Genomic DNA, 57,671 nt, shown 5'->3' on the forward strand with positions numbered 1-57,671 from the left:
CATATCCCGCAGGCGAAATGCCAGCCACAGCGCCGCGCCGGAGGCCATAACGGCAATCAACACGGACACGGCAACAATGCGTCGTTCCCAGAGAATATGGCTGTCCAGCATCAGTGCGGCCATACCGATAAAGTGCATACAGACCACGCCAGCACTCAGGAGCACCGTGGCAATGATCAATCGAAAAGGGGAAAGGGTTTTACCCGTTACGGCAATATTGATGGCGACCGTGGATGCAACCACCGCCACGCCCAGTGAGGCGAGGGTTAACCAGAGGTTATAGCTCATTATCATCGGCATTTGCATCGACAGCATGCCGATGAAGTGCATTGACCAGATCCCGATCCCAAGCGTGACGCCTCCGGCGATACGCCAGAACATCGCCGTTTTACGGCTGGAAAGCGGGATTTTTCCGGCGCTGTCCAGGGCCACAAATGAGGCGATAAAGGCCACCAGATACGAGAGGGCTATTAACACAGGGTCCCACGATATATTGAGCATTATGCAATCCCACGCCAAAGAGGGTTACCGATTTCGCCTGCCGGGCACGTCTTTAACTGGCAACGTACATGCGCATTCAAATAATATGAGTTAGGTATCGTGCAAAACGACCGGTCATATTAAAACGTTAAGGCTGGCGGTGAATATAAAATATATTCTTCCCGGCACTTATTAAGCATTGCTAAACAAAGGCGAATAATTGCAGCAAAGCCCCTTAAATATGAGCGCGGCCATATTGTCTCATCGCAGGCGATGGTATCGCTTAAAGTGGCAGGAAACCAGTATCACAGGATGCTGCATATAACATTTTCACTAATACCCTGTTTTTATCTGACTTAAGTTAAATCTCAGGTGGCTAACGGCGAAAGGTGAAACCAGCGTTGTTCATCAGGACAAACAACAACACGAATGCTATAAATCTTAATGCCGACCTAAATATAAAATCGTGGATATAATCATGCTAAGAAATATTAGTGTCAGAACCTTCATTACCGGGTTCCTTTTATGTCTTTTCCTGGTTGATGCAGGTGTCGCTGTTCTATTTTCCAGCAAATCCTCTCTCTTTATTTCACTCAATATCATCAATTTCGTTGCGCTATTTTTGCTCTGGGGCTACATGACAAAGTATCTTGTGACGCCGATCAATACGGTGAAAAAAAGTATTGAAGAAGTGACTGCAGGCAATCTTGGCGTGACTATCCCTGAATTTGGCAATAACTGTGCAGGGCGTTTAATCCCCGGGATTAACAGCCTCTCCAGCAACATCGCGACCCTGGTACGCGAGATCAGGGCCTCGTCGCAAACCGCCATGACCTTGTCCGATCAACTCTCCGCGCGTAGCGCGCAGCTTTCGGTGAAAACAGAGCAGCAGTCTGCATCGCTGGTGCAAACGGCTGCCAGCATGGAGCAGATGGCAGCAAGTACCCGAAATAATGCCGATAACACCCGACTGGCCAGCGAGCAGGCAAACAGGGCGACACTGCAGGCGCGTAAAGGTGGCGAGTTGATGGGGCAGGTGGCCACCAATATGCAATCCATTACCGAATGTGCACAGCAAATGACGGAGATTATCTCAATGATCGACGGCATTGCCTTCCAGACGAATATCCTGGCGCTAAACGCGGCCGTTGAGGCGGCCAGAGCCGGTGACCACGGAAAAGGGTTTTCGGTGGTGGCAGAAGAGGTGCGAAACCTGGCCCACCGCAGTGCGGATGCCGCCAAAAACATCAAAACGCTGATTGAAGTGACCAGCAATAACGTCACTCAGGGCGTGACCGTTGTGTCCGAAGCTGAAAAGAATATGCAAGAAATTGTGACCGGCTCCGGCAATGTCAGCCAGTTGATGGATGACATTTTCACCTCGACGTCAGAGCAGGAGAAAGGCATTTCCCAGATTACGCTGGCCTTATCTGAGCTGGAACGGGTCACGCAAAGTAACGTTACGATGGCAGAAGAACTCAACGGATCCTCTGATGTACTGCGTAATCAGGTAAGTGAACTGCAGGCGCGGACGCGTAACTTCCGGCTCGAAAAGGGGTATCAGGTTGAATCCACGCCTTCTCATGCTGGCCCGCTGTCATTCCACTCGCGTCCCGGTCACTCCCTCTGATGCACGAAAAGAGCCTGGTTAACCGGGCTCTTTTATCCCGACTTCTCGCCGCTGAATTACCCTCCCGTGCGGTCTGAAAAGGCGCCTGGCAAAATACGGTTATTTCCTGAGCGAATTCAGCGCGATGCGAAACATAGTTGTTGCTTAACCCCTGATGAAAGCTAGACTGACAACGAAAGAGCTGAAAAGGGGGAGGCGCGGTGGAGAGTATAAAAGGATCAGAACTAAACGTTCCTGATGCAGTTTTTGCCTGGGTGCTGGATGGTCGTGGCGGTGCCCGACCGCTGGAAGACAACGATGTCATTGATAATGAGCATCCCTGCTGGCTACACCTTAACTATACCCATCCGGACAGTGCCGACTGGCTGGCCACGACGCCGCTCCTGCCGAACAACGTGCGTGATGCGCTGGCGGGTGAAAGCCTGCGGCCACGTGTGAGCAGAATGGGGGACGGCACGCTCATCACTTTGCGTTGCATTAACGGCAGCACCGATGAACGTCCTGACCAGCTGGTCGCGATGCGTGTTTATATGGACGATGGTCTGATTGTCTCCACCCGTCAGCGTAAAGTTCTGGCGCTGGATGATATCGTGAACGATCTGAAAGAGGGCACCGGACCGACCGATTGCGGAAGCTGGCTGGTGGACGTCTGCGACGCGCTGACTGACCATGCGAGTGAGTTTATCGAAGAGCTGCACGATAAAATCATCGACCTCGAAGATAACCTGCTCGATCAGCAGATCCCGCCGCGCGGTTTTCTGGCGCTCCTGCGTAAGCAGTTAATTGTCATGCGCCGTTATATGACGCCACAGCGGGACGTATACGCCCGTCTGTCCAGCGAAAGGCTCAACTGGATGAATGACGATCAGCGACGCCGAATGCAGGATATTGCCGACAGGCTGGGCCGCGGACTTGATGAAATCGATTCCTGTATTGCCCGCACGGGCGTCATGGCGGATGAAATCGCGCAGGTGATGCAGGAGTCGCTGGCGAGAAGAACCTATACGATGTCGCTGATGGCAATGGTCTTTCTGCCGAGCACATTCCTGACGGGATTGTTTGGCGTGAACCTGGGCGGAATTCCCGGCGGCGCGGCCCATTATGGCTTTACCGCATTTTGCGTCATGTTAGTTGTTTTGATCGGTGGTGTTGCATGGTGGTTGCATCGTAGTAAATGGCTGTAAATTTACGCTTTTTTCAGCTTTTACGGAGATCAAAACGCTCTTTTAATTGAGCGAAGTCAATAAACAATGACCGCGTAAGGTGCAATATTACTCCCGCAGGTGAATGCAACGTCAAGCGATGGGCGTTGCGCTCCATATTGTCTTACTTCCTTTTTTGAATTACTGCATAGCACAATTGATTCGTACGACGCCGACTTAACTAGTCGGCTTTTTTTTGCCTCCTGTTCCCCAGCGTCTACCCTAAAAGGGACGTCAGTAAAACCTGGAGGGAATGATGAGCATCTTACTCGCTCTGCAACTGCAGTATTCACGTCAGTCCGATCCGATCCCCACCGATCCGACACCGATGCCCGATCCTGTTCCGCGTCCGCAACCGATGCCTGACCCGCCGCCCGATGAAGAACCGATTAAATTGTCGCATCGAACCCCGAGATCTGCGAGGATACGCGCCATCTGACCGCAAAGATGACCACGAGAGACTATTGTGACCGCTTTTTCAACCCTGAATGTACTGCCCGCCGCCCAACTCGATAACCTCAACGAGTTGGGATACCTCACCATGACGCCTGTTCAGGCGGCCGCATTGCCCGCCATTCTTGAGGGGCGTGATGTACGCGTTCAGGCTAAAACAGGGAGCGGAAAAACGGCGGCTTTCGGTCTGGGTCTGCTACAGCATATTGATGCTGCGCTGTTTCAGACGCAGTCTCTGGTGCTGTGCCCAACCCGCGAACTGGCGGACCAGGTCGCGGGCGAGCTGCGTCGTCTGGCGCGATTCCTGCCTAATACCAAGATTTTAACCCTCTGTGGCGGACAGCCGTTTGGCGCACAGCGTGATTCGCTTCAGCATCCACCACACATCATTGTGGCGACGCCTGGCCGACTGCTCGACCACCTGCAAAAAGGTACGGTCTCGCTGGATGCATTACACACGCTGGTCATGGATGAAGCAGACCGGATGCTGGATATGGGCTTCAGCGATGCTATCGATGAAGTGATCCGTTTCGCGCCTGCAGACCGTCAGACGCTGTTATTTTCGGCGACCTGGCCTGAAGCGATCGCCGCAATCAGTGGCCGCGTGCAGAAAAATCCGCTCACCATCGAAATTGACAGTGTTGATGCGCTGCCTGCTATCGAGCAGCAGTTTTATGAAACGTCCCAGCATGGAAAAATCGCGCTCCTGCAGAAGGTGCTCAGTCAGCATCAGCCCGCTTCCTGCGTGGTGTTCTGTAACACCAAAAAAGATTGTCAGGCGGTCTGTGACGCCCTGAACGCTGCTGGGCAGAGCGCGTTATCGTTGCATGGCGATCTGGAACAGCGCGATCGCGATCAGACGCTGGTCCGTTTCGCTAACGGCAGTGCCCGCGTGCTGGTTGCCACCGACGTGGCGGCGCGCGGTCTGGATATTAAATCGCTTGAGCTGGTCGTGAACTACGAGCTGGCATGGGATCCTGAAGTACACGTTCACCGTATCGGCCGTACTGCGCGTGCCGGAAACAGCGGTCTGGCCATCAGCTTCTGCGCACCGGAAGAGGCGCAGCGCGCCAATATTCTGTCTGAAATGCTGCAGATTAAGCTTAACTGGGTGAATGCACCGGGCAATGTCAGTCTCGTTCCGCTGGAAGCAGAAATGGCAACGCTGTGTATTGATGGCGGTAAAAAAGCCAAGATGCGTCCGGGTGATGTGCTCGGTGCGCTGACCGGAGACGTGGGGCTGGATGGGGCTGATATCGGCAAGATTGCGGTACATCCTGCACATGTTTATGTTGCTGTTCGCCAGTCGGTTGCCCATAAGGCCTGGAAACAGCTGCAGAACGGGAAAATCAAGGGTAAAACCTGTCGCGTTCGTCTGCTGAAATAAGGTTTAAACGCGTCTCAGACGGTGGTCTGAGACGCGTTTGCGTTATTTCACTATTTCACTTCTACGACATTCAGGCGCAGTTCTTCAAACTGATTGTCATCTTCTTCTGGCTGCCAGCCAGCAGGTTTCACGGGGATCTCTTCCCGGTCAAACGCCAGATCGCCGCCATTCACCACTTCCGACTCATGGTTGATGCCTTTGAAATCGAAAAGCTCAACGTCCGCGAGGTGAGAAGGCACCACGTTCTGCATCGCGCTGAACATGGTTTCGATACGGCCCGGGTAGCGTTTGTCCCAGTCACGCAGCATGTCACCAATCACCTGACGCTGCAGGTTCGGCTGAGAGCCGCACAGGTTACATGGAATGATCGGGAACCCTTTGGCCTGAGAGAACCGCTCGATATCTTTCTCGCGGCAGTAGGCAAGCGGGCGGATCACAATGTGTTTGCCATCATCGCTCATCAGTTTTGGCGGCATGCCTTTCATCTTGCCGCCGTAGAACATGTTCAGGAACAGCGTCTGCAGGATATCGTCGCGGTGATGGCCGAGTGCGATTTTGGTTGCACCCAGTTCTGTCGCGGTACGGTACAGGATGCCGCGGCGAAGACGAGAGCAGAGAGAGCAGGTGGTTTTGCCTTCCGGGATCTTCTCTTTCACAATCCCGTAGGTATTTTCTTCTACGATTTTGTACTCAACGCCCAGTTTTTCCAGGTATTCCGGCAGAATGTGCTCCGGGAAACCAGGCTGCTTTTGATCGAGGTTAACCGCCACCAGGGAAAACTTCACCGGCGCGCTTTGCTGAAGATTACGCAGGATCTCCAGCATGGTGTAACTGTCTTTACCACCTGACAGGCAGACCATAATGCGGTCGCCTTCTTCAATCATATTGAAGTCTGCAATGGCTTCACCAACGTTACGGCGCAGACGCTTTTGCAGTTTGTTCAGGTTGTATTGCTCTTTCTTATTAATTTCTTGATTTTGTTGCATTTAATCTGTACTCAAATTTCAAATGGGGCACCAGTGGGGCAAACGGTTTAGAGGGGCAGCTTCTGTCAGCATTGCCCTCTCTTTGCTGTTCATCTCTTCACTCTATGAAGCTTAGATTTCAAACACCCTCTGCGCATTTTAGTGCCCCATCTGACTGGCAATAAAAGACGGGTCAGCGCCTGCGGTTAACCACCAGCATGCGAAAGTGTGCCGTGTATGGTACGGATTGTTGCGCCGAATGCCAGCACGTTTTACAGGATTTTGAATTGTGGACGGCAGCAACCTTGCTTTGTGATATCGCATATAATGCGGCTTCGACATACTCTGAACATTCCAGTGGCTTGTGCTATGACCCTCAATCGCTTTTGTTATTTGCTTCTGTTGATCGCCGCAATCGGAAGTCTATTCACCTCGCATCCGTTTATCCTGTGGCTCCTGCTTATCAACGTACTGACGTTAGCGATGTATGGCGCCGACAAAATGGCGGCGCGAAGGGCCATGCGCAGAGTGCCGGAAGCCACACTGCTGGTATTTGGCCTTATCGGCGGATGGCCCGGGGCGATTATAGGTCAGCAACTGTTTCGCCATAAAACGCAAAAGCAGCCCTTCAAAACCTACTTCATTGTCAGTGTCATCGTCAGTATTTCAGCGATGGTGGCGGTGTACCAACTCTTTCCTGTTTTAACGTACTGAGCGTGTACAAACGGAATGCAATAACGCGCTGACCACGGTAGATAACTAAAAACGACTGCCAATAGTAGTAGGAATATTCTTAAGGTGTTGCTGTTTTTTGCACGATCTGAATAATGTGTGCAACGACACGGATGACAACATCTCATGAAAATTCAAGCTATTACACTGGCAATGCTGGTGGTCGTTTCTGCGCCTTCGAGGTCAGCTTTTCAGGAGCGGGAATATAATACCTGGTATATAAAAAATGCTGTTCTTTACGATATGACCCAGACTTCAGACGGTTTCCCGGTCATGTTGAGCATCTCCCAGCCTGAGCGGAAATCAGCAAATTTGCTGGTCTCCTATATCACCGAAGGGCGCTGTGGCGGGACCCGACAAGAACTTAACGTGAATGGCAAAGTGCTTCCGGCCACGTATTATTGTGTTCAGGTCGGGCAGAACCGGATAGAGCATTTTTCGGTGAAAGATGCACAGAGCGTTAACGGCATGGTTAACCATCTGAAATCGGATTTTACCTTACTTCTTCAAAACGACATCAAGGTCTGGGCCGCGAACATTAATGCGCCCAAATACGGCCTCGCGCCGCGATTCTGACATGTATACCTCGACCTCATCGCCTGTTAGCGTAGGGGTTACGCCCTGTATCACAGAATAAATAGCATCCGTGACAACGCCACGTTTTACCACAATCCTGCTACGCTTTTTGTGTTGTACAAGGGAGCACAAACATGAAGAACAAAGATGAACAAACGGGATTAGTGGGACTGGCAATTGGTGCCGCCGTTATCGGTCTTGTTTCAGCACAGCAACCCATCCATCGCGACAGTATTGTGAGTGAACTGGTCAGACTCGGCAGACAGAAAGGCGATGGCGTTGAAGATGAGGTTTTCGTTAAGGCTGCCGAGCTCGTGAGAAAGGGGGTGTAACCGATGGCTGATATTCGTCATGCACAGTGCCATTGTGGCGCGGTGGCGTTTACCGTTGAACTCTCAGACGGATTAAATACCGCCCGGCGCTGCAGCTGCTCTTTTTGCCGGATGCGGGGCGCCGTGGTGGTCTCGGCACCGCTGTCGGGCATTACCGTAACGAAAGGGGCGGATAAGCTCACGGAATATCGTTTTAACACAGGAACAGCCCGCCATTTCTTCTGCTCGGTCTGCGGGATTTATACCTTCCATCAGCGGCGTTCAAATCCCAACGAATACGGCGTGAATGTGGCCTGTTTTGAAAATGTGACCCCCTTTGATTTTGCCGAAGTGACGGTGATGGACGGCGTTAATCATCCCGCGGATGGCGACAGCGGGGTTTTCGGCTACCTCTCTTTTCGTCAAAAAGAAGCGTAACTGCCGCCTGGCCAGATTTTAACAATGCGGCCTATAGTGGGGAGTGGGTATCCGAAACAGGAGAGAAATATGCTGTATGTTGAGAAAGACGATCCGCGTGAGGCGCCTGAGTCAGGTGATAAAAAGCCTCAGCCGGTCAAAAAATAGTCCGTTTATACGTTTCCCGCCACCGGCCCTGCTGGTGGCGTATTGTTTGGGGGAAACCTTAACTGCCATCCAGATGGTTCAACAGCGCGCCGAGATGCCCAACGACACCACCAAAATCAAAAATTAACGCCATCCATATAATCGCCAGAAGGGTAAGTACGGCAACTGATACACGACCAAACAATGCAGTTATCCTTAATGAAGCAAAGTCTATAAGGCTAGTCTACATGGGTTTCTTTAAACTTACCCTTAACGACACCGTCATAAATTTTCCTTTTGAGATGATTCACACATTCACTGAGCCGAGAGGCGCGAAGAGAGGGAAATATGATGGGAGAGAAGAGGAGGGCTGGCTTCAGGCGTCGCAACGAAAATAAAGAGCCCGCATCACGATGCGGGCTCTTGGGATCAGAACTGGTAAACCAGACCTAATGCAACGACATCATCCGTGCTAATGCCGTTATTTTTGTAGAAACTGTCATCTTCATCCAACAGGTTGATTTTATAATCAACGTAGGTGGACATGTTTTTGTTGAAGTAGTAGGTTGCGCCTACGTCAGCATATTTAACCAGATCCTGATCGCCCTGACCGTTGGCCAGGTCTTTACCTTTAGACTGCAGATAAGAAATTGCCGGGCGCAGGCCGAAGTCGAACTGATATTGCGCGGTCACTTCAACGTTTTGCGTTTTATTGGCCACGGCATCCGTATTATCGCCATAAGGGGTCATATTGCGGGTTTCAGAATACATTGCCGCCAGATAAATATTGTTGGCGTCATATTTCAGGCCTGCAGTCCAGGCATCCGCTTTATCGCCACCGGCAGTGGTATTCATCACCTGTTCGTTGGTACGGTCAGAAGAGGTATAGGCAGCACCCGCGCTGATACCCATGCCAAAGTCATAGGTGGTGGAGATACCGAAGCCGTCACCGTTCTCATGGCGCGTGTCGCGACCATTGTTGGTGCCTTCCTGGTTGTTGCTGGCATCTTCGTTCTTACCCTGATACTGCAGGGCAAAGTTCAGACCCTGTACCAGACCATAGAAGTCAGTGTTACGGTAGGTTGCAACCCCGTTGGCACGGCCAGTCATAAAGTTGTCTGCATTGGTGTAAGAGTCACCACCGAATTCAGGCAACATATCGGTCCAGCCTTCCACGTCGTACAGAACGCCGTAGTTACGACCGTAATCGAAGGAGCCATAGTCACCGACTTTAACACCGGCGAAGGCCAGACGCGTCCATGACTGGTTATTAGACCCTTCAGTGTTATTGGCCTGGATGTTGTATTCCCACTGGGCGTAACCGGTCATCATGTTGTTGATCTGGGTTTCACCCTTGAAGCCCAGACGCATATAAGTTTGATCGCCATCTTTAGAGGCATCGTCGGAGAAGTAATGCAGACCATCTACTTTTCCGTACAGATCTAATTTATTGCCGTCTTTATTATAAATTTCTGCAGCATGCGCAGCGCCAGCCATTAACAGCGCTGGAATCATCAGGGCCAGTACTTTTCTTTGCATTTTGGAATTCCTTTGCAGTTGTTTTTATTTAATTACGTATTGAACTTTCCGCACGAGAAAGCTGTCTCATGCTAAATCACTCCTGACCAAGAACAATAAAATATAATTGTTACGAGTTAAGTTAATTCTTAACCGGATTATGCGACGGAAATAGTCATTGGTTTTATGAATGATTTAAAGCTAATCATATTAAATAAAAATTATTAATTGCCCATTAAATCAGATAATCTCAGCGGCGTTATATGCCTTTAAGATTTTTCATCCATAATTTATGTGAATGTCATTTAGTGAATTAACGTGATGTTCATTAATTATCTGGACTCGCCCGGTGTGAATACATCGGGCTTTTTTTATGGCAAAAAAATGCCCGGACAAGCCGGGCAGAGGGAGAGTCAGTCGCGGGTGGGTTTTTCCGCTTTTCCGGCCATTTGCGCCAGGAAATCATACCGTTTTTGCAGATCGGCGGCGGCATCTTTCCACAACTGCTCGGCCACCTCTGGTTGTTGCGCGTTGAGGCGACGGAAGCGCTGTTCCTGCATTAACGTTTCGGCCAACGCATCGGAAGGCGGGCGTGAATCCAGCGCCAGAGGCAATTTACCTTCATCGGCGCGGCGCGGGTCGAACCGGTAGAGCGGCCAGAAGCCGGTTGCGGTCAGCTGGCGCATCTGATCGTGGCTGAGTGCCAGGTCGTAGCCATGCTCTTCACACGGGCTGTAGGCAATGATCAGCGACGGACCCGGGTAGGCTTCCGCTTCCTGAATGGCTTTCACCGTCTGGTTCAGCTGCGCGCCCAGCGAGATTTGCGCGACATACACATGGCCGTACATCATCATGCTGACGCCGAGATCTTTACGCGCCTTGCGCTTGCCGTGTTCACCAAACTTAGTTACTGCGCCAAGCGGAGTAGCTTTTGACGCCTGGCCACCGGTGTTGGAATAGCACTGCGTATCCAGAACCAGAATGTTGACGTTTTCGGTAAGGCTTAACACATGATCCAGCCCGCCAAAGCCGATGTCATACGCCCAGCCGTCACCGCCAATCAGCCAGATTGATTTTTCCACCAGCGCGTCAGCGTCGGTCAACAGCTGCCCGGCACCTTCTACGCCCTGCAGAGCGTTGCGCAGTTCCGCAACCTGCTCACGACGACGTTCTGGCGTTGCATCGGCGTGCAACGCCTCATTCAGCTCCGCCGGGATGTGGCCGGCAAACTGTTCCAGTAACCGCATCACGCGTGCGCGGTGCTGGTCAACGGTCAGACGGAAGCCCAGACCAAACTCGGCGTTATCCTCAAACAACGAGTTCGCCCATGCCGGACCGCGGCCATGGGCGTCGGTGGTGTACGGCGTGGAAGGCAGATTACCGCCATAGATTGATGAACAGCCCGTGGCGTTAGCGATCAACATTCTGTCGCCGTACAGTTGCGTGAGCAGCTTGATATACGGCGTTTCACCGCAGCCGGAGCAGGCGCCTGAATACTCGAACAGCGGAGTAATGAGCTGCGAAGTACGTATATCAATACGCTCCAGCGTGCTGCGGTCGATCTCCGGCAGGTTCAGGAAGAAGTCATAATTTACCTTCTCTTCTTCGACATGCTCGAGGCGCGACATCATATTGATGGCTTTGATGTCCGGATCCTGACGATCTTTCGCCGGACAGACCTCAACGCACAGATTACATCCGGTGCAATCTTCCGGAGCGACCTGCAGAACATACTTCTGTCCGCGCATATCACGGGATTTCACATCAAGTGAATGCAGGCTGGCCGGGGCGTCTTCCATCGCTTCCGGGGAGACCACTTTGGCACGAATGGCCGAGTGCGGGCAGGCTGCTACGCAGTGGTTGCACTGGGTACACAGCTCCTCTTTCCAGATGGGGATTTCTTCGGCGATGTTGCGTTTTTCCCAGCGCGTGGTGCCCATCGGCCAGGTGCCATCCGGCGGCAGCGCGGAGACGGGAAGGGCATCACCCAGCCCGGCCAGCATGGCTGCCGTCACGGTTTTCACGAAATCCGGTGCCGCGTCAGAAACCACCGGTGGACGGTTCGGGCTGGACGCATCAACCGCTTGCAGCGGTACTTCAAATAAAGACTCGCGTGCCAGCGCCAGCGCCTGCCAGTTACGCTCGACCAGCTCCTGACCTTTACTGCTGTAGCTTTTGGCAATCGCTCCCTGCAGTTCCATCAGCGCGCTGTCTCCCGGCAGGATCTGCGTCAGGTGGAAGAAGGCCATTTGCATCACGGTGTTGATTCGCGCGGCAAGGCCACACTCGCGGGCAATTTTTGCAGCGTTAATGACGTAGAAGCGGGCTTTTTTCTGGTTCAGCACCGCCTGCACTTCCTGCGGCAGCCGCGACCAGACTTCATCCACGCTGTATGGCGTATTGAGCAGGAAAATACCGCCCGGTTTCAGGCGCTCTGCCATCTGGTACTTATCGATGAACTGCAACTGGTGACAGCCCACAAAATCAGCCTGCGAGATAAGGTACGCCGAGCGGATAGGGTGCTCGCTGACACGCAGGTGGGAAACGGTCAGCCCGCCTGCTTTTTTGGAGTCGTAGACAAAATACCCCTGGGCATACCACGACGTGGAGTTCCCGATAATCTTAATGTTGTTCTTGGTCGCGGAGACGCTACCGTCGCTGCCCAGTCCATAAAACAGCGCCTCAAGTTTTGCGGTGGAAGGCAGCGTGTTTTCCGGCAGGGGCAGAGAGAGGTTGGTCACGTCATCATAAATACCGACGGTAAAGCGCGGTTTTGGTTTAGCCTCGCTCAGCTCATTAAACACCGCCAGCACACAGTCCGGGCCAAACTCTTTGGAGGACAACCCATAGCGACCCCCGATCACGCGCGGCAGTGTTTCGCGCTCACCGCAATTAAACGCTTCAGCCAGCGCGGACATGACGTCCAGATACAGAGGTTCTGCGTGGGCGCCAGGCTCTTTCGTGCGATCGAGCACCGCCACGGTGCGCGCGCTTTCCGGCAGGGCGGAGAGCAAATGTCGCGCGGAAAACGGCCGGTAGAGCCGCACTTTGAGCACGCCGATTTTTTCACCACGGGTCAGCAGTTCATCCACCACCTCTTCACAGGTGCCAATGGCTGACCCCATGAGCACAATGACCCGTTCCGCCTGCGGATGACCGTAGTATTCAAACGGTTTGTATTGACGTCCGGTGGCCGCGGCAAAATCATCCATCGCCTGCTCAACGTGATCATAAACGGCGTTGTACCACGGGTTCGTTGCTTCCCGGGACTGGAAATAGGTATCCGGGTTGGCCGATGTCCCGCGGATCACCGGGTGTTCCGGGTTCAGCGCACGGGCGCGATGCGCGTCGATTTCCGCCTGCGGCAGAAGATTGAGGAGGGTGTCGTCAGCCAGCGGAACAATTTTATTGATTTCGTGAGAGGTACGAAAACCATCAAAGAAATGAATAAAGGGCACGCGACTCTTCAGCGTCGCCATATGCGAAATTAACGCGAAGTCCTGTGCTTCCTGAACGCTGCTGGCGCACAGCATGGCGCAACCGGTCTGGCGGACGGCCATTACGTCTGAGTGATCGCCAAAGATGGAGAGGGCGTGTGTCGCAACGGTTCGTGCGGCAACGTGAAGCACAAACGGGGTAAGTTGTCCTGCCAGTTTATAGAGCGTCGGGATCATCAACAATAATCCCTGCGACGACGTGAATGACGTCGACAGAGCTCCGGTCTGCAGCGCCCCGTGGACGGTCGCGATAGCGCCAGCCTCAGACTGCATTTCCACGACTCTTGGGACGTCGCCCCAGACGTTTTTCAGTCCGTTTCCCGCCCAGGCATCGGCCTGCTCGGCCATCGTAGAACTTGGCGTAATTGGGTAGATGGCGATAACTTCACTGGTGCGAAACGCGACGGACGCGACTGCACCATTACCGTCAATAGTTTGCATAGGACAACACCCTTACATTGCGCAAAAAAAGGAGCCCGAAAAAAACACAACGGGCTTTGAATATTATTCCCTTAGTTTAGCAAAGGTCGGATTTTACGATTTTCGCTTTTGTGTCCTCGGTATTCTCGACATCAATGAGTAGATCAATCTTTTGGCGAAAAAATTGCGAGAAATTGTTTCAGGAGCGCATAAATACGCACTTTCGCTCTCGACGACACGGCATGTGATGCCTATTATGCATAGGTTTCGCATTATTAATGGGGGAGAGAGAGCATGCGTTCAGCATTTTGGGTCGGGTGTGCCGCGTTATTATTATCGGCATGCAGCAGTGAACCTGTTCAGCAGGCAACGGCGGCACACGTAACGCCGGGAATGAAAGCGGCGATGTCCAGCTCCGGACAAGCCAACTGCGCGATGATTGGCGGCTCGCTGTCTGTTGCCCGCCAGCTTGACGGCTCAGCTATCGGGATGTGCGCATTGCCAAACGGCAAACGCTGCAGTGAACAGTCGCTTGCCGTAGGATCCTGCGGAAACTACTGATTACTCCGCACGCTTAAACATTAGCGTTTTATCGGCTGTCGCCAGCGTTAACTGGTCTTCAGTCAGGTCGACCTGCGCCCCTTTGCGCAGCATGTCGCCAATGGCCTGATCCAGTTCGTTTAACTGTGGTTCGGTACAGAGCTTGCGCGTCATGGCGAGCGTTTTGACCTTGAGCTCACCTTCGGACAATTTCCCCTGTCCGTTAAACGTGTTACACATCACGCCGGAAACGCTAATGTTATTAACCAGACTGATATCAGACAGGGCTTTGAAGCTGATCTCTGGTTGCGTTGTCGTGGCCTTAACGGCTTTCCCGTCCACATTCTCCAGCACAAAACGGTGGCTCTTAAGTTGGTCCGGCTGAACGGAGGCTTTACCAGGATTAACGCACCCGGTGAGGACAAGACTGATAACACTTAACGCAATGAGCTTTTTCATTTTTCTTCTCAGACGATAGATACTGTGAATCTTTTTTTCAGTGTAACGATACTCTGCCGTGCGTTAATGGGGTTTATCTGAAAGTGCGGGCGGGTACCGGGCAACGTTGTCGTTGCCCGCAATACGATCAGTGCGATTTAAACCCTGCGGCCGTCATTAACATGCGAAAGAGCATACTGACCGCCGCCAGTGCCAGTACGCTGCCGCCCCAGATAATGGCCAGCCACATTACTCTTTTCCAGAAAGGTTGTTGCATCAGTGATAACCCTCTCCATGCTGTACTTTTCCGCGAAACACGTAGTAACTCCAGAAGGTGTAGACCAGAATCACGGGAATGATCAACAACGCGCCCACCAGCATAAAGCCCTGACTTTGTGTCGGAGCCGCCGCCTGCCAGAGCGTGATTGACGGGGGAATAATGTGCGGCCAGATGCTGATCCCAAGTCCGCTAAAGCCGAGAAAAATCAGCCCTAACGTCAGGATAAACGGCAGATGATGGCTCTCTGGGTTCTTCAGGCAACGCCACTGACACAGGCTCAGGATCACCACCAGCGCCGGCACGGGCAGCAGGAAGAAGAGATTCGGCAGGGTAAACCAGCGCGCGGCGATGGCCGGCTGCGCCAGTGGCGTCCAGAGGCTGATTGCTGCAATGAATACCAGAAGCAGGATCAGGAGCGTTCTGGATACCCGTCGCATTCGCTGTTGCAGCGCGTTTTCGCTTTTCATCACCAGCCATGTCGAGCCTAACAGCGCGTAGGCCACCACCAGACCTGCGCCGCAGAACAGGTTAAAAACGGTCAGCCAGTCGAACGGTCCGCCACTGTAGGCACGCCCGGTGACGCTAAAGCCGTTGATCACTGCGCCCACCGTCATGCCCTGGGTAAAGGTCGCCAGGATCGAACCGCCGATAAACGCTTTGTCCCAGAAAGGGCGGTGTGCCGGCGTGGCTTTAAAACGAAACTCAAATGCCACGCCCCGGAAAATAAGTCCGATCAGCATTAACGTCAGCGGAATAGTGAGGGCATCAATAATGACCGCATAGGCCAGCGGAAACGCGCCAAACAGCGCCGCCCCGCCGAGCACCAGCCAGGTTTCATTGCCGTCCCAGACCGGCGCAACGCTGTTCACCATCACATCGCGATCGTCGGCATCAGGCGTAGCCGGGAACAGGATACCTATCCCCAGATCAAAACCATCCATCACGATATACATCAGCGTGGCAAAGACAATGATAACAAACCAGATAATGGAAAGATCGATACCCATTATGGTTGCTCCTTATGTTCAGTAGTAACGGCAGAAAGCGGGCGTGCGGGACGTCCATCGGACTCGGTGGCAAACGATTCATGAGGCTGAGGTCCTTTTTTAATCAGGCGGACCATATAGCTGTAACCTACGCCAAATACGGAGGTGTAGACGACGAAGAAGGCCAGCAGACTCACGCTCATATGCAAGTCACCATGCGCAGAAACCGCATCCTTCGTTCGCTGAAGCCCGTAGACGACCCAAGGCTGGCGGCCCACTTCGGTAGTGACCCATCCGGCCAGGATGGCAATCAGCCCGGTGGGTCCCATCAGGAGGGCAAACCACAGGAAGGGACGCGAAGCGTACACGCGCTTTTTATAACGTAACCAGAGCGCCGTTACCCCAAGCAGCAGCATCAGCATGCCTAAGCCCGCCATAACGCGGAATGACCAGAAGACGATGGTGGAATTTGGCCGGTCTTCCTTTGGAAATTCTTTCAGTGCCGGAACCTGTTTGTCGAGGCTGTGCGTCAGAATAAGGCTGCCAAGCGCCGGGATCTCCAGCCCAAAGCGGGTGCGCTCCTGTTCCATATCCGGCCAGCCAAACAGCAGCAGCGGGGTGGGTTCACCCGGTGGGTTCTCCCAGTGGCCTTCAATGGCTGCTATTTTAGCGGGCTGATGCTTCAGGGTGTTCAACCCGTGCATATCACCCACCATCGCCTGAAGGGGAGCGACAATCAGGGTCATCCACAGCGCCATGGAAAACATCGCGCGGATGGCGGGGGTGTTGTTTCCGCGCAGCAAATGCCAGGCTGCGGATGCGCCGACAAACAGGGCGCTACTCAGGAAGGCCGCTATCGACATATGCAGCAGGCGATACGGGAAGGAGGGGTTAAACACCACGGCAAACCAGTCTACCGGCACCACCTGTCCGTTGACGATTTCAAAGCCCTGTGGTGTCTGCATCCAGCTGTTTGATGAGAGGATCCAGAAGGTTGAGATAACGGTCCCCAGCGCCACCATGCAGGTTGCAAAGAAATGCAGACCCGGCCCGACTTTATTCCAGCCGAACAGCATAACGCCGAGGAATCCTGCCTCGAGGAAGAAGGCAGTAAGCACTTCGTAGGTCAGGAGCGGGCCGGTAATACTGCCGGCAAATTGTGAAAACCCACTCCAGTTGGTCCCAAACTGGTAGGCCATGACCAGCCCGGAGACCACGCCCATACCGAAGTTAACGGCAAAAATCTTCGACCAGAAATGGTACAGCGAACGCCAGACCGGATTTTTGGTTTTCAGCCACAGGCCTTCTAGCACAGCGAGATAACTCGCCAGACCGATGGTGATTGCCGGGAAAATAATGTGGAAGGATACGGTAAAGGCAAACTGTATCCGTGCAAGATGAAAAGCATCTAAACCAAACATGCACAACCTCAATGTCAAACGGTGTGCTGTTATGGTATAGGGGCGAAATAACGAGTATCAGACGCAGAAAAGCGAAATTTACCTATAACAGTTCATGAAAACATCACGCTTTGCACATCTGATATAGCTTGCGTGAAAGAATAAAAAAATTATTTTTATGAAATTTATGCATTAAACAGCTTGCCTTGTTATCAACATCATGCGTTAATGGCCCTCTGGGTTTGAGTCCAAATAAACATCTGACGTAGTTTTATAAAGCAGTTCTCATCACGTTGTGCCTCTCCGCAGCCTCTCTTGGGTCTTTTTCTACACTCCGATTAGTTTTTGTTTCAAACCACTATCGCCTGAAGGGCCCATTAAGCAATTAACGTTTTTACGTTTACAGGAGAATCCTATGACTTCTTATATCCATTTCCGCTGCCCATGCTGCCATGGTTCGCAGTACCGTACCTCAGCTTTTGATGTGTCTGAGAAAAACCCGTTCGGTGCAAAATGCATTTTTTGCAAATCGTCGATGATTACCCTCGATCATCTGGCCGCTGCCCGCCACGCTCAGCGTAACGTCACCGAACTGCGTAAGTAATGCATCTGGCTAACTATAACAGTTAGCAAAATCTTCTCTTTTTCTCCTGCTGATATACACTGTCGGTCATAAGGAGAATCTGATGAAAAAATACCAGCGTCTGGCGCAACAAATTATCTCGCAGATCGAGCTTGGCGTATGGTTGCCGGGCGATAAGCTGCCTTCTCTGCGAGAGCAGGTCGCGAGCAGCGGCATGAGTTTTATGACCGTGGGCCACGCGTATCAGATGCTGGAAAGCCAGGGGCGTATCGTCGCCAGGCCGCAGTCGGGCTATTACGTTGCCTCGCGCCCGACCGCACACCAACCTGCGCCGCCTGCCCAGGTGATGCGGGACGAAGTGGTAGATATCAACACCTATATCTTCGACGTATTACAGGCCAGCCGCGACCCGTCGGTGGTTCCTTTCGCTTCTGCCTTCCCCGACCCCCGGCTTTTCCCGTTGCAGCAACTTAACCGTTCGCTGGCCAATGTCAGTAAAACCGCCACAGCAATGAGCGTAATTGAGAACCTGCCTCCGGGTAACGTTGACCTTCGCCACGCCATTGCTCGCCGCTATGCGCAGCAGGGAATGAATATCTCGCCGGATGAGATTGTCATTACCGCAGGCGCACTCGAAGCCCTGAATCTTAGCCTGCAGGCCGTTACCGAGCCTGGTGACTGGGTGATTGTCGAAAACCCCTGTTTCTACGGTGCGCTACAGGCGCTGGAACGCCTGAAACTCAAAGCGCTGTCGGTGGCGACGGACGTCCGCGAAGGGATCGATCTGAATGCGCTTGAGCAGGCGCTCAATGAGTATCCGGTCAAAGCCTGCTGGCTCATGACCAACAGTCAAAATCCCCTCGGCTTCACGCTCAGCGCAGAGAAAAAAGCGCACCTGGTCGCGCTTCTCGCTAGGCACAACGTCACCCTGATCGAAGATGATGTCTACAACGAACTCTATTTTGGCCGGGAGAAACCCTTGCCAGCGAAAGCCTGGGATCGTGACGATATGACGCTGCACTGCTCGTCCTTCTCGAAATGTCTGGTGGCGGGGTTTCGCATCGGCTGGGTGGCGGCAGGTAAACATGCGCGACGCATTCAGCAGCTACAGCTGATGAGCACCTTATCGACCAGTTCACCCATGCAGCTGGCGCTGGTGGATTACCTGGCGACAAAACGCTACGACGCCCATCTTCGCCGCCTGCGACGCACGCTGGCCGAACGCAAACAGCAGGCGTGGCAGTCGCTTTTACGCCATATGCCGGCAGGCGTCAAAATTCATCACAACGACAGCGGCTATTTTTTGTGGCTGGAACTCCCGGCGCAGCTGGATGCCGGGCTGCTGAGTGAGAAAGCGCTAATGCACCACATCAGTATTGCCCCCGGTAAGATGTTTTCGACCTCTGACGCCTGGACACCGTTCTTCCGGTTTAATACCTCCTGGGCGTGGGGGGAGCGGGAAGAACAGGCTGTGATTCAGTTAGGGAAATTAATTAGCAGCATGCTCGAATAATAATCTCCGCACCTTTCTAAAATAATCATTCCTTATCCTGATGGCGGTACGGCGAATATTCCGCAGTACCGCATCATAGGAAATCTGCATACCGCCTCTCAACGCTAACTCCTTGTCTATAATCCAGTTAACGGGGAATGCGCCCTCGGTCACACCTTGATGAAATTTCTTTAAGCCGCACGGTGCGGCGCATTTGCGCGGTCTACGTTTAATAAGGGAGATATTTTTACGGCACGGCTGCCGCTAAATTTCATTGCGACAGGAGTAATTCTTATGAGCAAAAAATTTGCCCGCAGCAGCCTGTGCGCGCTCGGCATGACCCTCATGACAGCGCACGCCGCAGAGCCACCGAAGGCTATCGGCGACGGGGAAGGACGACTGGATATTATTGCCTGGCCCGGGTACATCGAACGGGGACAAACCGATAAAAATTATGACTGGGTCACGCAGTTCGAAAAAGAGACCGGCTGCGCGGTGAACGTTAAAACCGCGGCCACCTCGGATGAAATGGTTAGCCTGATGGCGAAAGGAGGATACGATCTGGTCACTGCCTCGGGCGATGCCTCACTGCGCCTGATCATGGGGAAACGCGTTCAGCCGATTAACCCCGACCTTATCCCAAACTGGAAAACTCTCGACCCGCGGATCGTCAAAGGTGAATGGTTTAACGTCGGCGGCAACGTCTACGGCACGCCGTATCAGTGGGGGCCAAACCTGCTGATGTACAACAGCAAAACGTTCCCGACGCCGCCGGACAGCTGGAGCGTCGTCTTTACGAAACAGAATTTACCTGACGGTAAAACCAATCAGGGCCGCGTGCAGGCCTATGATGGCCCGATTTACATCGCCGATGCGGCGCTGTTTGTCAAAGCCACGCAGCCGCAACTGGGTATCACCGACCCGTACCAGCTAACAGAAAAACAGTATGCCGCCGTACTGAAGGTATTGCGTGACCAGCATGCGCTGATCCACCGCTACTGGCATGACACCACCGTTCAGATGAGCGACTTTAAAAATGAAGGCGTAGTGGCCTCCAGCGCTTGGCCCTATCAGGCCAATGCCCTGAAAGCGGAGAACCAGCCTGTCGCCACTGTTTTCCCGAAAGAAGGGGTAACCGGCTGGGCGGACACTACTATGCTGCACGCGCAGGCCAAGCACCCGATGTGCGCCTACAAATGGATGAACTGGTCGCTGACGCCTAAAGTGCAGGGCGATCTGGCGGCCTGGTTTGGCTCGCTGCCCGTGGTGCCGGAAGGGTGTAAAGCCAGCACATTGCTCGGCGATAAAGGCTGCGAAACGAACGGCTACAACTATTTCGACAAAATCATGTTCTGGAAAACCCCGATTGCAGAAGGCGGCAAATTCGTTCCTTACAGCCGCTGGACACAGGATTACATCGCCATCATGGGCGGCCGTTAATCGCAGGAGCAGAACATGACGTACGCAGTAGAGTTTAATGACGTTTCCCGTCTGTACGGTGACGTGCGGGCGGTGGATGGGGTCACCATTGCTATTCATGACGGAGAGTTTTTCTCCATGCTGGGGCCTTCGGGCTCCGGCAAAACTACCTGCCTGCGTCTGATAGCCGGTTTTGAGCAGCTGTCAGGCGGCGCAATCAAAATCTTCGGTAAAGAGGCGAGCGCACTTCCCCCATGGGAACGCGATGTGAATACCGTGTTCCAGGATTATGCGTTGTTCCCGCATATGTCGATCCTCGATAACGTCGCGTACGGACTCATGGTCAAAGGTATCGACAAGAAAACGCGCCATGCGCAGGCGCGTCAAGCGCTGGAAAAAGTGGGGCTAAGCTTTGCTGTCACGCGTAAGCCTTCGCAGCTTTCCGGCGGGCAACGTCAACGTGTCGCCATCGCGCGGGCGCTGGTCAATGAACCCCGGGTATTGCTGCTGGATGAACCGCTCGGCGCGCTCGATCTTAAATTGCGTGAGCAGATGCAGTTCGAGCTGAAAAAGCTGCAGCAGGAGCTCGGCATCACCTTTATTTTCGTCACTCACGATCAGGGGGAAGCCCTGTCGATGTCTGACCGGGTCGCGGTTTTCAATAATGGCCGCATTGAGCAAGTCGACACCCCGCGCGATCTCTATATGCGTCCAGGAACGCCATTCGTGGCGAGCTTTGTCGGGACCTCGAACGTGTTTGACGCCGGTATGGCACACAACGTGTGCGGGATGGAAGGCATCTATTCTTTACGACCGGAACATATTCGCCTCAATGAGAGCGGTGAGGTTCAGGTTGAGGGCGTGGTGCAGGCAGTACAGTATCAGGGGGCGGCAACGCGTCTTGAGCTAAAACTCGCTGACGGTACAAAACTGCTGGTCAGCCAGGCCAATTTTAGCGATGCCGCAACGCTGAACGGCGTGACGCCGGGACAGGCGGTGATGGCGTCGTGGTCACGTGATGCCATGGTTCGCCTGCAAGAGGAGAGGTGACATGAACCCGCGTGTCGCGCCGCCTCCCGCCCACCGTAGCCGCATGAGCCGCCTTACCGCACTGTTCTGGCGTAAGCCATCGCTTGGTCTGCTCCTGCTGCTGCTCGCGCCGCTAATGTGGTTTGGCATCGTTTATCTGGGATCGCTTCTCACGCTTTTATGGCAAGGGTTTTATACCTTTGACGATTTCACCATGGCGGTCACGCCGGAACTGACGTTTGCCAATATCCTGGCGCTTTTTAATCCGGCAAACTATGACATCATTCTGCGTACGCTGATGATGGCCATTGCGGTGACCATCGCCAGCGCTATCCTCGCGTTTCCGATGGCCTGGTACATGGCACGTTTCACCCGCGGCAAGTGGAAGGCGTTCTTCTATATCGCCGTGATGTTGCCAATGTGGGCCAGCTATATTGTTAAAGCCTATGCCTGGACGCTGTTGCTGGCGAAAGACGGGGTGGCGCAGTGGTTTCTGAGCCACCTGGGGCTCGAGCCGATCCTGACCGCAATCCTTACGCTACCGGCCATTGGGGGAAACACGCTTTCCACCTCCGGGCTGGGGCGTTTTCTGGTGTTCGTCTATATCTGGCTGCCGTTTATGATCCTGCCGGTACAGGCGGCGCTGGAGCGGCTGCCCGCGTCGTTACTGCAGGCTTCAGCCGATCTCGGCGCGCGACCACGCCAGACTTTTCGTTACGTCGTTTTGCCGCTGGCAATCCCGGGCATTGCCGCAGGGTCAATCTTCACTTTTTCCCTGACGCTGGGCGATTTCATTGTTCCACAGCTGGTGGGGCCGCCGGGGTACTTTATTGGCAATATGGTCTATTCCCAGCAGGGCGCTATCGGCAATATGCCCATGGCCGCGGCCTTCACCCTGGTACCAATTGTCCTCATCTCGCTTTATCTGGCGTTCGTGAAACGTCTGGGAGCATTCGATGCACTCTGAACGCGCACCGTTGTTCCTGAAAGTGGCAGCCTGGGGAGGCGTTATCTTCCTTCATTTCCCGCTACTGATTATTGCGACCTACGCCTTTAACACCGAAGACGCCGCGTTCAGTTTTCCGCCGCAGGGGTTGACCTTGAAGTGGTTCACCGTGGCAGCGGGGCGTGGCGACATCATTGAATCAGTGACGTTGTCACTTCAAATCGCTGCGCTGTCGACGGCTATCGCGCTGGTGCTTGGCACGCTTGCTGCAGCGGCGCTGTGGCGAAGCGCGTTTTTTGGCAAAAATGCGATTTCGCTGTTGCTGCTGTTGCCGATTGCGTTACCGGGGATTATCACCGGTCTGGCGCTGTTGACGGCGTTTAAAACCATTGACCTTGAGCCGGGTTTTTTCACCATCGTGGTCGGTCACGCCACGTTCTGCGTGGTGGTGGTGTTTAACAACGTGATTGCCCGTTTCAGACGCACCTCCTGGAGTCTGGTCGAGGCGTCAATGGATCTGGGGGCCGACGGCTGGCAAACCTTCCGTTACGTGGTCCTGCCGAATCTCGGTTCGGCGTTGTTGGCCGGGGGGATGCTGGCGTTTGCACTCTCGTTTGACGAAATCATCGTCACAACATTTACCGCGGGACACGAGCGCACGTTACCGCTGTGGTTGCTTAATCAGCTCGGGCGTCCGCGCGACGTGCCGGTCACCAACGTCGTCGCATTGCTGGTGATGCTGGTCACAACCCTACCCATTCTGGGAGCCTGGTGGCTAACCCGCGACGGCGAAAACAGTGCCGGAAGCGGGAAATAACATTGATTTCAACAGGACAATGCTATGCAAACACAACTGCTGATAAATGGTGAACTGGTCGCCGGAGACGGGGAAAAACAGCCGGTCTATAACCCTGCCACCGGAGAGGTACTTCTGGAGATTGCTGAAGCGTCAGCAGCGCAGGTCGACGCGGCGGTCCAGGCCGCCGATCGCGCATTCATTGAATGGGGACAAACCACGCCTAAAACGCGTGCCGAGTGTCTGCTGAAGCTGGCTGACGTGATTGAAGCCCACGGCGAAGAATTTGCCCGTCTCGAATCGCTCAATTGCGGTAAGCCGCTGCACTGTGCACTGGGAGATGAAATTCCGGCTGTGGTCGACGTTTTCCGCTTCTTTGCCGGCGCCGCCCGCTGCCTGAACGGGCTGGCCGCCGGCGAATATCTTGACGGTCACACATCGATGATACGCCGCGATCCGGTGGGCGTGGTCGCCTCCATTGCGCCATGGAACTATCCGCTGATGATGGCGGCATGGAAGCTGGCACCCGCGCTGGCCGCGGGTAACTGTGTGGTGATCAAACCTTCGGAAATTACCCCACTGACGGCCCTCAAGCTGGCGGAACTGGCGAAAGACATCTTCCCGGCAGGCGTTCTGAACGTTCTGTTTGGCCGCGGAAAAACGGTCGGCGATCCGCTGACCGGCCACGAAAAGGTGCGTATGGTGTCGCTCACCGGTTCTATTGCCACCGGCGAACATATTATTGGACACACGGCGTCCTCGATTAAACGCACCCATATGGAGCTGGGCGGCAAAGCCCCGGTTATCGTTTTCGACGACGCCGATCTTGATGCGGTTGTTGAAGGGGTACGTACTTTCGGTTTCTACAATGCGGGGCAGGATTGCACGGCAGCCTGCCGTATTTATGCGCAGAAAGGCGTTTATGCCGCGCTGGTGGAAAAACTGGGTGCCGCGGTGGCGAGCCTGAAGATGGGCGCGCCGGAGGAGGAAACCACCGAGCTGGGCCCGCTCAGTTCCGAAGCCCATCTTTCACGCGTCTGTAAGGCGGTTGATGAGGCTAAAGCCCTGAGCCATATTCGCGTGGTGACCGGCGGCAGCAAAAAAGAGGGGGCAGGCTACTATTTCCAGCCAACCCTTCTGGCAGGGGCAAAACAGGACGATGCTATCGTTCAGCGTGAAGTGTTTGGCCCGGTTGTAAGTGTCACCGAGTTTGATGACGAAGCGCAGGTGCTGGCATGGGCGAACGATTCGCAGTACGGCCTGGCGTCATCGGTCTGGACCCGCGATGTAGGGCGTGCCCACCGGATGAGCGCGCGTCTGCAGTACGGCTGCACCTGGGTTAATACCCATTTTATGCTGGTGAGCGAAATGCCGCACGGCGGGATGAAGTTATCCGGCTACGGCAAAGATATGTCGGTGTACGGCCTTGAAGATTATACCGTTGTTCGCCACGTGATGATAAAGCTCTAAGCCCCCATGCCCGGTCGCATTCAGCGCCGGGCATTCTCTGCCTGCAGTACATATCCCATATTATTCAGATGGCTATTCTGTAACGAAAAAACTTGATCTGTATCAACATATGACGCATATTGCGTGCGGTTATTTTTTCGGCTCTGGTAAACAGAATGACGTTGTATCAAAAGATGTTGGTTTTTTACGCAATCATGGCTTCTGTCTGTGCATTAATTACCTGGTTCCTCTCTAAAGACCGCAAACGTATCCGACTGCTCAGTGCTTTTCTGGTGGGGTCAACCTGGCCAATGAGCTTTCCCGTTGCGCTGTTGATCTCGCTTTTCTGAAGCACGCTCCCGTTTTAAAAGATGAACATAGCATTCCAGACACGAAGACTGTATAAATACACAGTGAATCGTTAAAGGAGTGCTTATGAACAGTTTTTACTCGCAGCAGGCCGGCTGCGTTGTGCGCTGGCACGATCTTCCCGGCTCTGGCGATCCTGTGGTGTTTATTCACGGGTTAGGCTGCGCCTCTTCTTATGAATATCCTCGTATCGTCTCTGACGCCCGGTTTGGTGCGCGCAGAGCCATTCTTATCGATCTCCCCGGCAGCGGTTACAGCGACAAACCCGTGCAGTATCGTTATCGCACCAGCGAGCAGGCGCGAGTGGTGGCTGAACTGTTGGACCATCTCAAACTCGATAGCTTCTGGCTATATGGTCATAGTATGGGTGGCAGCATTGCTATCGAGGCAGCAGGACTGATGGCGCCACGCGTAAAAGGGTTGATGGTGTCGGAACCCAATTTTCACGCCGGGGGGGGCATGTTCAGCCGCTCTATTGCTGCACAGACGGAACAACAGTTCCTGGAGCAGGGGTTTGATGCGCTGCTCAGTGCGGAAACCTCACCCTGGGCGGGCAGTCTGCAAAGCAATGCGCCGTATGCCGTGTGGCGTGGCGCGTCCAGCCTGGTGGAAGGGGTAGAGCCGGAATGGGAGGTTCAGTTTTTGTCTCTGCGCTGCCCGGTGACGTTGATTTTCGGCGAGTGGTCCCTGCCTGATGATGATGTGGACTCTCTGCAAAAGCGGGGCGTTGAAGTGAAAATCATCCCAGCGGCCGGACACTCCATGTCATGGGAAAATCCGTCGGCACTGGCGCAGACGTTAGCAGAATGTATGACCACGACCTGAAAGGATAGCCCGCATCTCTGCGGGCCAGGAGCGCTATCGTAACAGGGCTTGTAAGGCCTGGCGTGCGGCAGGCTGTACATCGTGCGGGTGGTGGAAATCGATGTTTTCTATTGCCCGGCTATAGAGGGCGACCAGCCAGTCATAGACATACACCGTTGCCGCATGTACGGGTTGTTCTCCCAGACGCGTCAGGCGCGGCGCGGTACTGTTGACCACCGGCGTAACAAAGATTGCCTGGCCTTTACGGATGCGGCTCGCCGGGCGTGCTTCTGCAGGTGTCCGATCGTAGCCCAGCCAGCCAATGAAGTTGCCCATCACGGCATGCAGTTGAGCAGCGCTGCTCTTGTCGGTTTCAACGATGTTCTGCAACTGCTGCGGCAGGTTCAGTCGGTAGCTGGCCACCACCAGAACGTCGGCAATTTGCTGCAAAACAGCGGGTTCCAGCCCAAGGCGCGCGGCAGTGGCATCGTTGCGGCTCCACTGGCGCAGATGGTTTATCCAGACTTTATGCGCCAGGCGAGCTTTGTCTTTGGTCTGGAATGGACTAGTGTTCTCCTGGGCATGCTCGGCAAACAGGTCAATGGTATCCGTAAACAGTCCGTTCACCTGCTCCTCGCGGGGCTGCTGAACGGCCAGCAGGGTTTCAAAGGCTTTAAGCGGCGGCAGAAGACCTTCAAGCAGTTCACCGTGGCGGGCAGCGGAGCTTTGCAGAACGCGCACCATGTTTTCGGCCTGAGTTCGTCTGGCGCCGGGTTCCTCGACCAGCGGTGCCAGATACCCCTTCATCAGGGCCGAGAGTTCCTGGCGGAGCATTGCTTTCAGCGTGCTAAGACGCTTCTGCCGCTGAGCGGGTAACGTGGCCTGAGACAACCACTCGATCACGCGCTGCATGCTGTGGCTGTCCAGCGCCTGCAGTGTCCCCCAGCGCACACCCGGTTTGCCCAACAGGTGCTGGACCGTTTCATCGAGGTTCTGACGGGTGGTAAAACGTGCGTCGTGAGGCGTAATCGCCCACACCAGCCCCGGCAGGGCGGATTCTTCAACGGGCTGAGTCTCTTTGACCCAGTTCATCAGCACCCGGGCTTTTTTAGCCGTTTGCTCGTGCTGGGCTGTCGCATTGCAGATAACAAGCACGTCCGGTTGCAGCTGCTGGCGATAATGCTCCAGCAACCACTGGCATTTAGCCTGATTCAGTGCATCGGCGCTGTTATCTGAAAAGACCGGAATATCAATAATATCGACATTATCCAGGGCGCTGCTTTCGACCGGCAAGACCAGCTCACGCGTCAGGAAGGCGAGCGTATCGACAGGGATACTGATGGCGTTAAGCATCTCGCCGTTGTTCAGCGGATGAAGCAGCGTCTCCTGGGCCTCCGGAAGGGAAAAGGTGCCGTGAGTCAGGAACCCTTCGCCCGGCAGCCCGAAGTTATCGACCAGCAGGCTGAGCGGGGCGGCGAGTGCTCCGGCATGGCTGGTCTGATGCAGGACATGAGCGAGCTTTAACCACTGCTGGGTCAACTCCTGTTGCTCACCCCACAGCAGCGACCAGACGCTGGCACGCGTGCTGAGATCGAGCGAAGGGACCAGCTGTGCAAACTGATGCCACAGGGCATCATCAATTTGTTGTTTCGCGGCAGGTACTGAGCTTTGCCAGAAGCGGGCGATGGCACCCACGTCCTGAGCCGTAATACCAGGAACGCCCTGCGGCTGGCGCAGGCCACGCCACTTCTCCAGGCGCGTCTCAATGACCGCTTTATCCACGGCGCGGATGTCCGGCTGCAGCGTGGTGCGGGCGATAAACAGCTGAACCAGCTCTGCCTCTGTCACCAGGCTCAGGCGCAGCGGGAACGCCTCATCCATCACCTCTGCATTTCCGCGGGTGAAGCGCACGGCCATGTTGGTCAGGGCATGTCCCGGATTAATGTGCGAAAAATAGTCAAATGTACGTTGGCCTGGCGTAACGTTCAGGCGGCCATTACCGCTGCCGCACAGCGATAAAAGCAGATGCGCTTTAGCACTCTGAGAATGACCGTAAAGTCCAATACTGCCCGGGCGTGACAGGGCGCGGTCAATGGCCTGCTCCCGTGCCTGCGTCGCGTTGATGCGCGCAAGAAGGGCATCGGCCTCGTTATCCAGCACAGGGGCGTTCAGGCGCGTCTCATTTATCCACCCGATTAAGGCCTGAGTGGTGGTCATCGTCGCAGTCATTTCAGGTATACGCTCCCGCTGTCGATCCAGTAGTGGCTGCCGCTATGACGGCGATCGGCCAGAGTATTCAGTTTGAAGGTTAAAGCATCAGGCGGAACCGGCGTCCCGTCCTGCAACCAGGCATCGCTCAGCGCGAAGGATTCAGGCCCTTCATGCTTATTGCCGCCGCAAAGTTTGAGCCGCACGTTCAGCACGCCGTCACCCGCAATCGCTTTGGCCAGTTCGGCCGAGTTGATGCTAAGCGTATAGAGCGGCGTTGCCGGCCAGCGCGCGTTCGCCAGCTGGCGGAAACCGAGCGTCACATTTCCGCGCAGGGGGAAGTGCAGACGGGCGTCGAGTTTCGCACCCGGTTTATCCAGGTCGATATCCTGATACCAGACGTTTTCTTCACGCAGGGTGTTTACGGTGTTATCCAGGACGCCCAGATAGCGAACAGTCGAATATGCACCGATATCCGCGGCTTTAAAGTTAAAGCGCGGCAGTCGCAGGTCAAGCGCCAGGCTGCAAAGCATCGCGCCGACGGCGGCGGTCGATTTTGGATTACCAATGCGTCCTTGCTGGCTGAACGGGTACCATTCATGAACCTGGTATTTATCCAGCCAGACGATGCGATTAACCGGCACCGGCTGCAGGTGGCGAATAAGCGCCTGAACGCCAGGCAGGCAGCCCGGACGCCCCGTGATCAGCAGAATATCGCAGCTGTAATGTGAAATGGCCTCGCACACCGCATGCAGGGGTGACGCCAGCGTGAACTGGCCTGCCAGCATCGCATCCTGCATTTCACGGAAATTCACGTGCAGCGGAACGGCAAACAGATCGAAGGCTTCTGAACCTGCCGGCAAGGCATGATCGACGGCCTGTTGCAGATAATTCATCACGTTGCGGGTCGGTTTCTGCGACAGCAGATCGCCAAAGGTGGCATGCAAGCCTGCCAGCGGATCGTCGATGTCGCTGGATTCCCACGCGGCAAGGATGGCGTGACCAATCGGCATAAAGAGCTGAAGCGCCGTTTGCTGGCGCAATACCGCCTGAGTATCGATACGTCCTGAGTCACCAAACAGCGAGGCCATCAGCAGAGAGGCATCGGCGATGCCGGACTTCTGCAGCTGGGTTTGCAGGGCGGGTAACACATAGCGCTGGATGACGTCCAGCAGGGTGTCGTCGCCGGCCACTTTAAACCCTTCGCGGAACAGCAGCTGCGGCGTGATTTTGACGTTGTTACCGGAGCCGTCATCCAGCTGATAATGGGTGATCGCCATGTCGGTTGTGCCACCGCCAATGTCGATAGAGGCGACACGCAGCGAGCGCCCCGGCTGAACGCCCGGTTCAGGTTCACGATCCGGGCGGGCGAGGGAGGCGAAGAACGCTTCCGTCTGACCACCAAAATGTGAGATCGCTTCGTTGTACAGCCACACCAGTTGACCACAGCTGGCCTCGTCCCACTCCATCTGGATTGCAGGTACCGGCACCACGCTTTTTTCCTGGTGCTTACGGGTGGCAAAATCGTCGTCCTGCGGGTGCCAGCCCATCGCTTTCCAGACGATAGCGATCGCTTCGAACATGCGGCGACGGAAGATCTCGCGTTCCTGCTTCGGCATCGCCGAGGGCAGGGTCAGGATCAGCGTACGCAACTGGCGTGGTGAGGCCGGAAAGCCCAGACGCAGGCGCGTGGCAACGCTGTTGATCTGCCCCAGCGCCTGTGCCAGCAGTTCGCACAGCATATGCGTCATCAGCGTGCTGCGGCTGTACTGCGGGGAGAAAACCGGCAGTCGCTCGTCCTGCGGCAGCGTAAAGAGCGGTTCACCGTCATCGTTCATCAGGTTCATCAGCGGGAACGCGGTCGCCAGCGGTTCGCGCTGGGTCTTGCTGTTCATCTGGCTAAAGCGCCAGTCCTGGACCACCGGGGTTTCATCCCACAGGTAGCGACGCGGGCTGGAGATACCGCTGTTACCTTCCGTGCCCAGACGGCGCGTAGCCAGTTTGCGGGCTTCATCGCCCACGCGGACAATAGACGGCCAGACAAAGGCATCTTCACGCCCACTTTCCACCGAGAAGTGCTGCTTGCCAAAACGCGCTTCTGAAAACTCCAGACGACTGGTAAACAGCGGCTCATTGAGGAACTGTGGCTCGCTTAACGAGCGCACCTGCAGTTCGGCCGTCTGGCGCAGACCGTCGTTCGCATCACCGTGATCTTCAATAATAACGCCGCAGGTATGGGTATTTCCGACGTCGAGGATCAGGTCGACCGGAATAGCCGGCGTACTGAGGGTATGGGTGACAAATTTCACTTCCGGTACGGTAAGCTGCTCCCCAAGCATGGACAGCAGGTTGAGCCAGTGTGCCTGGTACTCAAAGCTGCGCATTGCCTGTTGCAGGTCGCGTTCCGCGCGGTTTTCAACGTCGGTCGCATAGTGGGTAAACGCCTCGCGCAGCCAGCCGTCAATCCAGGTCTGGTCGAGGAAGCTTTCCACCTCATCATCTCGCCACGCCAGACCGAAACGGGTGCCGTTGAGAATGTCATTTTCAACCGGGGACAGCGCGGCAGTAGCATGCTCTGCAATCTGGCTGTCGAGAGCGAGCGTGACGCGGTGCGTATTGCCTGCCGCATCAGGCGTTTCAAGTTTACGCACCTGGACGCGCGCCCAGTTATCCGGCCCGTCAACAAAGGTACGTGGCGGATTGAAGCGCAGGAAGGGAATGGGGAGCCAGACACCATCCAGCACCGTCAGGGACTGATGCAGTGGGATCGTGGTTTCCGGTTTCACCACTTCAGGCTGTCCGCCGTTCAATCCCGGCAGCGTGTAACGCCCGTTGACGAGATCGAAATCGAGACGCAGAAGCGGACCGTTGGCGGTTTTACGTACGAAGCGCCCGTTGCTGGCGGTGTCCTGCGGAGTCAGGCCAAAATCGAGGAATTGCACGCCGCTGTTGGCAATAAGCGTGACGCTCTGTTTATAGTCGCAAAGATTTACCAGCATAGGGTCAGGCACCTGCTTTCTTGAACGTCAGTGGAACGACGGTTTTGGCATCATAACGGGCATTACATTCAGCGACATCGCTGGTACCTGCTTTACAGGCAACTTCCGGCATCGGGTAGCGTGAACCGTCTGTGCAGCGGGCATTACCGCGACTCTTAATCATCAGTTCGCCATTGCTGTGCAGCCCGGAGAAAACCTCCACGCGGCAGACAACATTGTCACCGTGAACAACACGAGCGAAGCCTTTATTGTTCTGGATCTGATAGCGCAGCGACGGTGGTTTTCCGGTAATCGGATCTTTCACGTCGAGGATCGCACGCCATGTTCCGTTCAGAAAACGCGTCGACCCCGCTTTCACCTGGTTTGCTTCCATGACCATGGCGTCTTTCGGGATCGCCGCAATCACAACCGGCGCAGGCGCTGGGGCGGCAACGGGTGCCGGCTCTTTTTCTTTGCTCGCGATCACCTCTGCCTGATGCAGCGGTAATTTCATCGGCAGTGGCTCAACGGCTTTAATCGGCTTTGGCGCAATGGCGACAGGTTCAGGGGCAACGACAGCCACTGGCTCGGCAGAAGGGGCCTGTTTTGGCCACAGCAACGGGGTGGCAATCGCGGCAACGATCACGGCGGCAACCGGAAGCGTCCACAGGGGAACGCGGCGTTTTTTGGCTACGATCGCAGGCTCTGGCTCGGGTTCTTCCACAGGTGGCACAGTGACCGGCGCAGGCTCAGGCGTATACAGTTCGTCCGGCGTGATGCGCACCACCGTGGCCGGGGTGATCAGCGGCTCATCGGCCTGTTCAAAGGTCAGGACTGGGGTCGGTTCCGGCTCGGGTTCAGGGTCTTCAATGACAATCGGGGCTGGCTCAGGGATCAGCGATTCACGTAAACAGTCGAGTACGTCGTCACGCGCATTCTCATTGAGGTTTACAAACCCCCAGAAGCTTATGACCGGCTTTCCATCAACCAGGAAAAGGAAATTTTCGCCGGGAAACTGAAATGCTTTCGACAGCAGGGAGCCGAAAAGCTGTTGCGCTGTTTTTGGCGACTGCAGGCATTTCTTACTCAGCGATTCAACGCTGGCCAGCGTATTTTCCAGATAGCGCAGGGCGCGATAACGATCGTCTTCGTTCGCCGCTTTCCAGCTGGTTACACAACCGTCGACCGGCGAATACCAGTCGACACGGTCGCCACCATCATTGACCTGCGGAATAGCCAGACAGTCGACAATCGCCTGTTGTTTGCGTAACCGGAGCGCTTCCCGGATTTGTAACGCTGATTCAAAAACGGCTTGTCCGCCGCCGCCAACGGCCTGAAAGTCATCCAGATTACCGCTGCGTAAAAGAGTTTTTGCCACGATTTGATCCCATATACTTCTTCACACCGTTACTTTAACGAAATCGGGAAGCAACCAAACGGAGGAAGAGACGCCAAAAGGGACGATTTCTTGTGGCATAGAAAGGTGCGGTTGTGCTTGACGAATAATAGCACTTAAGGCAAATCAACCTCTGGCGCACTGGCTGTAAAACCAGCGGAAAACGTTGCTTTAGAATAACCTGATAGTGATTCGTTATTTGCCAGGTTATAGCGGCTGTGCTGTTATTACAGTCCAATATAATAAAACTGCCAGGGTTATAACCATGTCTACAGGGAAAACGCTGCTCGCCCTCGCGCTGAGCACTCTCTTACCAGCAGGTGCCGCATGGGCGGCGAATAATGACACCATCATTTATTGCTCTGAAGCATCACCGGAGTCTTTCAACCCGCAGATCGCCAGCTCGGGCCCGTCATTCGTGGCCAGCTCTCAGGTCCTGTATAACCGCCTGATCAATTTCGACCCGGTGAAAAACACCCCGGTACCGTCGCTGGCAGAGTCCTGGACAATTTCCCCGGACGGTAAGACTTATACCTTTACGCTGCGTAAAGGGGTCAAGTTCAACAGCAATAAATACTTCAAGCCGACCCGTGATTTTAATGCGGATGACGTTATTTTTTCCGTCATGCGTCAGAAAGACCCTAAGCATCCTTATCACAATGTCTCGCAGGGTAATTACGAATACTTTAATGACGTAGGCCTGGACAAGCTGATTCAGGACGTCAAAAAGGTTGATGATTATCACGTGCAGTTTACGCTGAGCGAACCAAACGCCGCATTCCTTGCTGACTGGGGGATGGATTTCGCCTCTATTCTTTCCGCTGAATACGCTGACGCGATGCTGAAAAAAGGGACGCCTGAGAATGTCGATACCTGGCCGATTGGTACCGGGCCGTATGTTCTGCAACAGTACAAAGTGGATTCGCTGATCCGCTACGTCGCTAACCCGAACTACTGGGAAGGTGCGGTTCCGACGAAACACCTTATTTTCTCCATCACGCCAAACGTAGAAACGCGTCTGGCGAAGCTGCAGACCAACGAATGCCAGATCATTCCGGCGCCGTCACCGGTTCAGTTTGATGTTATTAACAAAAATAAAGACCTGAAGCTGCACGCCGTGGAGGCGTTGAACGTGGGGTATCTGGCGTTCAATACCGAGAAAAAACCGTTTGATAACGTGCTGGTGCGTCAGGCCCTGAACTATGCGACGGACAAAAAAGCCATCGTGAATGCGGTCTTTATGGGTTCCGGTACGGTGGCGAAATCACCCATTCCGCCGAATATGCTGGGCTTTAATAACGATCTGAAGGACTACAGCTACGATCCTGAAAAAGCGAAAGCTTTGTTGAAACAGGCCGGTCTGGAGAAGGGCGCGGACGTGACGCTGTGGTCAATGCCTGTGCAGCGTCCGTATAACCCTAACTCGAAGCGTATTGCGGAGATGATCCAGAGCGACTGGGCAAAAGTCGGCGTGAAGGCCAAAATTGTCTCTTACGAGTGGGGCGAGTATCTCTCCGGTATGCGTAAAGGGGAGCATGATTCCGCGCTGTTTGGCTGGATGTCCGATAACGGCGACCCGGATAACTTTGCTGATGTACTGCTGGGATGCGACAGCATCAAAACTGGATCGAACGCCGCGCGCTGGTGCGATAAGGGGTATGATGATCTGGTCAAGAAAGCCAAACTGACCAGCAACCCGGGTGAGCGTGCGAAACTCTACAGCCAGGCGCAGGAGATCTTCTATGCTCAGGCACCGTGGATTGCGCTGGCGAACGGCAAAACGTTCTACGCCACCCGCAGCAACGTAACGGGGTACAGCGTGAGCCTGATGGGCAGCGATTTCTCCAAAGCGAAACTGAACTGACATTTTTCCCGGCAGGCACCGCGCCTGCCGGGCATCTGACAAGGAGTGACAATGTCACATTTAGATGAAGTTACCGCCCGTGTCGATACCGCCATCGAAGAGGGAGTGATTAGCCGAATGAATGAACTGCTGATCGAACTGAGCGATGACGCAGCGTTAAGCCGTGAAGATCGCTACAGTCAGCAGCAGCGTCTGCGTACCGCGATTGCACATCACGGTAAGCAACATAAAGAAGAGATGGACGCCCGTCAGGAATTGCTGACCAAAGGCGGTACGATTCTGTAGCGGTGAGCCGGGGGTCAGAACTGGCGTCTCGCGACCAGCCACGCCCCGACCACCAGCATTACGGCACCGCACACCGGGCCAATCAGCGCGCGCAATGGGATGCCATTGCTTCTGAGTACATCCATTACCAGCCCGCCAATCAACTGGCTTGCCACCAGCACGGCGATGGTTGTCGCTGCGCCAACATTTTGATAACCGCTGATACTGGCAAAAACAAAAAACGACCCTAACAGCCCCGGGATCAACGTCCACCAGCGGATCGTTGAGGCCAGCTCGCTAAATCCGGCGAAGCCCTGTTTTAGCAGCAGAATGCTGACAAACAGCACAATGCCAACCAGCGAATTCAGCAGCATCGCGATAAGAATGGTCGAGGAGGACTGAGTGATGCGCACCATTAAGGTGTTTTGCACCACCAGGCCAATTCCCGCCGCCACCAGAAAAGCCAGTGTCAGAGACTGATTCATGAGATAGCGTCCGGATCGCTGCGCTCATCAAGCTGCAACTGCATAAAGGTCAGATCCAGCCAGCGGCCAAACTTGGTGCCCACCTGCGGCATCTGGCCGGTGGTCACAAAACCGAGCGTCTCATGAAGATGAATAGAGGCCTGGTTTTGCGCCTCAATGCCCGCCACCATGACGTGTTTGCCGAGGGTCCGCGCTTCAATAATCAGCGCGTTCATCAGCGTGCGGCCAATACCTTTGCCCTGATGATCCGGATGAACGTAGACAGAATGCTCTACCGTATGCCGGAAACCGTCAAAGGCGCGCCAGTCGCCAAACGAGGCGTAGCCGGTGATAACGCCATTCTCTTCACTCACCAGCACCGGGTAGCCTGCGAGGGCACGCGCCTCAAACCAGGCAATGCGGTTATCCGTATCGACGGTTTTATCATTCCAGATCGCGGCAGTATGCAGCACCGCGTGGTTGTAAATCTCCCCAATAGCGGCGCAGTCTTCTTTGCAGGCATGACGAACGATCATGTTTGAACCTCTGAGTGTGTTGTTCACTATAGTATTACGTTGCGATTACGATATTACACAACTGTACAGACGGATGGCTATGACATAAGCCAGATTTTTTTGTTATCAAAACCGCGTTGAAATGCCGTTCATACACTATAGTATGACGTCATGAATACTATGACAGACACAATGAATCAAAGGATTAGCGCGCGAATTCGCCTTGAACGCGAGTCGCGAGGATGGTCATTAAGCGAGCTTGCTGACCGGGCCGGCGTCTCGCGCGCCATGATCCACAAGATAGAGCGCGGGGACAGCAGCCCGACGGCGACCTTGCTCGCGCGGTTATCCGGCGCGTTTGGCATCAGCATGTCAACGCTGATCGCCAGAGCCGAAATGCAGGAAGGAAAGCTGCTGCGTCTGGAAAACCAGCCCGTCTGGCGTGACCCCCAGACACACTATCTCCGCCGCCACGTTTCACCCCGCACCGATCTGCCCATCGATCTTGTTCAGGTTGAGCTGCCGGCGGGAAGCGATGTCCCTATGCCCGCCTCGTCGTATGCGCTGGCGCGCCAGCTTATCTGGCTGCAGTCTGGCGAACTGGTTTTCCAGGAGGGCGATACCCGTCATGAAATGCACGCCGGTGATTGCCTGGAACTGGGGCCGCCCAACGACTGCCGGTTCATTAATGAGACGAATGAAACCTGTATCTATCTGGTTGTGCGGCTTAACCAGTCTGGCTCGTAAAGTTAAAGCGTTTACGCCGATCATGAGCCAGGCTCTAATGACATTTGTACCAGAAGGAGTTCCTGATGAATCAATCTGTTTCGCAAAATCGCCGCTGGGTTCTGGCTTCTCGTCCGCACGGTGCGCCGGTCGCGGAGAATTTTCGTCTGGAAGAGCAGCCTGTTCCTGAACCTCAGGCAGGACAGCTTTTGCTGCGCACGGTCTGGCTGTCGCTTGATCCTTACATGCGTGGGCGCATGAGTGATGCACCTTCCTATTCACCGCCAGTGGAAATTGGGGCGGTCATGGTGGGGGGAACGGTCAGTCGCGTTGAGCAGTCAAACCATCCGGACTATACGCCGGGTGAGTGGGTGCTGGGCTACAGCGGCTGGCAGGAGTATGCAATTTCAGACGGCAACGGCCTGGTGAAACTGGGCGATAATATTTCTCACCCTTCGTGGGCGCTGGGCATTCTGGGTATGCCAGGGTTTACCGCCTATATGGGGCTACTGGACATCGGCCAGCCTAAAGCCGGTGAAACGCTGGTGGTTGCGGCGGCGACGGGGCCGGTTGGTGCGACGGTCGGGCAGATCGGTAAAATCAAAGGTTGCCGGGTGATCGGCGTTGCCGGTGGCGCAGAAAAATGCCGCCATGCCGTCGAGGTGCTCGGGTTTGACCAGTGCCTGGATCACCATGCCGATGACTTCGCGGCCCAGCTGGAAAAGGCCTGCCCGAAAGGGATTGATGTCTATTATGAAAACGTCGGCGGGAAAGTCTTTGACGCCGTGTTGCCCTTACTGAACACCTCAGCGCGCGTACCGGTATGTGGTCTGGTGAGCGGTTACAATGCGACGGGTCTGCCGGAAGGGCCGGATCGTTTGCCGTTATTGATGGCGACGATTCTGAAGAAACGTATTCGTATGCAGGGGTTTATCATCGCTCAGGACTACGGCCATCGCATCAAGGAGTTCCAGGATGAGATGGGGCGCTGGGTGCAGGAAGGCAAAATTCACTACCGTGAGCAGGTCACAGACGGCCTGGAGAATGCGCCTGAGGCGCTGATTGGCCTTCTTGAAGGAAAAAACTTCGGCAAAGTCGTGATTCGCGTCGCGGGTGACAATAAATAATCTAAAATATGGCGGGGTTTCCCGCCATATTTATTTGTGAAGATACGATATATTGTCTTTAATTAACTGGACATGGCTTTTCGCGCCTTCCGTTCAGATGAGCACGAAAACGAAAAAAAATAAATTTTGCATTTCTTGACATTTTTACAGATTTCCCATCACCAGGCATGACGATACAGGATATATCGGAACAGCGTCGTTTATAAAAAACGGCGTTTAAAAATAGCATTAAGTATTAGCTACAGGAATTGAACATGCTTGATTTGGACCATTTAGAAAAAGCGCAAAGGATCAGTCTTACCATGCAAGTCGAACTCAGTTTGAAAGGCGCGTTAATTACAGGCTCACTGAAACCTGGCGCTCGACTGATTACCAAAGAAATTGCTGATAAATTAGGAACCAGTATTACCCCGGTTCGCGAGGCGCTTTTGCGTCTGGTGTCGTCTGGGGCATTGCACGCCACGCCGGCCCAGGCGTTTCTGGTTCCTGAGGTCACGCTTGAGCGTTATAACGAGATTAACGCCATCAGAAAACAGCTTGAGCCTATGGCGGTAGCTGCCGCCTGTCAGCATATGACGGAAAATAAGCTGGAGGTGTTGCGCAAGCTATCAGAGACATTCCATGAAGCCATGCGCAACGGGCACGTTCAGCAGGCGCTGCATGCTAACCGCATCTTTCGGTTTACGCTTTATCAGTACGCGGAAATGCCGACACTCAGCGCCTTAATTGAGCAGCTATGGGTGCGTATTGGACCTTGCATGAACTATCTGCATCAGGAGCTTAACGACATCAAGGTGTCGACTTATCACTACGCCGAGCTCCTGTCCGCGCTTGAGCGAAGAGATGTTGATGGCAGTCAGAAGGCGATAGAGACGTTGATTGACGAAGCGAACACGCTTTTACAGCGACAATATTTTAACTGAGAGATTATTTAGCAGAGCGACTATATCCTGCCGCGAATTATATTCCTGGTTAAATACTCCTGATGGCTTATTGCCATCAGGAGCGTTATTCCATTTATAAAAATAATATTCAGCAAAAAAGAATGCTTTTTGCTTACTCGAAGCGATAAGAGACTGACAGACCTACGCCGTAGTTACGGCCCGGTGCAGGTTCGTAATAACGCCCGTTGGATTCATTCACGATAACCGATCCGACATACTCTTTATCGAACAGGTTATCGACGCGACCAAAGACGTCCATTCCCCAGTTACCGTAGTTGAATTTATACCCGGTATTCAGCCCAACCACCGTGTAGGACGGGGCTTTCGTCGTGTTCTCGTCATCCGCCATGATATCGCTCATGTAGCGCACATCCGATCCCGCATACCAGCCTTCTTCCGGCTGCCAGCCAAACGAGGCATAACCCATGTTGCGGGCAATGCCCGGCATACGGTTGCCGTTACAGTCGCCGGTGCTGCACACGTTGGTACGATAGGTGGCGTCCAGATAGGTCCACGCCATTTTCAGCTTCCAGTTCTCAGCAAACTGCTGATCCAGGGAAACTTCAACCCCCTGACGACGGGTTTTACCGGCGTTTTTATAGCTGGTACGACCGCCAGCGCTGGCATCGACGACAATCTCATCATCCGTATCGGTGCGGAACAGCGCTGCCGTCAGCAGACCATTACCGATACGGGTTTTACTGCCCACTTCATAGGTATTGTTCGTGGAAGGTTTCAGGCCAATGTTGAGGCCGCCCTGGTTATCCGCACGATAAGAGAGCTCATTGATGGTTGGCGTTTCAAACCCGCGACCTGCCGCAGCATAGAGATTCCACGCATCGGTCACGGCATATTTCACCGATCCGGCCGGGAGCCACTTGTGATAGCTTGCGTCACCGCTGTCGTCTCCGTTGCCCGGGGTCACGTAATGGTCGTTGGAGTCAAACCAGACCGAGCTGTAACGGACGCCGGCATCCACGGAGAGTTTCTGCGTTAACTGCCAGCTGGTTTGCAGGTACGGGTCGACGTTCCACATCAGGTTACGTTCGTTACGACGTTTATCGCCCTTGACGCCGTACTCCGGCACGCCGTTGTTCATGACGAAGTTCTCGTATCCGCGACGATCTTCGCTCATGTTTTCGTAGTTCAGACCGGTGGTAAAGGTGACCGGAACCAGCAGTTCGCCACGGTGCGTCCAGCGGGTATCAATCCCCTGGTAATGGCGCTGCATATCAATCACGCCGCCGGAGTGGGAAGGTCTCAGCTGAGGCTGATAAGGAATTGACTGGTACTGCGTCATTTCACGTTCGCCGGCGTACATCATGACGCTGAGATCGTCCTGGGTGCTGAGCTGACGATCGTAGCGCAGGCCAGCCTGGGTCTGCTTGATGGTCTTGCGCGTATTATATTGATCGCCACGCGGAGACTGGCGAGGGTTGTCATGCCACTCCTGGGCACTCAGTCCACCCGGATCGTTGGCTTTCATGTCCACGCTGTTGAAAATCAGCGTCAGCTTGCTCACGTCATCAATACGAACACCCAGTTTAGCGTTGGCGAGATTCTTCCGCGCGCCGCTGTGGTCGCGATAACCTTTGGTCGTGAAACGGGTAGTGGACACGGTGTAGTCCACATCCCCGGCATGCGTCCCGTCACCCATCGCGCCGGTGGCTTTCATTCCATAGCGCCAGGTACCGTAACTGCCGTAATAGCTGCTGGCCTCAATGGTCGGCGGCTGCTGCCCGGTCTGGGTCGTCATGTTGATCACGCCGCCGGAGGCGTTGCCATAAAGGGCAGAGAAGGGGCCGCGCAGCACTTCTACGCTGTCCACGCTGGAGAGATCGATATTGGAGGTTTGTCCCTGTCCATCCGGCATGGTTGCCGGAATACCGTCGACATACATACGGATACCGCGCACGCCGAAGGTTGAGCGGGCACCAAACCCACGCATCGAAAGCTGGAGATCCTGAGCGTAATTCTGGCGGTTCTGGATCTGCAGTCCCGGCACGCTGCCAAGAGATTCAGACAGGTTAATGCGTGGCGCAGCATGACGCATATCCTCGCCATTCACGACGCTGACCGCCGCCGGGGTATCGAGCTCCGAGATGGTTTGGGGCGTGGCGCTGACGATCATGGTCTGTTCATCGGCACTCATCGCAGTGAGAGGCGCAGAGATAACAGGAACCAGCAGCAGTGGAAGCGTTGCCTTACGGGCAGAAATGATTTTCATGAAATAGACCGGTTATGGAAAAAACGTACCAAATGGAACATGTCCATATATGTTAAATCTTTTGTAAATCTTTTGAAAACTATAACCGCACATTGCGTTAATGAAAGTCCGGAGAGGAAAGAAAAACTCCACATTTAACTCATAAATGATTACTATTCTCATTATCAAAACGGCAATGCCATGACGTTGCCTGCCGGAAGTGATGTCAGCAGTAAACCCTGTGTTCAAAAAAGGAATTGTTATGTCTTTACGTCATCTGTGCTCGCCGCGCCTGAGTATGTCTCTGCTGTCAGGGGCGTTACTGTTTGCCGGAACCTTCCAGGTTCATGCTGCCGAAGAGATGTTGCGCAAAGCGGTAGGGAAAGGCGCATATGAAATGGCCGTGAGCCAGCAGGAGAATGCGCTGTGGGTCGCGACATCGCAGAGCCGCAAAACGGACAAAGGCGGGATTGTCTATCGCCTTGACCCGGTCACGCTGGACGTGACGCAGGTCATTCATAACGATCTCAAACCGTTCGGTGCCACCCTTGATAATGCCACCCAGACGCTGTGGTTTGGTAACACCATCAACGGCGCGGTAACCGCGATTGATGCCAAAACGGGTGAGGTGAAAGGGCGACTGGTGCTGGATAACCGTCAGCGCAGTGAAACCGTCAAACCGCTGCAGCCGCGCCAGCTGGTGGCCGATGACAGCACAAACACCGTTTACATCACCGGCGTAGGCCAGGAGAGCGCGATTTGGGTAGTGGATGGTGCAACGCTGAAGCTGAAAGAGACCATCAGCAGTACCGGTAAATTCAGTACCGGCCTGGCGCTGGATGCGAAGGCAAAACGTCTTTACACCACCAATGCTGATGGCGAACTGGTGACGATTGATACGGCAACCCACAAAATCCTCAGCCGTAAAAAAGTGCAGGACGACGGTAAGGAGCACTTCTACCTGAATCTGAGCCTGGATACCGCCGGACAGCGTGCGTTCTTAACCGACTCAAAGCAGCCGGAAGTGCTGGTGGTGAATCTGAAGGACGGCAGCGTCATCAAGAAAATTGCCGTGCCTGAATCGCTGGCCGTTCTGTTTAACCCGGCGCGCAACGAAGCGTATGTGACGCACCGTGAAGCGGGTAAGGTGAGCGTAATCGACGCGAAAACCTACAACGTTACCAAAACCTTCGACACCCCGGTCTACCCGAACAGTCTGGCGCTCTCTGCGGATGGCAAAACCCTGTATGTGACGGTAAAACAAAAATCGACCCGTCAGCAGGAAGCCACCCAGCCTGATGACGTGATTCGTATCACGCTCTAAGTTTCGCTCCTCAACATAAAGAAAAAGGGAAGGCGCAATGCCTTCCCTTTGTATAACCAGCAGGTCGATATTAACGCGACGTCTCTTCAACCAGCGGGGCGTCGTGTTTGGCATCATCAGGATGAACCGGCGCCGTACTGTGAATTTCTTGTACGCGTTTACGCACGCCAAACCAGCCGGCAATCAGCAATACGGCCAGCAGAGGAATGGTGGCAATCGTGTAGGTACCGTTCGGGTAATCAAACGCCATCAACACCAGCACGCTGAACAGGAACAGCAGGGTGAGCCAGGAGGTCACCGGTGCGCCCGGCAGCTTAAAGCTGACTTCAGCGGCTTTGCCTTCTTTGATCGCTTTGCGCAGACGCATCTGGCAGACCACGATAAAGGCCCAGGAGGCGATGATGCCGAGCGCGGCAACGTTCAGCACGATTTCGAATACCTGAGACGGTACCAGGTAGTTCAGGAACACGCCGAAGACATACACCACCAGTGTCGCCAGGATGCCCGCGTAAGGCACATGCTGACGGCTCATCTTCGACATGAATTTCGGCGCCGAGCCGCCCATCGACATGGAGCGCAGGATACGACCGGTGGAGTAAAGACCCGAGTTCAAACTGGAGAGTGCAGCCGTCAGCACCACGATATTCATGATGCTGCCAACATAAGGCACGCCCAGTTTAGAGAAGAAGGTCACAAACGGGCTTTGACCCGCCTGATAGGCGTTCCACGGCAGCAGCAGAACCAGCAGCACCACGGAACCAACATAAAAGAGACCGATACGCCAGATAACGCTGTTAATGGCTTTAGGTACCATGGTCTGTGGGTCTTTACATTCACCCGCCGCGGTGCCGACCAGCTCAATGGACGCGAAGGCGAACACCACACCCTGAACCAGCACCAGCGCAGGCAGCAGTCCATGCGGGAAGAAACCGCCGTTATCGGTGATCAGGTGGAAACCGGTGGCATTGCCATCGAGCGGTTTACCGCTACCGAGGAACACCGTACCCACGACCAGGAACACCACGATGGCCAGCACTTTTACCAGCGCGAACCAGAACTCCATCTCCGCGAACCACTTCACGCCGATCATGTTCATGGTGCCGACAATGGCCAGTGCGCCCAGCGCAAACACCCATTGTGGCACATCACCAAACGCGCCCCAGTAGTGCATGTAAAGCGCGACGGCGGTGATATCGACAATACCGGTCATTGCCCAGTTGACGAAGTACATCCATCCAGCAACGTAGGCCGCTTTTTCACCGAGGAATTCACGGGCGTAAGAGACAAAACTGCCGCTGGAAGGGCGATGCAGTACCAGTTCGCCCAATGCACGAAGAATGAAGAAAGAGAAGATCCCGCACACCAGATAGACCAGGGCGAGAGCCGGGCCAGCCATCTGCAGACGAGCGCCAGCACCTAAAAACAGACCCGTTCCGATAGCGCCGCCGATGGCGATCATTTGAACCTGACGGTTGCCCATCGCTTTGTGGTAGCCCTCTTCATGGGAGTTTAACCAGCGACGTTTAGCAGCGTGATGATCGGCTGCGCTTTTATTGCTTGTTTTCATTGAGTTACCTGTTTGCCTGTCTGAACCATTATCGTGATAGTCCTGCCTGGCAGAGTGCAATACAAACGATTGCTTCTGCGCAAACACATGTTGCCTTCCCAGTCATTCTGCGTATGGATAAGGCGAAACATGGCGAGGCATCCTACCTGCAATTCATAAGCGACGCAAAATATAACCGTGCCGAAAGTGATGCACGTCGAAGGAAATCGTGTGGTCAGAGCAGACGGGGATCACAACACGCTGAATAGCGGTGAGTTTTTAGACAAATCCATTAATGAAGTGGTGCTTTAATCATCAGTTTCGCTTAATGATTGCGCAAAGCAACCAGCGCATAACGGCCCCTTTGCTCAACCGCCAAAAACGGCAATCGCCTGTTGCAGACGGGTCGTGCGCTGCGTCAGATGGTGTGCGGCGTCCGTCACGTTATCCACCATACCGGTATTGTTTTGGGTCATTGTACCGATGCGGGAGATGGACGCGTTAATCAGGGCCAGCGCCTGCGTTTGCTCCTGCGTGGCGTGGCCTATCTCTTTAATCAGAGAAGACATCTCCATGACATTGCCAATCATCACCGTCAGCTGCGATTCAGTTTGCTCGACCTTCTCCACGCCGGCGTTCACGCTGGAAACGTTTTTCTCTATAAGCGTTTTGATCTCTTTGGCCGCGATGGCAGAGTGCTGGGCAAGGTTACGGACTTCGGCCGCCACGACCGCAAAACCGCGGCCCGCATCACCCGCACGCGCCGCTTCAACGGCCGCGTTCAGCGCCAGAATATTGGTCTGGAAGGCGATACGATCGATGACGCTGATGATGTCGACGATCTGGCTGTTATCCTGCGACACGGACTGCATCATGCCGATAGTCTCTTTCATCATTGCTTCACCGCGGTGAGCGCTGGTGCGGGTGCGATCTGCCATCAGGATCGCGTCTTTCGCCGTTTCAGCCGTCTGCTGAACCGCGCTGGCAATTTCTTCCACGGCTGAGGCCGTTTGCTGCAGAAAGTCTGCGGTTTCTTCGGTACGTGTCTGTAACGCCATACCTTCCTTCGCCACCTGCTGGCTGATTGTACTTATACCGCTGATTTGCGCACCGACATCGTTAACCAGCGAATGGAGGTTCAGACCCGACTGATTCACCATGCGCATCATCAGGCCGATTTCATCGACGCGGTCAAAATGGTAATAGTCCGCTTTACGTCCTGAAACCACCCGCTGCATTTGCTGGACAATGGATTTTACCGGCTTTGCAATTTGCGCATGAAGATAAACGGCCAGGGCAATAAATAGCAGAGCCAGACCGACAGTCTCAACAATACGATCGGCAAATATAAACAGCTGCAAACAAGCGAGCAGGGCGGTTATCGCAATACCAAGATGGATCCTTTTACTGGTGCTGAGGCGTTTAAACAGCGACGTAAAAGAGAACAGACCGTGGCGAACAAACAGGCCTTTATAAAAGCGGTGATGTTTTAATTCATTATTGCGCACTTTCTCATACCGTTTTTCACTGACAGTAATCTCTTCACGCGAAGGAATATTCCGCACAGAAATATAGCCGGTTAACGTTTCATTCTGATAAACCGGGGTGACGTTGGCGCGCACCCAGTAGTGATCGCCGTTCTGGCGGCGGTTCTTGACCAGCCCCGTCCAGGTCTCACCCTGTTGTAGGGTAAACCACATGTCGCCAAACGCCTCTGCAGGCATGTCGGGATGGCGAATAAGATTATGCGGCTCACCGAGAAGACTCTCTTCTTTATAGCCGCTGGCGTCAATAAAGGCAGAGTTCGCATAGGTAATATGGCTGTGCGTATTGGTGGTCGACATGAGCGTCGAACCTTCGTTAAGTAAATACTCGTTTTGTGTAACGGGAGTGTTATTCCGCATCAGTAACCCCATGGTCATATATCAATAAAAAAAGAGCCCGTTAAACATTCAGGCAAGTTTGAAAGGTTTGTTTTTATTTTTACTGTCGGCATATTCTCTACGAAAGTTATGCGTTCAGGAATACCCTGTACTTAGTATTTTTTATTTTTAAAATACGTCCGATGTAATAAAAATGAAAATATTTATCGGCGCGTTTTTGTAGCACCCTGCAAATAAGCGCCATAAGGCAAATTAAAAGCGGGAGATCAGTCTTCGACGTAAACTGACCCGCCGAAATAGCGTTTCGTTAACAAGATGAAAACGCTATGCTTTAAGCGTTTTTCTTCAACAGGGGGCAACAGGGTGAAAGTGAATGTGATTGGCACCAGCGGGAGTGGAAAAAGCACCCTGGCGAAGCGTATCGCCGCAGAACTGGATATTCCTTACATTGAAATGGACCGACTTTACTGGTGTCCGGACTGGCAGGGCACACCGGACGCTATCTTGCTGGAAAAACTGGAGACGACGCTAAAGGCGTCAGCGGAGTGGGTGCTTGATGGCAACTATAACCGTACGCGTCCTGTGAAATGGCGAGACGTGGATCGGGTGGTGTGGGTGGATTATGGGTTCGCCCGAACCCTGTATCAGGCTGTCACCCGAGCGTTCACGCGCGCCTGGCACAAACAGGAACTGTGGCCCGGTACGGGAAACTGTGAGAGTTTTCGTCGCTCATTCTTGAGCCGTGAGTCCATTATTATCTGGACAATCAAAACCTGGCGCAGCAACCGCGCACGTTATGCACGCGATATGGTAGACCCGCAATACGCCCATATTCATTTTGTCCGCATTACCCGCCGCAGTGAGGTGGAAAACCTCATTTCATCGCTTAAGTCACACGCGTAGCATGGATTTATATATCTGATTTCCGGCAAACCAAATGTAAATTAATTGTTTCTCAGAGGTGAAATACGCCTTTAATAATGACGACATGTTAAGTCAAACGAGAACGCAACATGTCCTGGCGAATCAGTATTCTGGATAAAAGCCCCATCGCTGAAAACGAAACGGCTGCCGATGCACTGGCGCGAACCCTGGCGCTGGCACAGCAGGCAGAAAATCTGGGCTATCACCGTTTCTGGATTGCCGAACACCACAACACGCCCCAGCTGGCCAGCCCTTCACCCGAACTGTTAATCGCCTGGATCCTCGGGCAAACACGGCGTATCCGCGTGGGCTCTGGTGGCGTCATGCTCCAGCACTACAGCCCTTACAAAGTCGCAGAAAATTTCAACCTCCTGGCCGCGCTTGCTCCCGGGCGCGTGGATCTGGGCGTTGGGAAAGCCCCAGGCGGCCTGCCGCTCTCCACCCGGGCACTGCAGCAGGGCCTCGATCAACAGCAAAAAGGCAGTTTTGCCGAACAGCTGACACAGCTTCATCACTGGATCCAGCCGGAAAATCAGTCGGTGGACGAGGCCGTTCGCGCGACGCCGCTGCCGCCGGTTCCGGCGCTGGGGTTCCTCCTGGGGGCCAGTACCGAAAGCGCGCTGCTGGCCGCGAAACTTGACTGGCATTTTGTCTTTGCTGCTCACCTGAATGGGGATCCGGCGCTGCTGCGTGAAGTCATCACCACCTGGCGTAACCACAGCGCCCGGGATGCGATTGTGGCGGTGCAGGTCATCGTCGCCCAGTCGCAGGCGGAGGCGGAGGCACTGGCACAACAGGTTGAAGTCTGGGGCGTCGAACTGGCAAATGGGCAGCGCGTCACCGTGGCCAGCGAAGAGCAGGCCTATGCCTTTGCCCGACAGGCGGGCAGCGAGCCGGTGCGCATTGCCCGTCGGGCACAGTCGCTGCTGGCGGGAACAGCCGAATCGGTGCTGGAACAGTTGAACGCCCTGCACGAAAAATGGGGCATTGATGAATTCATTATTGATACGCCCGTTGCGGATGGCGTAACGCGAATACAGTCCCTGCGTCTGCTGGCGCAGGCGAAGCTTAACAAGGAGGTCGCCGTATGCGTTTTGACGAACAACTGATTGCCTGGCGCCGGGAGCTGCACCAGAACCCGGAGCTGTCCGGCCAGGAGGTCGAAACGACCGCTCGCCTGCGTCAGTGGCTGACGACGGCTGGTATTACGCCGCTGCCTTATGCGCTTCAGACCGGCGTGGTGGCCGAAATCGGCACGGGAAAAAAGCTGATTGCGCTGCGGGCCGATATTGACGCCTTGCCCATTGAAGAGCGCAGCGGCGTGCCGTTTAGTTCACAGCGTGCGGGGGTGATGCATGCCTGCGGACACGATATTCATACCAGTGTGATCCTCGGGGCGGCGTTAAAGCTTAAAGAGCGTGAAGCGTCTTTAAACGGGCGTGTGCGGATCCTTTTTCAGCCGGCTGAAGAGAACTTTGGCGGCGCGAAAAGTATGGTGCGGGCCGGTGCCTTACGTGATGTCAGTGCCATCTTCGGGATGCATAACGAGCCGGGGCTGCCGGTCGGGGAATTTGCCACCCGCGGTGGGCCGTTCTACGCCAACGTCGACCGGTTTGTTATACGAATTACCGGTAAAGGCGCGCATGCTGCACGTCCGCATGAAGGTAACGATGCCATCGTGCTGGCGAGCCAGCTGGTAACGGCGTTGCAGAGCGTTGCCAGCCGCAACGTCAACACGCTTGATTCCGTGGTGCTGAGCGTCACGCGCATTACCGGGGGCAATACCTGGAACGTCCTGCCGGAAAGCGTTGAGCTGGAAGGCACGCTTCGCACCCACCGCGTGGAAGTGCAGCAGAATGTGAAAGCACGCGTCGGCGAAATTGCCGCCGGGTTTGCCAGCGCGTTTAGCGCGCAGATCGACATTACCTGGTACGCCGGGCCTACCGCGCTGGTCAATGACGCGCACTGGGCCGAATTTGCCACCGCCGTCGCCAGAGAATCTGGGTATGAAACGCAGCACGCCGAGCTGCATATGGGCGGGGAAGATTTCGCGGTGTATCTGCAGCAGGTCCCCGGGGCGTTTGTCAGCATCGGCAGCGCCAGTCCGTTCGGTTTACATCACCCGGCCTTCAACCCGGATGAAGCATTAATTGAGCCCGCTGCCCGCTATTTTGCACAGCTTGCGGAAAAAGCCCTGCAACACGTTTAATTCTGAAGAGGTGAATATGTCTGCAACCCGACAATTGCGGCTGGGAACCATTTTGCATGGTGCTTCCGGGAACATGTCTGCCTGGCGTCATCCGGCGGCGGTCGCCGATGCCAGCATTAATTTTGATTTTGTAAAAGCCACGGCGTTAAAAGCCGAAGAGGGGAAGCTTGATTTTTTATTCGTCGCCGACGGCCTCTATATTAACGAGAAATCCATCCCGCATTTCTTAAACCGGTTTGAGCCGTTAACGGTCTTGTCCGCACTGGCAAGTCTGACCTCGCGCCTCGGTCTGGTCGGTACCTTATCGACCTCCTACAGCGAACCGTTTACCGTGGCGCGCCAGTTTGCCAGCCTGGATCATTTGAGCAACGGACGCGCAGGTTGGAACGTGGTGACCTCACCGCTCGAGGGATCGGCGAAAAACTTCTCGCGCGAGAAACACCCTGAACATGCGCTGCGCTACCGGATAGCGGATGAATACCTCGACGTGGTGAAAGGACTCTGGGATTCCTGGGAGGGAGATGCCTTTGTGCGCAACAAAGAGAGCGGGCAGTTCTTTGACCCGGCAAAACTGCATACGCTTGATCATCACGGCGATTTCTTCCAGGTGGCCGGTCCGCTCAATATTGGCCGCACGCCGCAGGGACGCCCGATTGTTTTTCAGGCAGGTGCATCGGATGACGGAAAAAAACTGGCTGCGAAACATGCTGACGCCATTTTTACCCATCATGAAACGTTAGAGGAAGCCAAAGCGTTTTATCGCGACGTGAAACACCAGCTTGAATCGAATGGCCGCAGGGCATCGGACTTACATATTTTTCAGGGCGTCAGCGTGATTGTTGGCAAAGACGCGGAGGACGTGGAGAACCAGTATCAGACAACCGCGGCTCTGGTGTCGATTAACGATGCCCTGAATTACCTCGGCCGTTATTTTGAACATCACGATTTCAGCCAGTACCCGCTTGACGAGCCGTTCCCGGACATCGGTGAACTGGGTAAAAACAGTTTTCGCAGCACGACCGATGAAATTAAGCGTAATGCTCGCGAACGCAACTTAACCCTGCGTCAGGTTGCACTCGAAGCGGCATCCCCGCGCCCGCGCTTTTCCGGTACGCCGGAGCAGGTGGCAGACGGTCTGCAGGGCTGGTTTGAGGCATTCGCCGCGGACGGCTTCATTATTCAGGGTGGAACGCCGGACACGTTCCCGCGTTTTGTTGACCAGGTTGTCCCGGTGTTACAGGCCCGCGGGTTATTCCGCACCGACTATCCCGGCACTACGCTGCGCGACAGTCTGGGGTTAGACGAACCGCAAAACCAGTTCACACAACAATAATAGAGAACCTCGTTATGCAGAAATCATCGCTTATTCTGGCGCTTGCGCTGGCCTTTTCCCCTGCCGTCTGGGCAGAGAATGTGAACATTAATGGCACTGGCGTGAGCCTGGAAGCCAACAAAACGCCCGTCAACACCGCCAAAAACAGCGACGCCATCGCGCAACTGCCGAAAGATTATCGCTTCGCCGTGCCGGGCAAATTCACCGTGGCGGTTGCCGCGCTTAACTCACCGCCGCTGACCGTTTTTTCCGACGACAATAAAACGCTGCTCGGAAGCGAGGTGGACGTTGCCCGTCTGGTGGCCGACAGCCTTGGGCTGGAGCTGAACGTGGTGCCAACCTCCTGGGAGGACTGGCCTCTCGGCGTCGTCTCCGGGAAATACGATGCGGCGATCAGCAACATCACCGTGACCAGAGAGCGCAAAGAGAAGTTTGATTTTGCCACTTACCGTAAAGATTCCCTCGGTTTCTATGTGAAATCGACCAGTCCGATTACCTCGCTGCAGAAGGCGGAGGACATCGCCGGGCTGCGCATCATCGTAGGTTCCGGAACTAACCAGGAGGCTATCCTGCTGGCGTGGAATGCGCAGAACGTGAAGAAAGGCCTGAAGCCGTTTACCCCGATCTACACCAAAGACGATGCATCACAAACCCTGTCTCTCCAGTCAGGCCGCGCAGATGCGTTCTTTGGCCCGAACGTGACTGGCGCATGGAAAGCGGCGCTGACCGGGAAAACGAAACGGGTTGGGATTGTCGACGGCGGCTGGCCGAAGGCGGCGCACATTGCGGTGACGCTGAAAAAAGGCAGCGGCCTGGTCGAGCCGGTACAGACCGCACTTAACGGGGTCATCAAAAACGGCGATTACGACAAAGTGCTGAACCGCTGGGGGGAAGGGGTAGAACGTATCCCTCAATCAGAAGTGAACCCGGCAGGACTGGGTGACTAAGGAGGCGCTATGCGCGAGCAATTTCGGGACGTGTCACCGGAAGACGCCGATCTTCAGCCCATTATCGACGGATTATTCGGTGAATATGCCGCCCGCTATGGCGACTACTTCTCTAAAGACGCGGAAGTGGAGCTCACGGAGTGGTACCTGGCCCCGCAGGGGCTGTTTATTGTCCTTGAGCGTGACGGCGACATCATCGCCACCGGCGCGTATAAACCGTTTGATGAACGCACCGCTGAAATCAAACGAATCTGGACACACAAGGCGCTGCGTCAACAGGGGCTGGCGGCCCGCGTCGTCCAGGAGCTGGAGCGTCGGGCGGTACAGGCCGGTTACAGCCAGATCTACCTCACCACCGGTTTTCGTCAGCCGGAAGCGGTCAGGCTCTATATCAGCCAGGGCTATCAGCCGCAGTTCGATCTGAACCGCGATCCGGAAGAGTACAGCCAGCCGCCGTTTGATGGCCGGCTGCGTTTCACCAAAACGCTGATCAGTGAAGCGTTCAGTAAAACAGCATGAGGAATGACGATGAGCAACGTTGAAACCATTAAGGTGGTCCCGGCGCGTTATCCGCTGCGGACTGTCGGTGCCGTGGTGGCGCTGTTTGTGCTTGCGGTGGTCATTCAGTCCGTGGCCTTTAACCCGCGCTGGGAGTGGTCTGTCTTTGCCCGCTGGTTCTTTGATCCGGTTATCCTTGAAGGCGTAGGGCAGACATTGCTGTTGACCCTGATCGGCACTGCGCTGAGCGTGGTCATCGGCGGCCTGCTGGCGCTGGCGAGGCTCTCTTCATCCTGGCTGCTGAGCAGCCTGGCCTGGGGGTATATCTGGCTGTTTCGTTCGTTGCCGCTGATTGTGGTTCTGATCATTCTCTATAACTTTTCCTATCTCTACGACACGCTCTCGCTCGGCGTACCCTTCACCGCCATTACCTGGGGTCGCTTTGAAACCATCAACGTGCTGGGACAGTTTTCCACCGCCGTGGTGGGGCTGACGCTGGTTCAGAGCGCGTATACCGCCGAGATCATTCGCGGCGGTTTTCTGGGGGTGGATCATGGTCAGTATGAAGCGGCGGCGGCACTCGGTCTGCCAGCCTGGCGTCGCACGGTGCGTATCATTTTGCCGCAGGCGCTGCGCACGATTCTGCCGTCCGGATTTAATGAAATTATCAGTCTCGCGAAAGGCACGGCGATGGTGTATGTCCTGGCGATGCCGGAACTCTTCTATACCATTCAGATGATCTATAACCGCACGCAGGAGGTGATCCCGCTGCTGATGGTCGGTGCGGTCTGGTATCTGGTGATTACCACCGTGTTGTCTGCCATTCAGCATGTTGTGGAGCGCGGGCTTGCCCGCAGCGAACGCCGTTCAGCCGTTAATCAAAACCGGGTAGCCAGTCGCGTCCGTTCCGTATCCACCGCATCAGTACAGGAGTCCGTCCATGCAAACCTCTCCTGAAGGGCATATTTCGATTACCGGCGTCAGTAAGTTTTTTGGCCGCCATAAAGCGCTTGATAACGTCTCGCTGGAGATCCCGCCCGGATCGGTAACGGTCATCCTCGGGCCTTCCGGATCGGGTAAATCGACGCTTCTGCGCACCATTAACCATCTGGAACGCGTCGACGAAGGGTTTATCCAGATTGACGGTGATTACATCGGTTACCGCCGTCAGGGTGACAAACTCTACGAGCTGAAAGAGAAAGAGATCCTCAAACAGCGCGTCAATGTGGGCTATGTCTTCCAGAACTTTAATCTCTTTCCGCATCTCACGGTGCTGGAAAACCTGATTGAGGCGCCCATCGCCCATAAAAAACTGAGTAAGAAAGAAGCCGTTGAAAGGGCATACAGCCTGCTGGATGTGGTCGGGCTGCGCGATAAAGCCGACGCCTGGTCGCGCCATCTCTCCGGGGGCCAACAGCAGCGTATTGCCATTGCCCGCGCGCTGGCGTTACGTCCCCGGGTAATGCTGTTTGATGAGCCCACTTCAGCGCTCGACCCGGAACTGGTTGGCGAAGTGCTGGACGTGATTAAAAAGCTCGCCCGCTCGGGTACCACGCTGGTGGTCGTCACCCACGAGATCGGCTTTGCCCGGGAAGTGGCGGATCAGGTGGTCTTTATGGTCGACGGCAAAATTGTGGAGCAGGGCAGCAGTGACGACGTATTAACCCGTCCGTCGCACCCGCGAACGCGCCAGTTCCTGTCAAAAGTGCTGTAAGGAGTGCAGATGAAATATGCTTTTCTGGCCGGTCTGGCTTTTACGACCGCGAGCCATGCGGGTATCGATTTACACGCCAACGAGCAGCCGCTGCCGGTGACGGTAGATCGGCAGGCCGTCGCGAAAATCCCCGCGAACTATAAATTTGTTGAGCCGGGCACGCTCACGGTAGCGATCTCAGCGCTCAACTCTCCACCGCTGGCGCTGCTTGCCAGCGATAACCGGACGCGGATTGGCAGCGATCCGGATATTGCCCGCTTGCTGGCGGGGAGTCTGGGGTTAAAGCTGAAGCTGGTTCCCACGGCCTGGGAAGACTGGCCGCTGGGGATCAGCTCCGGACGCTATGACGTGGCGCTGGTGAATATTGCGGTGACCGAACAGCGAAAAGAGAAATTTGATTTTGCGACCTATCGCGTCGACTCGCTGGCGTTTTCCGTGAAATCCACCAGCGCGGTCCAGGCGATTAACAGCGCAAAAGATCTGGCAGGCAAAAAGGTGATTGTGGGTTCCGGGACCAATCAGGAGCGCATTCTGCTGGGCTGGAATGAAGAGAACAAAAAAGCCGGTCGTGAGCCTGCGCTGCCGGTCTATCTGACCGATGATGCTTCCGGCAACCTCTATATTCAGTCCGGCAGGGCGGATGTGTTCTTCGGACCTCAATCCGTATCCGCCTATAAAGCGGCGTTGACCGGCAAAACGCGCGTAGTGGGTCTCGGGCCGAAGAGAGCCTATGTCGCCACGACGACCAAAAAAGGCAATGGGCTGGTTTATGCTTTGCAGGCTGCGCTGGAGGGCGCTATTACGCGTGGAGAGTACCAGCGGGTGCTGGCACGCTGGGGAGAAGAGGGCGAAGCGGTGACGCAATCCGACGTGAACCCGCCTGGGATAACCTATTAGTCGTGTCTACACTTAGGGTTTTCATCCCGGAGGGGGCAACATGATTAAACTCTATGGCGTACCCGGCTGGGGATCGGCAATCAGTGAAGTGATGCTGACTCTGGCAGACATCCCTTATCAATTTATCAACGTGGACGGGTTCGACCAGCCCGGCCCGCAGCGTGAGTTGCTGAAAGCACGCAATCCGCTGTGTCAGGTACCCACGCTGGAACTGGAAAACGGGGCGATCATGACCGAAACGGCGGCGATTGCCCTGATGGTACTGGACAGATGTCCCGATCTTGCGCCTGCCGTCGGGCAGGCTGAGCGGCAGCAGTTTCAGCGGTTGCTAATCTGGTTTGTTGCGAACGTTTATCCCACCTTTACCTACGCCGACTACCCCGAACGCTGGGTGCCGGATGCGCCGGAGCAGTTGAAAAACAGCTGTATTGAATACCGAAAATCACTCTATCTGTGGTTTGACAGCCAGCTCAGTGCCACCCCTTTTGCACTCGGGGAACGGCTGACGCTGCTTGACGTCTACATCACGGTTGCACGCACCTGGGGGCCTCGCCATGCATGGTTTGCGGCGAATACGCCGAAGATAACGGCGATTGCGGATACCGTGTGCCAGCTGCCGGAACTGCACAAGGTGTTAAAGGCAAACGAGATAATCTGATAACGTGGAACTCACATTCATAACTGGAAGCCTGCATATGCCACACGTAGATATCAAATGTTTTCCCCGTGATTTGAACGACGACCAAAAAACCGCGCTGGCGGCGGATATTGCCGAGGTGATTACCCGTCATCTGAACAGTAAAGATCGCTCTATTTCGGTCGCCCTGAATGAAGTGCAGGAAGCCGACTGGAAAGCGCAGGTCTGGGATACCGAAATTGAACCCAACCTGGATCACTTAATTAAGAAACCCGGCTATTCAATGTGAGAGAGGGTCGGGCGGCGCGGAGTCGCCCGACACGACACACGCGTTACTTCGTCTGCAGCAATATTGCCATCAGCCCCGGAAAGCGGGCATCAAGATCGTCCCTGCGCAGTGAAATCATATTTTCTCGTCCCTGCGGGCGCTGCCAAATCACGCCGCTGTCGCGCAAGACGCGCCAGTGATGGGTCATCGTCGATTTCACCACCTCGTCCGGGCGCAGCGCGTTACAGCTCAGTTCGCTGCCATCGGCCAGCCTGCGGATAATCGACAGCCGTAGCGGGTTACCGAGGGCAAAAAGCACATTTTCCAGCAGTATTTGTTCAGTTTCAGGGTGGTTCGGGATCATCGTTTTCCTGCGTCTGGTGTCAGATTGAGCTATATCAACAATAGGTCAACCGTAAAAAAATAGTTCGATAATACTCGTACAATAGGACTATTATAGCAAACGAACGAACACGCGACCATCCCGGTCGTCACAACGCAGTCTTAATGACTAAGGAAATATTATGCCCCGACCCATCCCTCTCGAACGTTATCGCAACATCGGTATCTCCGCGCATATCGATGCCGGTAAAACGACCACCACCGAGCGCATCCTGTTTTATACCGGTATGAGCCACAAACTGGGTGAAGTACACGATGGCGCGGCAACTACCGACTGGATGGCACAGGAGCAAGAGCGCGGGATAACCATTACCTCTGCGGCAGTCAGCTGTTTCTGGCCAGGTATGGACCGGGGCTTTGAACCGCACCGGATCAACATTATCGACACCCCGGGCCACGTGGATTTCACCATTGAAGTGGAACGTTCCATGCGTGTACTCGACGGCGCTGTCATGGTGTATGACTCCGTCGGTGGCGTGCAGCCGCAGTCGGAAACCGTCTGGCGTCAGGCGAACAAATATCATGTCCCGCGGCTGGCCTTCGTCAACAAAATGGACCGCCCGGGTGCGGATTTCTTCCGCGTCGTGCGAATGATGCAGGAGCGTCTGAAAGCGAATCCGGTCCCGATTGTTATTCCGGTGGGGGCAGAAGAACACTTCACCGGCGTGGTGGATCTCATCAAAATGCGTACCATTTTGTGGGACGATGCTACCCAGGGCATGGTGTTTACCTATGCTCCTGTGCCGGATGACGTAGTGAGTACTGCGCAGGAATGGCGGGAAAAAATGGTCTCTGCGGCGGCGGAAGCCAGCGATGAGCTGATGGATAAATACCTGGAAACGGGTGATTTAGAGGAAGCGGAAATCATCAGGGGGCTGCGTATGCGGACCATCTCCGGTGAAATCCAGCCGATGCTGTGCGGCAGTGCGTTTAAAAATAAAGGCGTGCAACGCATGCTCGATGCGGTCATTGAACTGATGCCGTCGCCTCTGGACGTGCCCGCCATTGATGGTGTGGATGAGAATGGGCAGCATGCCGAGCGTCATCCAGACGACAACGAGCCGTTCTCCGCGCTGGCCTTTAAACTGATGAGCGACCCGTACGTCGGACAGCTGACCTTTATCCGCGTTTACTCTGGCGTGCTGCGCAAAGGCGACGCGGTGTTCAACCCGGTGAAAGGGAAGAAAGAGCGCATTGGGCGCATCGTGCTGATGCATGCTAACGATCGCCACGAAGTGGATGAGCTGCGCGCGGGCGATATCGCGGCCTGCGTTGGGTTGAAAGATGTGACAACCGGTGACACGCTCACCGACCCGAATGCCGTCATTACGCTGGAACGGATGGAGTTTCCGGACCCGGTTATCTCGCTTGCGATCGAGCCGAAAACCAAAGGCGATCAGGAGAAAATGGGCATTGCATTGCAGCGCCTGGCAGCGGAAGACCCTTCGTTTCGTCTGCACACCGATGAAGAGTCCGGCCAGACAATTATCTCCGGGATGGGTGAGTTACATCTTGAGATTATCGTTGACCGCATGCGGCGTGAGTTCGGCGTTGAGGCGAACATTGGTCGCCCACAGGTCACGTACCGTGAAACCCTGCGTAAAGCGGTGAAGGATATCGAAGGGAAATTTGTCCGACAGTCCGGCGGTAAAGGGCAGTACGGCCATGTGGTGCTCAGTCTGGCGCCGTTAGAGCCCGGCAGTGGTTTTGTGTTTGAAGATGCCACCAAGGGCGGCGTTGTCCCGCGCGAGTATATTCCGTCTGTGGAGAAAGGCCTGCGCGAAGCCATGAACAGCGGTGTCCTGGCGGGGTATCCGGTTGTCGATGTGAAAGCGACCCTGACGTTTGGCTCCTATCACGAGGTCGACTCCTCGGAAATGGCGTTCCGCATGGCGGCGATCCTCGGCTTTAAAGAGGGCGCTCGCAAAGCGGACCCGGTGATTCTTGAACCGGTCATGCATGTCGAGGTGGAAACACCGGAAGAGTACGCCGGCAACATTATGGGCGATCTCTCTTCCCGCCGCGGCATGGTGCAGGGAATGGAAGAGCAGTACGGTAGTCAGATTATTCGCGCGGATGTGCCGCTGGCGGAGATGTTTGGCTATGCCACGACGCTGCGTTCGATGTCGCA

53 protein-coding genes and 2 pseudogenes (2 of these 55 only partly in view) are annotated in these 57,671 nt (G+C 54.8%); 36 read left to right on the forward strand and 19 right to left on the reverse strand.

Annotation, left to right across the window (positions count from 1 at the left end; genetic code table 11):
- Positions 1–501: the 5' portion of a putative bifunctional diguanylate cyclase/phosphodiesterase gene (locus F8561_RS11165; protein WP_151887449.1), read on the reverse strand. Its footprint begins 1,629 nt before the window's first position; only the first 501 of its 2,130 coding nucleotides appear in the window; it begins with the start codon at positions 499–501; its stop codon lies beyond the left edge, outside the window.
- A gap of 457 nt (positions 502–958) precedes the next feature.
- Here F8561_RS11165 and F8561_RS11170 point away from each other — a divergent pair, with 457 nt between their 5' ends.
- From F8561_RS11170 to dbpA, 4 genes are all read left to right on the forward strand, one after another.
- Complete coding sequence (locus F8561_RS11170) at positions 959–2,110, forward strand: methyl-accepting chemotaxis protein (RefSeq protein ID WP_151887450.1); 1,152 nt, start codon at positions 959–961, stop codon at positions 2,108–2,110.
- A 200-nt stretch (positions 2,111–2,310) separates the two neighbouring features.
- Positions 2,311–3,294, forward strand: coding sequence for a zinc transporter ZntB (gene zntB, locus F8561_RS11175; RefSeq protein WP_014170313.1), 984 nt, complete (start codon positions 2,311–2,313; stop codon positions 3,292–3,294).
- A 274-nt stretch (positions 3,295–3,568) separates the two neighbouring features.
- Positions 3,569–3,751 carry a hypothetical protein gene (locus F8561_RS11180; protein ID WP_020882481.1) on the forward strand — a complete coding sequence of 61 codons (183 nt, stop codon included), beginning with the start codon at positions 3,569–3,571 and terminating at the stop codon, positions 3,749–3,751.
- Between the two features lie 27 nt (positions 3,752–3,778).
- Positions 3,779–5,152 carry an ATP-dependent RNA helicase DbpA gene (gene dbpA / locus F8561_RS11185; RefSeq protein WP_014170312.1) on the forward strand — a complete coding sequence of 458 codons (1,374 nt, stop codon included), beginning with the start codon at positions 3,779–3,781 and terminating at the stop codon, positions 5,150–5,152.
- 50 nt (positions 5,153–5,202) lie between these two features.
- Here the strand turns inward: dbpA and ttcA are convergent, their stop codons facing one another.
- Together ttcA and F8561_RS11195 are read right to left on the reverse strand one after the other, a co-directional pair.
- Positions 5,203–6,138, reverse strand: coding sequence for a tRNA 2-thiocytidine(32) synthetase TtcA (ttcA, locus tag F8561_RS11190; protein WP_138013879.1), 936 nt, complete (start codon positions 6,136–6,138; stop codon positions 5,203–5,205).
- A gap of 141 nt (positions 6,139–6,279) precedes the next feature.
- Positions 6,280–6,396: pseudogene (locus F8561_RS11195) on the reverse strand (site-specific integrase); the annotation flags it as partial.
- A gap of 90 nt (positions 6,397–6,486) precedes the next feature.
- On the opposite strand from F8561_RS11195, the gene F8561_RS11200 reads away from it, so the two are divergent.
- The 5 genes from F8561_RS11200 (at position 6,487) to F8561_RS24395 (ending at position 8,321) form a co-directional block, all read left to right on the forward strand.
- Positions 6,487–6,831 carry a DUF1294 domain-containing protein gene (locus tag F8561_RS11200; RefSeq protein WP_020884005.1) on the forward strand — a complete coding sequence of 115 codons (345 nt, stop codon included), beginning with the start codon at positions 6,487–6,489 and terminating at the stop codon, positions 6,829–6,831.
- A 144-nt stretch (positions 6,832–6,975) separates the two neighbouring features.
- A complete protein-coding gene (locus F8561_RS11205; RefSeq protein ID WP_151887451.1) occupies positions 6,976–7,425 on the forward strand; it encodes a hypothetical protein in 450 nt (149 codons plus the stop codon).
- A gap of 134 nt (positions 7,426–7,559) precedes the next feature.
- Positions 7,560–7,757: a hypothetical protein gene (locus F8561_RS11210; protein WP_014170281.1), complete on the forward strand. Its 198-nt coding sequence runs from the start codon at positions 7,560–7,562 to the stop codon at positions 7,755–7,757.
- Positions 7,758–7,760: 3 nt separating this feature from the next.
- On the forward strand, positions 7,761–8,174 hold the full coding sequence (locus F8561_RS11215) for a GFA family protein (protein WP_047356426.1): 414 nt from the start codon (positions 7,761–7,763) through the stop codon (positions 8,172–8,174).
- Positions 8,175–8,243: 69 nt separating this feature from the next.
- Complete coding sequence (locus F8561_RS24395; protein ID WP_223263916.1) at positions 8,244–8,321, forward strand: hypothetical protein; 78 nt, start codon at positions 8,244–8,246, stop codon at positions 8,319–8,321.
- A gap of 58 nt (positions 8,322–8,379) precedes the next feature.
- Here the strand turns inward: F8561_RS24395 and F8561_RS24520 are convergent, their stop codons facing one another.
- The 3 genes from F8561_RS24520 to nifJ form a co-directional block, all read right to left on the reverse strand.
- The gene (locus tag F8561_RS24520; protein ID WP_255320659.1) at positions 8,380–8,505 is read right to left on the reverse strand and encodes a hypothetical protein; all 126 of its coding nucleotides are present in this window, start codon (positions 8,503–8,505) and stop codon (positions 8,380–8,382) included.
- 224 nt (positions 8,506–8,729) lie between these two features.
- Positions 8,730–9,839: a porin OmpC gene (ompC, locus tag F8561_RS11220; protein WP_068794672.1), complete on the reverse strand. Its 1,110-nt coding sequence runs from the start codon at positions 9,837–9,839 to the stop codon at positions 8,730–8,732.
- A 392-nt stretch (positions 9,840–10,231) separates the two neighbouring features.
- Positions 10,232–13,756: a pyruvate:ferredoxin (flavodoxin) oxidoreductase gene (gene nifJ / locus F8561_RS11225; RefSeq protein WP_151887452.1), complete on the reverse strand. Its 3,525-nt coding sequence runs from the start codon at positions 13,754–13,756 to the stop codon at positions 10,232–10,234.
- 273 nt (positions 13,757–14,029) lie between these two features.
- On the opposite strand from nifJ, the gene F8561_RS11235 reads away from it, so the two are divergent.
- Positions 14,030–14,296 (forward strand): DUF333 domain-containing protein, encoded by a 267-nt coding sequence (locus F8561_RS11235; RefSeq protein WP_014170276.1) that lies wholly within the window; start codon positions 14,030–14,032, stop codon positions 14,294–14,296.
- On the opposite strand, the gene hslJ is transcribed toward F8561_RS11235, so the two are convergent.
- The 4 genes from hslJ to F8561_RS11255 form a co-directional block, all read right to left on the reverse strand.
- Positions 14,297–14,734, reverse strand: a complete 438-nt coding sequence (gene hslJ / locus F8561_RS11240; RefSeq protein ID WP_014170275.1) for a heat shock protein HslJ — start codon at positions 14,732–14,734, stop codon at positions 14,297–14,299.
- Between the two features lie 127 nt (positions 14,735–14,861).
- Positions 14,862–14,990 (reverse strand): DUF2474 domain-containing protein, encoded by a 129-nt coding sequence (locus tag F8561_RS11245; protein WP_014170274.1) that lies wholly within the window; start codon positions 14,988–14,990, stop codon positions 14,862–14,864.
- A complete protein-coding gene (gene cydB / locus F8561_RS11250; RefSeq protein WP_049022760.1) occupies positions 14,990–16,000 on the reverse strand; it encodes a cytochrome d ubiquinol oxidase subunit II in 1,011 nt (336 codons plus the stop codon). Before cydB ends, F8561_RS11245 begins: the two co-directional genes overlap by 1 nt.
- Positions 16,000–17,400 carry a cytochrome ubiquinol oxidase subunit I gene (locus tag F8561_RS11255; protein WP_151887453.1) on the reverse strand — a complete coding sequence of 467 codons (1,401 nt, stop codon included), beginning with the start codon at positions 17,398–17,400 and terminating at the stop codon, positions 16,000–16,002. Before F8561_RS11255 ends, cydB begins: the two co-directional genes overlap by 1 nt.
- Before the next feature lie 394 nt (positions 17,401–17,794).
- On the opposite strand from F8561_RS11255, the gene F8561_RS11260 reads away from it, so the two are divergent.
- From F8561_RS11260 to F8561_RS11300, 9 genes are all read left to right on the forward strand, one after another.
- Positions 17,795–17,983, forward strand: a complete 189-nt coding sequence (locus tag F8561_RS11260; protein ID WP_020884014.1) for a hypothetical protein — start codon at positions 17,795–17,797, stop codon at positions 17,981–17,983.
- Positions 17,984–18,065: 82 nt separating this feature from the next.
- Positions 18,066–19,475: a PLP-dependent aminotransferase family protein gene (locus tag F8561_RS11265; protein WP_151887454.1), complete on the forward strand. Its 1,410-nt coding sequence runs from the start codon at positions 18,066–18,068 to the stop codon at positions 19,473–19,475.
- Between the two features lie 273 nt (positions 19,476–19,748).
- Positions 19,749–20,894, forward strand: coding sequence for a putative ABC transporter substrate-binding protein YdcS (ydcS, locus tag F8561_RS11270; RefSeq protein WP_020884016.1), 1,146 nt, complete (start codon positions 19,749–19,751; stop codon positions 20,892–20,894).
- Positions 20,895–20,909: 15 nt separating this feature from the next.
- Complete coding sequence (locus F8561_RS11275) at positions 20,910–21,923, forward strand: ABC transporter ATP-binding protein (RefSeq protein WP_032678252.1); 1,014 nt, start codon at positions 20,910–20,912, stop codon at positions 21,921–21,923.
- A 43-nt stretch (positions 21,924–21,966) separates the two neighbouring features.
- Positions 21,967–22,869, forward strand: coding sequence for an ABC transporter permease (locus tag F8561_RS11280; protein ID WP_413464229.1), 903 nt, complete (start codon positions 21,967–21,969; stop codon positions 22,867–22,869).
- Positions 22,859–23,665 (forward strand): ABC transporter permease, encoded by an 807-nt coding sequence (locus F8561_RS11285; protein ID WP_032680927.1) that lies wholly within the window; start codon positions 22,859–22,861, stop codon positions 23,663–23,665. Before F8561_RS11280 ends, F8561_RS11285 begins: the two co-directional genes overlap by 11 nt.
- A gap of 24 nt (positions 23,666–23,689) precedes the next feature.
- Positions 23,690–25,114, forward strand: a complete 1,425-nt coding sequence (patD, locus tag F8561_RS11290; protein WP_025204109.1) for an aminobutyraldehyde dehydrogenase — start codon at positions 23,690–23,692, stop codon at positions 25,112–25,114.
- A 155-nt stretch (positions 25,115–25,269) separates the two neighbouring features.
- Positions 25,270–25,443, forward strand: coding sequence for a GhoT/OrtT family toxin (locus tag F8561_RS11295; protein WP_032670341.1), 174 nt, complete (start codon positions 25,270–25,272; stop codon positions 25,441–25,443).
- Positions 25,444–25,528: 85 nt separating this feature from the next.
- A complete protein-coding gene (locus tag F8561_RS11300) occupies positions 25,529–26,287 on the forward strand; it encodes an alpha/beta fold hydrolase (RefSeq protein WP_151887456.1) in 759 nt (252 codons plus the stop codon).
- 33 nt (positions 26,288–26,320) lie between these two features.
- On the opposite strand, the gene F8561_RS11305 is transcribed toward F8561_RS11300, so the two are convergent.
- Genes F8561_RS11305 through F8561_RS11315 form a run of 3 tightly spaced genes read right to left on the reverse strand, consistent with a single transcriptional unit; the run spans position 26,321 to position 32,830 of the window.
- On the reverse strand, positions 26,321–28,495 hold the full coding sequence (locus F8561_RS11305) for a virulence factor SrfC family protein (protein ID WP_151887457.1): 2,175 nt from the start codon (positions 28,493–28,495) through the stop codon (positions 26,321–26,323).
- A complete protein-coding gene (locus F8561_RS11310; protein WP_020884023.1) occupies positions 28,492–31,473 on the reverse strand; it encodes a virulence factor SrfB in 2,982 nt (993 codons plus the stop codon). The genes F8561_RS11305 and F8561_RS11310 overlap by 4 nt, the downstream gene beginning before the upstream one ends.
- Before the next feature lie 4 nt (positions 31,474–31,477).
- Positions 31,478–32,830 (reverse strand): SrfA family protein, encoded by a 1,353-nt coding sequence (locus F8561_RS11315; protein ID WP_151887458.1) that lies wholly within the window; start codon positions 32,828–32,830, stop codon positions 31,478–31,480.
- A 283-nt stretch (positions 32,831–33,113) separates the two neighbouring features.
- Here F8561_RS11315 and F8561_RS11320 point away from each other — a divergent pair, with 283 nt between their 5' ends.
- Together F8561_RS11320 and F8561_RS11325 are read left to right on the forward strand one after the other, a co-directional pair.
- Positions 33,114–34,712, forward strand: coding sequence for an ABC transporter substrate-binding protein (locus F8561_RS11320; RefSeq protein ID WP_025204114.1), 1,599 nt, complete (start codon positions 33,114–33,116; stop codon positions 34,710–34,712).
- A gap of 51 nt (positions 34,713–34,763) precedes the next feature.
- Positions 34,764–34,997 carry a YdcY family protein gene (locus F8561_RS11325; protein ID WP_059305726.1) on the forward strand — a complete coding sequence of 78 codons (234 nt, stop codon included), beginning with the start codon at positions 34,764–34,766 and terminating at the stop codon, positions 34,995–34,997.
- A 14-nt stretch (positions 34,998–35,011) separates the two neighbouring features.
- Here F8561_RS11325 and F8561_RS11330 read toward each other — a convergent pair whose 3' ends face one another.
- Both F8561_RS11330 and F8561_RS11335 read right to left on the reverse strand, forming a co-directional pair.
- A complete protein-coding gene (locus F8561_RS11330; protein ID WP_014170257.1) occupies positions 35,012–35,461 on the reverse strand; it encodes a DMT family transporter in 450 nt (149 codons plus the stop codon).
- Positions 35,458–35,976, reverse strand: a complete 519-nt coding sequence (locus tag F8561_RS11335) for a GNAT family N-acetyltransferase (protein ID WP_020884028.1) — start codon at positions 35,974–35,976, stop codon at positions 35,458–35,460. The genes F8561_RS11330 and F8561_RS11335 overlap by 4 nt, the downstream gene beginning before the upstream one ends.
- A 150-nt stretch (positions 35,977–36,126) precedes the next feature.
- Between F8561_RS11335 and F8561_RS11340 the strand changes: the two genes are divergently transcribed.
- The 3 genes from F8561_RS11340 (at position 36,127) to F8561_RS11350 (ending at position 38,731) form a co-directional block, all read left to right on the forward strand.
- Positions 36,127–36,702: a helix-turn-helix domain-containing protein gene (locus F8561_RS11340; protein ID WP_032670344.1), complete on the forward strand. Its 576-nt coding sequence runs from the start codon at positions 36,127–36,129 to the stop codon at positions 36,700–36,702.
- A 65-nt stretch (positions 36,703–36,767) separates the two neighbouring features.
- The gene (locus F8561_RS11345; protein WP_041162653.1) at positions 36,768–37,808 is read left to right on the forward strand and encodes an NADP-dependent oxidoreductase; all 1,041 of its coding nucleotides are present in this window, start codon (positions 36,768–36,770) and stop codon (positions 37,806–37,808) included.
- Between the two features lie 254 nt (positions 37,809–38,062).
- Positions 38,063–38,731 carry a GntR family transcriptional regulator gene (locus tag F8561_RS11350; RefSeq protein WP_020884031.1) on the forward strand — a complete coding sequence of 223 codons (669 nt, stop codon included), beginning with the start codon at positions 38,063–38,065 and terminating at the stop codon, positions 38,729–38,731.
- A gap of 133 nt (positions 38,732–38,864) precedes the next feature.
- Here F8561_RS11350 and pqqU read toward each other — a convergent pair whose 3' ends face one another.
- Complete coding sequence (gene pqqU, locus F8561_RS11355) at positions 38,865–40,979, reverse strand: TonB-dependent receptor PqqU (protein WP_151887459.1); 2,115 nt, start codon at positions 40,977–40,979, stop codon at positions 38,865–38,867.
- Positions 40,980–41,220: 241 nt separating this feature from the next.
- Here pqqU and F8561_RS11360 point away from each other — a divergent pair, with 241 nt between their 5' ends.
- The gene (locus tag F8561_RS11360) at positions 41,221–42,282 is read left to right on the forward strand and encodes a YncE family protein (RefSeq protein ID WP_032678242.1); all 1,062 of its coding nucleotides are present in this window, start codon (positions 41,221–41,223) and stop codon (positions 42,280–42,282) included.
- 70 nt (positions 42,283–42,352) lie between these two features.
- Here F8561_RS11360 and ansP read toward each other — a convergent pair whose 3' ends face one another.
- On the reverse strand, positions 42,353–43,849 hold the full coding sequence (gene ansP, locus F8561_RS11365; protein WP_020884034.1) for an L-asparagine permease: 1,497 nt from the start codon (positions 43,847–43,849) through the stop codon (positions 42,353–42,355).
- Between the two features lie 347 nt (positions 43,850–44,196).
- Positions 44,197–45,732, reverse strand: a complete 1,536-nt coding sequence (locus F8561_RS11370; RefSeq protein ID WP_151887460.1) for a methyl-accepting chemotaxis protein — start codon at positions 45,730–45,732, stop codon at positions 44,197–44,199.
- 342 nt (positions 45,733–46,074) lie between these two features.
- Here F8561_RS11370 and F8561_RS11375 point away from each other — a divergent pair, with 342 nt between their 5' ends.
- From F8561_RS11375 to pptA, 10 genes and pseudogenes are all read left to right on the forward strand, one after another.
- Positions 46,075–46,614, forward strand: coding sequence for an AAA family ATPase (locus F8561_RS11375; protein WP_025204120.1), 540 nt, complete (start codon positions 46,075–46,077; stop codon positions 46,612–46,614).
- 110 nt (positions 46,615–46,724) lie between these two features.
- Positions 46,725–47,744 carry an LLM class flavin-dependent oxidoreductase gene (locus F8561_RS11380; RefSeq protein ID WP_068794665.1) on the forward strand — a complete coding sequence of 340 codons (1,020 nt, stop codon included), beginning with the start codon at positions 46,725–46,727 and terminating at the stop codon, positions 47,742–47,744.
- Entirely contained in the window at positions 47,723–48,844 is a 1,122-nt protein-coding gene (locus tag F8561_RS11385) for an amidohydrolase (protein WP_040017585.1), read from the forward strand. Before F8561_RS11380 ends, F8561_RS11385 begins: the two co-directional genes overlap by 22 nt.
- A 16-nt stretch (positions 48,845–48,860) precedes the next feature.
- Positions 48,861–51,124, forward strand: a pseudogene (locus F8561_RS24400) (NtaA/DmoA family FMN-dependent monooxygenase).
- Positions 51,125–51,133: 9 nt separating this feature from the next.
- Positions 51,134–51,643 (forward strand): GNAT family N-acetyltransferase, encoded by a 510-nt coding sequence (locus F8561_RS11400; protein ID WP_020884041.1) that lies wholly within the window; start codon positions 51,134–51,136, stop codon positions 51,641–51,643.
- Positions 51,644–51,652: 9 nt separating this feature from the next.
- Positions 51,653–52,579: an amino acid ABC transporter permease gene (locus F8561_RS11405; protein WP_151887461.1), complete on the forward strand. Its 927-nt coding sequence runs from the start codon at positions 51,653–51,655 to the stop codon at positions 52,577–52,579.
- Positions 52,563–53,336, forward strand: coding sequence for an amino acid ABC transporter ATP-binding protein (locus F8561_RS11410; RefSeq protein WP_014170239.1), 774 nt, complete (start codon positions 52,563–52,565; stop codon positions 53,334–53,336). Before F8561_RS11405 ends, F8561_RS11410 begins: the two co-directional genes overlap by 17 nt.
- 9 nt (positions 53,337–53,345) lie before the next feature.
- Complete coding sequence (locus F8561_RS11415; RefSeq protein ID WP_014170238.1) at positions 53,346–54,233, forward strand: transporter substrate-binding domain-containing protein; 888 nt, start codon at positions 53,346–53,348, stop codon at positions 54,231–54,233.
- Positions 54,234–54,273: 40 nt separating this feature from the next.
- Complete coding sequence (locus tag F8561_RS11420; RefSeq protein WP_014170237.1) at positions 54,274–54,891, forward strand: glutathione S-transferase family protein; 618 nt, start codon at positions 54,274–54,276, stop codon at positions 54,889–54,891.
- A 37-nt stretch (positions 54,892–54,928) separates the two neighbouring features.
- Entirely contained in the window at positions 54,929–55,159 is a 231-nt protein-coding gene (gene pptA / locus F8561_RS11425) for a tautomerase PptA (protein WP_020884045.1), read from the forward strand.
- Between the two features lie 43 nt (positions 55,160–55,202).
- Here pptA and F8561_RS11430 read toward each other — a convergent pair whose 3' ends face one another.
- Positions 55,203–55,502: an ArsR/SmtB family transcription factor gene (locus F8561_RS11430; protein ID WP_014170235.1), complete on the reverse strand. Its 300-nt coding sequence runs from the start codon at positions 55,500–55,502 to the stop codon at positions 55,203–55,205.
- Positions 55,503–55,662: 160 nt separating this feature from the next.
- On the opposite strand from F8561_RS11430, the gene fusA reads away from it, so the two are divergent.
- Positions 55,663–57,671 carry the 5' portion of an elongation factor G gene (gene fusA / locus F8561_RS11435; protein WP_014170234.1) on the forward strand. Its footprint extends 91 nt past the window's final position, so the window shows 2,009 of its 2,100 coding nt (coding positions 1–2,009); it begins with the start codon at positions 55,663–55,665; the stop codon falls past the right edge of the window.

Source organism: Enterobacter sp. 198 (assembly GCF_009025585.1).
Classification (GTDB): Bacteria; Pseudomonadota; Gammaproteobacteria; order Enterobacterales; family Enterobacteriaceae; genus Enterobacter; species Enterobacter ludwigii.

Bases quoted from the DNA above. Each gene is read 5' to 3' on its own strand.
- F8561_RS11170 (WP_151887450.1), top strand. From the start codon at position 959: ATGCTAAGAAATATTAGTGTCAGAACCTTCATTACCGGGTTCCTTTTA.
- F8561_RS11180 (WP_020882481.1), top strand. From the start codon at position 3,569: ATGAGCATCTTACTCGCTCTGCAACTGCAGTATTCACGTCAGTCCGAT.
- ttcA (WP_138013879.1), bottom strand. From the start codon at position 6,138: ATGCAACAAAATCAAGAAATTAATAAGAAAGAGCAATACAACCTGAAC.
- F8561_RS11200 (WP_020884005.1), top strand. From the start codon at position 6,487: ATGACCCTCAATCGCTTTTGTTATTTGCTTCTGTTGATCGCCGCAATC.
- F8561_RS11205 (WP_151887451.1), top strand. From the start codon at position 6,976: ATGAAAATTCAAGCTATTACACTGGCAATGCTGGTGGTCGTTTCTGCG.
- F8561_RS11210 (WP_014170281.1), top strand. From the start codon at position 7,560: ATGAAGAACAAAGATGAACAAACGGGATTAGTGGGACTGGCAATTGGT.
- F8561_RS11215 (WP_047356426.1), top strand. From the start codon at position 7,761: ATGGCTGATATTCGTCATGCACAGTGCCATTGTGGCGCGGTGGCGTTT.
- F8561_RS24395 (WP_223263916.1), top strand. From the start codon at position 8,244: ATGCTGTATGTTGAGAAAGACGATCCGCGTGAGGCGCCTGAGTCAGGT.
- ompC (WP_068794672.1), bottom strand. From the start codon at position 9,839: ATGCAAAGAAAAGTACTGGCCCTGATGATTCCAGCGCTGTTAATGGCT.
- nifJ (WP_151887452.1), bottom strand. From the start codon at position 13,756: ATGCAAACTATTGACGGTAATGGTGCAGTCGCGTCCGTCGCGTTTCGC.
- F8561_RS11235 (WP_014170276.1), top strand. From the start codon at position 14,030: ATGCGTTCAGCATTTTGGGTCGGGTGTGCCGCGTTATTATTATCGGCA.
- hslJ (WP_014170275.1), bottom strand. From the start codon at position 14,734: ATGAAAAAGCTCATTGCGTTAAGTGTTATCAGTCTTGTCCTCACCGGG.
- F8561_RS11245 (WP_014170274.1), bottom strand. From the start codon at position 14,990: ATGCAACAACCTTTCTGGAAAAGAGTAATGTGGCTGGCCATTATCTGG.
- cydB (WP_049022760.1), bottom strand. From the start codon at position 16,000: ATGGGTATCGATCTTTCCATTATCTGGTTTGTTATCATTGTCTTTGCC.
- F8561_RS11255 (WP_151887453.1), bottom strand. From the start codon at position 17,400: ATGTTTGGTTTAGATGCTTTTCATCTTGCACGGATACAGTTTGCCTTT.
- F8561_RS11260 (WP_020884014.1), top strand. From the start codon at position 17,795: ATGACTTCTTATATCCATTTCCGCTGCCCATGCTGCCATGGTTCGCAG.
- F8561_RS11265 (WP_151887454.1), top strand. From the start codon at position 18,066: ATGAAAAAATACCAGCGTCTGGCGCAACAAATTATCTCGCAGATCGAG.
- ydcS (WP_020884016.1), top strand. From the start codon at position 19,749: ATGAGCAAAAAATTTGCCCGCAGCAGCCTGTGCGCGCTCGGCATGACC.
- F8561_RS11275 (WP_032678252.1), top strand. From the start codon at position 20,910: ATGACGTACGCAGTAGAGTTTAATGACGTTTCCCGTCTGTACGGTGAC.
- F8561_RS11280 (WP_413464229.1), top strand. From the start codon at position 21,967: ATGAGCCGCCTTACCGCACTGTTCTGGCGTAAGCCATCGCTTGGTCTG.
- F8561_RS11285 (WP_032680927.1), top strand. From the start codon at position 22,859: ATGCACTCTGAACGCGCACCGTTGTTCCTGAAAGTGGCAGCCTGGGGA.
- patD (WP_025204109.1), top strand. From the start codon at position 23,690: ATGCAAACACAACTGCTGATAAATGGTGAACTGGTCGCCGGAGACGGG.
- F8561_RS11295 (WP_032670341.1), top strand. From the start codon at position 25,270: ATGACGTTGTATCAAAAGATGTTGGTTTTTTACGCAATCATGGCTTCT.
- F8561_RS11300 (WP_151887456.1), top strand. From the start codon at position 25,529: ATGAACAGTTTTTACTCGCAGCAGGCCGGCTGCGTTGTGCGCTGGCAC.
- F8561_RS11305 (WP_151887457.1), bottom strand. From the start codon at position 28,495: ATGACTGCGACGATGACCACCACTCAGGCCTTAATCGGGTGGATAAAT.
- F8561_RS11310 (WP_020884023.1), bottom strand. From the start codon at position 31,473: ATGCTGGTAAATCTTTGCGACTATAAACAGAGCGTCACGCTTATTGCC.
- F8561_RS11320 (WP_025204114.1), top strand. From the start codon at position 33,114: ATGTCTACAGGGAAAACGCTGCTCGCCCTCGCGCTGAGCACTCTCTTA.
- F8561_RS11325 (WP_059305726.1), top strand. From the start codon at position 34,764: ATGTCACATTTAGATGAAGTTACCGCCCGTGTCGATACCGCCATCGAA.
- F8561_RS11330 (WP_014170257.1), bottom strand. From the start codon at position 35,461: ATGAATCAGTCTCTGACACTGGCTTTTCTGGTGGCGGCGGGAATTGGC.
- F8561_RS11335 (WP_020884028.1), bottom strand. From the start codon at position 35,976: ATGATCGTTCGTCATGCCTGCAAAGAAGACTGCGCCGCTATTGGGGAG.
- F8561_RS11340 (WP_032670344.1), top strand. From the start codon at position 36,127: ATGAATACTATGACAGACACAATGAATCAAAGGATTAGCGCGCGAATT.
- F8561_RS11345 (WP_041162653.1), top strand. From the start codon at position 36,768: ATGAATCAATCTGTTTCGCAAAATCGCCGCTGGGTTCTGGCTTCTCGT.
- F8561_RS11350 (WP_020884031.1), top strand. From the start codon at position 38,063: ATGCTTGATTTGGACCATTTAGAAAAAGCGCAAAGGATCAGTCTTACC.
- pqqU (WP_151887459.1), bottom strand. From the start codon at position 40,979: ATGAAAATCATTTCTGCCCGTAAGGCAACGCTTCCACTGCTGCTGGTT.
- F8561_RS11360 (WP_032678242.1), top strand. From the start codon at position 41,221: ATGTCTTTACGTCATCTGTGCTCGCCGCGCCTGAGTATGTCTCTGCTG.
- ansP (WP_020884034.1), bottom strand. From the start codon at position 43,849: ATGAAAACAAGCAATAAAAGCGCAGCCGATCATCACGCTGCTAAACGT.
- F8561_RS11370 (WP_151887460.1), bottom strand. From the start codon at position 45,732: ATGCGGAATAACACTCCCGTTACACAAAACGAGTATTTACTTAACGAA.
- F8561_RS11380 (WP_068794665.1), top strand. From the start codon at position 46,725: ATGTCCTGGCGAATCAGTATTCTGGATAAAAGCCCCATCGCTGAAAAC.
- F8561_RS11385 (WP_040017585.1), top strand. From the start codon at position 47,723: ATGCGTTTTGACGAACAACTGATTGCCTGGCGCCGGGAGCTGCACCAG.
- F8561_RS11400 (WP_020884041.1), top strand. From the start codon at position 51,134: ATGCGCGAGCAATTTCGGGACGTGTCACCGGAAGACGCCGATCTTCAG.
- F8561_RS11405 (WP_151887461.1), top strand. From the start codon at position 51,653: ATGAGCAACGTTGAAACCATTAAGGTGGTCCCGGCGCGTTATCCGCTG.
- F8561_RS11410 (WP_014170239.1), top strand. From the start codon at position 52,563: ATGCAAACCTCTCCTGAAGGGCATATTTCGATTACCGGCGTCAGTAAG.
- F8561_RS11415 (WP_014170238.1), top strand. From the start codon at position 53,346: ATGAAATATGCTTTTCTGGCCGGTCTGGCTTTTACGACCGCGAGCCAT.
- F8561_RS11420 (WP_014170237.1), top strand. From the start codon at position 54,274: ATGATTAAACTCTATGGCGTACCCGGCTGGGGATCGGCAATCAGTGAA.
- pptA (WP_020884045.1), top strand. From the start codon at position 54,929: ATGCCACACGTAGATATCAAATGTTTTCCCCGTGATTTGAACGACGAC.
- F8561_RS11430 (WP_014170235.1), bottom strand. From the start codon at position 55,502: ATGATCCCGAACCACCCTGAAACTGAACAAATACTGCTGGAAAATGTG.